Raw genomic sequence first — 57,423 nt, 5'->3', positions numbered from 1 at the left:
ATGGGTAATTCAATTGTTGTTGGTGATGAGGGTGTATTCAATTTCCCATCCAGGTGGTCAACTTCAGTCTTTTTCACCTAAAAAGGCCAGCAGCAACTGTATCAGGCTGATGAACAAATTATACAGGCTGAGATAAATACCCAATGTTGCCATGACGTAATTGGTTTCACCGCCATTTACGATACGGTTCACATCAAACAGGATGAATCCGGAGAAAACCAATACTGCTACGGCAGAAATTGCCAGTGAAATTGCCGGAATGGCCAGGAACAAATTGACCAGAGAAGCCAAAATTACCAGAATTATCCCAGCCAGCAAAAAATTGCCAAGAAAACTAAAGTCTTTACGTGTGGTTGTGGCTATACCGGCAAGCGTGAAAAAAATGATACCTGTTCCTGCAGCAGCCAGGCCAATCAGTTGTGAGCCATTTTTGAAATGGAGTGCGTACTGAAGCAAGGGACCTAACCACCAGCCGGCAACAAAGGTAAACAGGAAAAGCAGAATGATTCCCCACATACTGTTGCGTGTAGCGCTGACGGCAAACATTAAACCTATCATTACCGCCAGCATTACGAGTGAACCCACAATTGGGGATTGTGCCAGGAATGAGAAATTGGTACCGGTGCCAATGACTGACCCGACTATAGTCGGAATCATGGTTAAACTAAGCATCAGGTAAGTATTTTTCAATACTTTGTTGCGTACGCCCGAATTAACGGTGTTTGATACAGGAGTTGCATATTTGGGGTTAAATTGCATGTTTTTTATTTCCTTCTGAAATTTAAGAAACAGGACAAACTAGACTACCTTGAGAACGTTAAAGTTGCAATTTGGTTCGAACCAAATACACAAACCAATAACCATGATATGGAAATAGTTTTTATGGGTTTGTGTGCAATATCCAAGGGCAAGCTAAATCCACCCGAGCGGGCGTGGTATGCAGAAATTGCCGGCACAAAAAATTTTCCACGATGTGAAAAAGTAATTAATTCCCATGGCAGCAGCGTGGTAATTTTTCTATAAGAATCATGATTTTCCTCCTTGTGCTGGTAGCATTCGAATGCTAAGATTCCCCGAAAAACTGTCACCCGGTTTTTATATCTATTTATGCTCGGGTGAAAGATCAAATAAAAGCCGGTAAGGGCGAAGGATAAGTGTAGAAAACATTCTATGGTCACAGATGGAATGTAGATATTGATTTAGTAATTAATGTGGGGGGGTAAGATATGAGTGGTAGTAAGTTGATGGCGGCACTATCAGGTTTTACAGTTCTTGGTTTATATTCGGGCATGGCAATGTCAAGTAAGTACAACTTGCCTGAGCCGCAGACACCTATTGCGCAACAAATCTATGATCAGCATATGATGGCGTTATGGATCTGTCTGGTAATTTTTATAGGTGTTTTTGGCGTAATGGGTTATTCCATTATTAAACATCGTAAATCAGTAGGTTATAAAGCAGCCAATTTTCATCATAGTACGGCTATTGAGTTTATATGGACGACTATTCCAATATTGATTCTGGTTGCAATGTCATGGCCCGCTACCAAAACTGTAATCGAAATGAAGGATACGAGTGAGGCGGATGTCACCATCAAAGCTACGGGCTATCAATGGATGTGGGGCTATGACTATATCCAGGGTGAGGGTGAGGGAATCAGTTTCTACAGTCAGTTATCTACACCTCAGGATCAGATTCGTAACGAGGCAACCAAAGGGCAGGATTATTTACTGGAAGTAAACAATCGTGTAGTGGTTCCGACCGGGAAAAAAATTAGAATTCTTATGACGGCAAATGATGTGATTCACGCTTGGTGGGTACCCGCTCTCGGCGTAAAGCAGGATGCCATACCCGGATATATTCGTGATGCATGGTTCAAGGTTGAAAAACCTGGGGTATATCGTGGTCAGTGTGCTGAGCTGTGTGGTAAAGAGCATGGTTTTATGCCAATAGTTGTTGAAGTCATGGAGCAAGAAAAATATACCCAATGGGTTGCAGAGATGCAAAAGAGTGCATCTGCCGGGGTTGTTAATACAGCTCTTGTTGAGCAGAGCTCAGGTAAGAACTGATTTATTCCGATTGCTGGTTGAGATTTAGATTACGTTAGATTAGAGGAGAAAATAATGGCAGTAATACAAGACGTGCATGGTCATGGACATGATCATCCGACCGGTATAATGCGCTGGTTGACCACAACCAATCACAAGGATATTGGGACGCTTTATTTGTGTTTTAGTCTTGTTATGTTGTTTGTGGGTGGTTTTCTGGCAATGGGTATCAGAGCTGAGCTCTTTATGCCTGGTATTCAGATACTTGAACCGGAAGTGTTTAATTCATTTACTACGCTGCATGGATTGATCATGGTGTTTGGTGCTGTCATGCCGGCATGGGTAGGGTTTGCAAACTGGCAGGTGCCATTAATGATCGGGGCTCCGGATATGGCATTTGCCCGCCTGAATAACTGGAGTTTCTGGTTGTTACCCGTCGCAGCATTGTTGCTGATTACTTCATTTTTTGTACCGGGTGGTGCCGCAGCAGGTGGCTGGACATTCTATCCCCCTCTTTCAACACAGGGTGGTATGGGTACAGATATGATGTTGTTTGCAGTCCATATCCTGGGAATGTCGTCAATTATGGGTTCAATCAATATCATTACAACCATATTGAATATGCGTGCACCAGGCATGACATTGATGAAGATGCCAATGTTTGTATGGACATGGCTGATTACTGCATATCTCCTTGTGTTGGTAATGCCCGTGCTTGCTGGTGCGGTGACGATGGTACTGACCGATCGTAATTTTGGTACAAGTTTCTTTAATGCTGCTGGCGGTGGTGATCCTGTGATGTTCCAGCATATCTTCTGGTTCTTTGGACATCCAGAAGTTTACATCATGATTCTTCCAGCATTTGGTGTCGTTTCAGAGATCATTCCAACTTTCTCACGTAAACCCTTGTTCGGTTATTCATCAATGGTTTATGCAACAGCCTCGATTGCTTTGCTGTCATGTTTCGTATGGGCACACCACATGTTTACAGCTGGTATGCCTGTAGCAGGTCAGCTGTTTTTCATGTATGCGACCATGCTGATCGCTGTTCCGACAGGAGTGAAAGTGTTTAACTGGACTGCGACCATGTGGCGAGGTTCAATGACATTTGAAGTTCCGATGCTGTTTTCAATCGGGTTCATCTTCTTGTTTGTCATTGGTGGTTTTAGTGGTGTTGTGTGCGCAATTGTGCCAGTAGATATTCAGGTGCAGGATACATACTACGTTATCGCCCATTTCCATTATGTACTGGTTTCGGGAGCATTGTTTGCATTGTTTGCCGGTGCCTATTACTGGTTGCCAAAATGGACCGGTCATATGTATGACGAGTCATTAGGTAAATGGCATTTCTGGTTGTCAATGGTTTTCTTCAACGTGGCGTTCTTTGTACAGCATTTCCTCGGTTTGGCTGGTATGCCTCGCAGAATTCCCGATTACGCACTGCAGTTTGCTGATTTCAACATGATTTCAAGTATTGGTGCATTTGGGTTCGGGTTGACTCAGCTTCTGTTTGTATACATTGTGATTAAGTGTGTACGGGGTGGGGAAAAGGCTGCGGATAAAACATGGGAAGGTGCAACCACTCTTGAGTGGACACACCTGCCTTCGCCAGCTCCTTATCATAGCTTTGAAACACCGCCTGTCGTTAAATAAACAGGATGAAATTCAATGTCGCAAGATGAGGATGCAGAGTTAAAACGCAGAAAGTTAAGAACTGCATTGATTCTGGTTATCATGGTGATAGCCGTTTATATCCTAACAGTCATATTTAAACAGCAATGAAACAAGATGTAGCCAAAACCAACGTAGATATACTAAAAAAGTTACTTGTTTTTAGCGTGGTTATGTTTGGTTTTGGTTACGCACTTGTACCGCTGTATAAAAAATTCTGTGAAGTAACTGGTATATACGAGCTGGAGCGTCCAGATACACTGACGAAACATACCGAAGTAGATAACACAAGATCAATCAGCCTGCTGCTAGACGCAAATGTACGCGGACTTCCTTGGAAGTTTAAGTCATTACAAGCCAATATCCATTTGCATCCGGGTAAGCTTACGGAAGTTATGTATGAGATTAGTAATGAGTCTGAAGAGGTGCAGGTTGGACAGGCAATTCCCAGCTATAGCCCTAAAAATCTGGAAAGATATCTGAAGAAGATAGAGTGCTTTTGTTTTTCGCAGCAGGAGCTACAAGGCAAAGAAGTTAAACAATTGCCTGTCAGATTCTTAATAGATCCGGAAATACCTGGCGATATCCATACTGCCACGATTTCATATACTTTTTTCAACGTAAAAAACTGATTAAGTTGCAAATGGGAAAAGAAAATGAAAAGGTAACATCAGCTTTACAAAATTCTGATATGGAAAAAGCATCTATGTATCAGGTGGCTGAAGCAGTTTTATTTTCATTTATTGGTATTAGAAAAAAGAGCGATCTGGAACACGATGCAGCCAAGATTAAACCTGTTCAAATAATAATTGGTGGTCTGGTTGGTGGCGTTATTTTTATTTTAAGTATTTTGTCAGTAGTCAAGCTTGTAACAGGTTAAGTTAATAACGAGGAGGAAGATTAAATGAGTCAAGGAACGGGTTATTATGTGCCTTCCCCATCCAAGTGGCCAATTATAGGCTCTACTGCCCTGTTTTTTATGGGGTTTGGGGCGGCGTTTACGATGAACAAACTGCCACTTGGCTATGGCATGCTGATCACTGGGCTGGTTATTTTGGCCTTTCTGATTTATGGCTGGTTTCGTGAAGTTTCACTTGAGAGTGAAGCAGGTAAGTATAAAGCCCAGGAAGATAAATCTTTTAGATGGAGTATGGGTTGGTTTATTTTTTCTGAGGTTATGTTTTTTGCATCATTTTTTGGTGCTTTGTTTTATATGCGTGTGCTTTCAGTACCTTGGTTAGCTGGAGCTGATCAGGAATTGCTTTGGTCGGGTTTTTCTGCAGACTGGCCGACAGCAGGTCCTGGATTTGATGAGAAATTTACTCCAATGGGGGCATGGGGAATTCCAGCAATTAACACTATGTTGCTTCTGACCTCTGGAGTGACAATTACTCTGGCACATTGGGCGCTGAAAAAAAATGATCGTGGTGCTTTAAAACTGTGGTTGTTTGCAACGATAGCACTGGGAGTAACATTTCTTGGCTTTCAGATATATGAGTATGCCCATGCTTATTCAGATCTCAATCTAAAAATGACCAGTGGTGCATACGGATCGACTTTCTTCATGCTGACTGGTTTTCACGGGTTTCACGTGACAGTTGGTACAATCATGTTGATTGCAATTTTCTTCAGATGTCTGTCAGGCCATTTTAAACCGGAACACCATTTCGGGTTTGAAGGGGTAGCATGGTACTGGCACTTCGTGGATGTTGTCTGGTTGGGATTGTTTATTTTTGTCTATTTGGTGTAACCAGGGTAAAAGTAAATCAGCTAGGCTATAAACTTAATTGTTATTGGAGACAGAGGCCCAGCTCTTTACAGAAGGTGGGCCTCTGAAACATGTATAGTTATTAATCTGTGCTGATGTTCAAACAGCAATTTAAACCGGCGTTATGGTCAACAGCAGTTACTATTTTAGCGATTGCACTTTTTTTAAAGTTAGGATTCTGGCAATTATCCAGAGCGGAAGAAAAAGAGGCCAGTTTTGCCCTCCTGGAACGTTATGCTCAGCAACCACCAGTTACAGTTCCTGAGCCACTAATAGAACTGGATGATTATTTATATCGCCGGGTAGAAGTTCACGGGTATTTCGAAGCTGAACATACCATATTTCTTGATAACAAAACACATCAAGGGGTTGTTGGCTACCACGTGCTTACACCACTACGTCAAGTGAACAGTACAACTTATGTGTTGGTTAATAGGGGCTGGGTTTCTGGAGGTAACGATCGATCACTTTTACCAGATATCTATACTCCGGATGGACTGGTTTACCTGACAGGAGTTGTTGTATCGCCGTCAATCAGGACGTTGTCACTATCGGATAAACAATTTACTGGTAAAGTCTGGCAAAGTTTTAGCCTGGATAGCTATCAGAATCTGACCGAACTTACTTTTCAGCCTTTTCTGCTATTACAGCAGAATGAGACACAGGGTGATGGTTTGATAAGGCAATGGGAAAAGCCTGATTCCGGATCTTCAAAAAACATAGGTTATGCTTTTCAGTGGTTCTCACTGGCTGTCATGACTTTGATTATTTACATCGTGTTAAATGTCAAACGAAAAAGTATCGCGTAGCCGGCTGAAGCTAATCCTGATGATGCTGGTGATATTATCTCCAATTGTCATTTCGTCTTTTTTACACCGATCTAATTTCCGGCCGGATCATACCGTCAATTATGGTGAGTTGCTCGAAGTCAGGCCATTACAGGGAGAAGCAACAAATCTGACGGATAATACAATTTTTCGTATACGGCAGTTGAAAGGTACCTGGAATTTATTAATCATTGACTCCGGAAAATGTGAAGAATATTGCCAGGAAAAGCTTTATACGCTCAGACAGGTTCGTCTCGCACAGCATGTCGACAAGGACAAGGTTCAGCGAGTGTGGTTAATTAATGACGATATTAGACCTGATCAGGAGACAATCGATAAATTCAAAGGAACCAGATTGGTATTGGCGAATGGTAAGGATTTATTGAAAGAGTTTCCTGCTGAGAACAAGCGGGAAGATCATATTTATGTTGTTGATCCTATGGGTAACTTAATGATGAGATATCCCAGGAATGCAGATCCGCGGAAGATGGTCGGTGATTTGAAAAGATTACTGAAACTTTCTCATCTGGAACATTAACAGGTGAGCAAAGTGACGAAAATCAGGTTGGATCTGGCTTTATCTAAAACGTAATATAAAAACAGGCAGCACTTGCCTGTCATTAGAAAAGATTGTGAGGAGTAAGTAATGACTACAAGTTCATTAGCTTGGCAACAGGCAACGGCACGTGTTCAGCAGTTTTATAGACTTACTAAGCCACGCGTTGTTTCACTCATTGTATTTACTGCCGTGATTGGTATGTTTTTATCAGTTCCTGGTGCAGTACCTTTAGATAAACTAATCTTTGGAACAGTTGGAATCTCGCTTGTCGCTGGTGCAGCAGCTGCCCTTAACTGCCTGGTTGAATACAAGTTCGATGCAATCATGGCTCGCACGAAGGGAAGGCCTTTGCCTCAAGGAAAGGTAAGTGTTCCTGAAACACTTTTCTTTCTTGTATTGATTGGTGGCTTTGGTCTGTTCATGCTTCACCAATGGGTCAATCCGTTAACAATGTGGCTGACTCTCGGTACTTTTGTCGGTTATGCGATCATATACACTGTGATACTTAAACCTCTTACACCTCAAAATATTGTAATCGGAGGTGCATCTGGTGCAATGCCACCAGTACTGGGGTGGGCAGCAGTTACAGGAGAAATTTCTGCAGATGCTCTATTGCTGTTTCTCATTATTTTCGCATGGACACCACCACATTTCTGGGCATTGGCCCTTTATCGCAAAACAGATTATGCAAAAATTGGTATGCCGATGCTTCCAGTGACTCATGGTGATGAGTTTACGCGTCTGCATGTATTACTTTATACAATTATTCTTTGTGTAGTAACGGTACTACCCTATCTTACTCAGATGAGCGGTCTGATCTATTTGGGGAGTGTGTTGATTCTTGATGCGATATTTTTCTATTACGCAATCAGAATCTACCTGCATTACACTGACCAGATTGCCAGAGAAGCTTTCCGTTACTCTATAGCTTATCTCGCGCTGCTGTTTACAGCATTGCTGGTAGATCACTACTTTTATTTCTGATACAGAGAAATCTGGATTGACATATAAGCGGCTCCAGAGAGAGTAATACTGGGGTCGCTTTTGATAGGATGATCAGGGAAACAGCTTTCCAGGATTCAGAATATTATTAGGATCAAAAGTCAGTTTGATCTGCTTCATCAAAGTCAGAGTAGCGTCATTGAGTTCCTTGCCAATATAGGGGCGCTTTTCGGAGCCTATACCGTGCTCACCCGAGAGTGTGCCATTGAGGCTGATGACCAGATCAAATATCTGATCCAGGCATTTATATGCACGTTCACTTTCGCTGGGGTTGTCCGGGTCGATGAGCAGGTTAACGTGAATATTCCCATTTCCAGCATGTCCGAAATTTACGTTGGCAATCTGATATTGCTTGCATAGTGCGGATAATCCGGCCAATAACCGGGGAATTTTATCGACTGGAACTACGATATCCTCGTTGATTTTCTTGGGTGCAATATCCCGCAGCAAGGGCGATAATGTTTTCCTGACCTTCCATAAATCTGCCGTATTCTGAACGGATACTGCTTTCAATAACCCGGAGTTCTGGCAAGCAGCTAAAAGTTTTGCTGTTGTTTCCGGGATTTCATGTTCTGTACCATCGACCTCGATCATCAGCATGGCCTGAGAGTCGCTTGGTAATAACTCAGGATTTCTGGCACGAATGAGATTAAGTGAGCCCGAATCCAAGAACTCAAGAGCACTCGGTCCTTGTGGCTCTTTCATGATAGATACGATTGCTGACGCACAACTGTCAGCATCCTGATAATGCGCAACAAGTCCACTTTTGGCAGCAGGTAGCGGAGTCAGCTTAAGTGTCATTTCCGTTATGACAGCAAGCGTACCTTCTGAACCAATCAGCAAACGGGTCAGATCATAGCCAACGACACCTTTGGTGGTATAGCACCCGGTTTTAATAATGTCCCCTTTCCCTGTTACTGCGGTCAATCCAAGCACATGATCGCGGGTTGTTCCATATTTGACCGCATGTGGTCCTCCTGCGCTGGTGGCAAGATTCCCGCCAATAGTTGAGAATGCCGCACTGGAAGGGTCGGGTGGCCAAAAAAAGCCATGAGGTTTGGCAGCAGCTTGAATGGTTTCGTTTAAAACACCGGGCTCGGTGACGAGTGCCCGGTTGGGGGGGTCGATCGAGATGATTTGTGTCATCTGCTCCAGTGAGAGCGTAGCTCCGCCCTGTTCGGCCAAGCTGCCGCCAGCCGTACCGGTGCCTCGTCCGCGTGGTGTCAGAGGTATTTTGAACTGGTTACATAACCGGACAGTTTTTGCGGTTTCATCAGTCGTCAGAGGGAATATGACACACTCGGGAGGAAAAAACTTCCTGCTGTTATCGTAGGCGTAAGCGTAACAATCCACCGGATCGAAATAGAGTCGATCGGAAGGAATCAGATTCTGTAGTGATTTGATAAACTCCGCAGGCAGCATTTACTGATGCCGAGGATGGCTCGGAAAGATCAAAAAGGTATTGTTTAATCCAGATACTCAAATACTTTTACAACTTTTGTCACGCTTTCCGTGGTACTGGCAATGTGTGTAGCCTTTTCGCCTTCATTACGTTTTACCAATCCCAGCAAGTACACCACGCCATTCTCAGTAACGACTTTGATGTGATTGACCTGGAATACCCGGTTATTGATAAAACGAGCTTTAACCTTGGAAGTAATCAGCGTGTCATTGCTGCGTGAAGCCAATGAACTCTTCGGTGCAACGATGATTTCGTTGGAAACATTCAGTACGTTTTCCACACTCATAGCCAGCTTTTCCACTTCTTTCCTGGTAGATTCATCAGGGGTTTCACCTGTCAGCAAAACGTTACGGTTAAAACTGGTGACATTCACGTGTACTTTGTCACCAAGGCGTTCACCGATTCTGCGGCTGGTTTTGAGCTCAATCCTCTCATCTTCAATATACATCCCGCTGCTGCGGCGGTCTTCAACCATTAATGCTCCGGTTCCCGCACCGACTCCCACACCTGTCAATACCATCGGCACACAGCCCGTTAGAAGGAATAAAATTTGTATTCCCAATATCAGCTTGATGAAAGTATTTTGCATAATGATTTAAACGTACAATAGACTTTATTTATTTGCCTGAAAGAAACAGTGATATACCAATATCGGGGTTTTCCGCAACACGAGGCTCGCAGCAGAGTAATCCTGCAAACATAAAGTGCGTAGTCTAACACCGGATCAATCTGTACTGATTACTAACCGTCATCCTTTATTGTCTGGAGACTAAACTTTAGAATATGAATCTGTTACTTTCACTGAATTTAAGCTGTTTCAGGTATTTCACAGAATACCGCATATTGTGCAGGTGAAAATGAAGCTTTTTATAGAGAATCACGTATGACAGTCAGGACGATATTGGTAGTCGATGATTCGCCGACAGATCGCCATATTATTTCCGGTATATTGATCAGGAGTGGCTATCAGGTGGGAGTGGCCGAGAGTGGTGAGGAGGGTGTCATCAAAGCCAGGGAAATCTGGCCGGATTTGGTGCTGATGGATGTGGTCATGCCTGGAATCAATGGTTATCAGGCAACACGTATACTTGCTCGAGATGGTGCAACTCGCCATATCCCTGTCATTCTCTGCACAACCAAAGATCAGCAAACCGATAAAATCTGGGGATTGCGACAAGGTGCGCGGGATTATATTACCAAGCCGGTCGTAGCTGCCGAGTTATTGCAAAAGATTGCCGGACTGAACTGATATTCAATGACAATTAATGCCATGCCGGAACGTCAGTCATCACTGACTGAGCAAATCAATAAAAAGGCTCAGGAAACTTCAGCCACCATTCCAGTACTGGGAATCACCATTGGTGAAGACCGGTGGCTGATACCAATGAGTAACATCAGTGAAATATTGCCGGTACCCAAAATAACCCCGGTTTTTCTGACACAGCCATGGTTCCTCGGTGTCATCAATGTGCGTGGTAATGTTTACGGTTTATGTGACTTGAGCCATTATCTTGACAACACATCCACCTGCATCAGCGCAAAAAACCGGGTCTTTCTGACCATCCCTCGCCTGGGTGTAAGTTATGCCATGCTGGCAGGCAGTGTTCTCGGTATCCGGAATCTGATGGAGTTTGTTCCCCAGTCAGATCATGAGGACAAACGACCTGTCGTGGCCGGCATATACAAAGACCGTCAGGACAGACTTTGGCGCATGCTGAATTTACCGGCACTGCTACAACTCGAATCTTTCCAGCGGGCGGGCAGCTGAATTACCTCCAGTCTCGGCTGTGCTGCCTGATTGCCTGATTTTATGAATGTAATCTGACAATTTTTCTTCAATTTTTTCAATTTCTCAGACATGCCGTCTCCCTCTGCCATAAACGAAAAAGTCAACATCCTGGCTGAAGCATTACCCTATATCCGGCGTTTTCACGATAAAACCATCGTCATCAAATATGGCGGCAACGCCATGATTGAGGAAGCGCTCAAGCAGGGCTTTGCCAGAGATGTGGTATTGCTGAAACTGGTTGGAATGAACCCGGTCATCATCCACGGCGGCGGTCCGCAAATTGACCACATGCTGAAACGGGTCGGTAAGGAAGGCGTATTCATACAAGGTATGAGGGTTACAGATGCCGAAACTATGGACATCGTCGAAATGGTACTTGGCGGCCTCATTAACAAGGAGATCGTCAATCTTATCAACCGCCACGGTGGACAGGCAGTAGGGTTGACCGGAAAAGACGGAATGTTCATTCGCGCCAAAAGAATGCTGATCCAGGATAAGGAAAAAGCCGGGGAATGGATCAACATTGGCCAGGTCGGTGAAATCGAGTATATCGACCCTTCACTAATCGCATTGCTCGATACCCGCGATTTCATTCCCGTGATCGCACCCATCGGTGTTGGCGAAGATGGAGAATCCTACAATATCAATGCTGATCTTGTAGCAGGCCGTCTGGCAGAAACGCTCAAAGCCGAAAAATTGATTCTGATGACCAACACACCTGGTGTGCTGGATAAGAATGGTAACCTGCTCACCGGTTTGACTGCCGGTCGGGTGGATGAACTATTTGCAGATGGCACGATTTCCGGTGGAATGTTACCTAAAATCAAATCTGCGCTGGATGCAGTCAAGAATGGTGTCAAATCCTGCCATATCATCGACGGACGAGTGCAACATGCTCTCCTGCTCGAAATACTGACTGACGAAGGAGTGGGGACCCTGATCAAGGGTAATGGCTGATAAACCCAGCCGGAGCAGGAACCGTTCATGTCATGGGATGGTGTAACGATTCTTTGTTCCGTATTTTTGCCGGATCATTATCGACGCGATGTGAGCCGTCTGACGGGAAAACTCAGCTAATGGTAAAAAGTACAATTTTTTGGCAGTCAGCCGGGGTGCCTTGTCGACTTTGCGTTTAATCTGAATAAGTAACACGAGTTGTTAGCTGCAACTTGACGTAGATCACTATCGCAGTGTTTTGAGTGCCTGTGCCCATTTATACAGTTCATTCAGCATCGTTACTGCAGAGCTGGTGTGATGTTCACTGGGCATAAACTGTTTGTGTTCACTGATGAGTGTGGAAACATTCTGAATAGCCACAGCTTCCATCATAGGCATGATTTTCAGGGTGGTCAGGGTCTGCTTCAGAATTTGTGCCGAGCGTAATCCACCTGATATTCCACCGTAACTTACTATCCCGGCAGGTTTGTAATTCCACTCTTTGTAGACATAATTGAGCGCATTGAGCAGCGAAGGCGGCGGGCCGAAATTATATTCCGGCGTAACGAATACGTAAGCGTCTGCTGCGCTGACGCTGGCTGCCCAGTTTTTTGTATGCACATGCTGATATTGCTGACGTATAGGGTGTTCCGGCTCGTCGTATACCGGCAGATTGAATTCGGCCAGATCGACTGGCACGACTTCAAATTTGCCGTGTTGTACGGCGACCTCGCTAAACCATTTTGCGACATAAGGGCCAATACGCCCGGGGCGGGTACTGCAGGTAATGATATGAAGTTTCATGGCTATCATTTTCCTTTTCGAGAAATTTAGAAATATTCTGTCAATCCTGCTCGATCCGGTAATTGGCAATCAGCCGGAATTCGCTGCCGGGCTGGATATGTACCCGGTCTGTTGCAGCGTTGGTGGTCTCCACACAAATGAAACGCAGGTAATCATCGTCTTCCAGATCTGCCATTTCAGCCGAAATTTTTGCCCAGGGGTTCCATACCACTGCTGTTCGGTTACCTTTGGAAGTAATGTGGATACGGCGCTTGCGGGCAGTATCATGAATGACGAGATTGCTGCCAACCGACTGGTAGATTCGATCCACTTCCGCATCGATAGTCACCGATCCAGTTTGGTTTTTTTCCAGGTTATCGTCCACTTTGTCGATATAGCGGGTATTTTCCAGACCGGATACATGGGTCTGGCGAATATCTCCCACGCTGAAATAGGTATGAAAAGCCTGGGTGACGGTGCACGCCTGTGAACCGGAATTGCGGGTTACCAGTTCAAGATTGAGCGTATCGCCGATAGTGATTTCCAGCCGCAGTACGAATGAGCGGGACCAGATGGATTGTGTTTCTTCGGTATCTGTCGATCCCAGTACGATGCGAGTATTGCCTTCCGGTGTTGCGGATACTTCGACGATATCCCACATGCAGTTACGCATGAAGCCATGTGCGGGACGTCCTCTGCCTTCCGGGTCCGGACCGAACCACGGCCAGCAGATTGGCACGCCTCCCTTGATCGCCTTGCCCGCCTGATAATAGGCGCGCTTGCTCAGGAACAGAAGATCGTCCTGAATACTCTGAGGCCGGTATGCAAGTACCTGCCCGGCATAAACCGAGATCAGCGCGCTGGCTTTGTCATTCCTGACATGAATAAAGGGCAAACCTCCTTCACCCTCTGCAAAAACTACCTGTTCCCCAATTTTGTAATTTTTGTTTAATTGTTCAATATTCATCATTTTCCCGTTTAGAAATGCAAAAAATCCTGTAACCACTGGCATCAGGTCAAGTATCTGGCCGCAGTCTGTGCTGAATGATAAACTCAATCGGTTACTGCATAAACACAAAATGCTCAAAGTCTTTTATTCGAGGAATCAACATGGCCCATAATTTATTCAACAGTTTAAGCACGTTATCACTTGCCAGCGGTAAAACCGTTCAGTTTTATTCACTGCCTGCGCTGGGTGCGGCTGGTTTGGGAGCAATTTCGCGCCTGCCGGTTTCAATCCGCATTGTGCTGGAATCGATATTGCGAAATTATGATGAAAAAAAGATCACCGAAACTCATGTCAGGCAGCTTGCCGGTTGGCAGCCGAGAGCAGAACGTACCCAGGAGATTCCGTTTGTGGTGGCGCGCATCGTACTGCAGGATTTTACCGGCGTGCCGCTGCTGGTTGATCTGGCTGCAATGCGCAGTGCAGCCAGGAGGTTGGGAAAAAATCCTGAATTGATCGAACCACTGGTGCCGGTTGACCTGGTAGTCGACCATTCGATTCAGGTGGATTACTACGGTGACAGCCAGGCACTGGCACGCAATATGGAAGTGGAATTCCAGCGCAATCAGGAACGCTACCAGTTCATCAAATGGGGGATGCAGGCATTCGATACATTTGGCGTGGTGCCACCGGGAATCGGTATCGTGCATCAGGTCAATCTGGAATATCTCGCGCGCGGCGTGCATCAGAAGGATGGACTGATGTACCCGGATACACTGGTAGGAACCGACTCGCATACCACGATGATCAACAGTATCGGTGTGGTGGGCTGGGGAGTGGGAGGGATCGAGGCCGAAGCCGGTATGCTGGGACAACCGGTCTATTTTCTGACACCGGATGTGGTGGGTGTCAATCTGACCGGGCGGCTGCGGGAAGGAGTCACTGCAACCGATCTGGTGTTGACGGTAACAGAAATGCTGCGTCGGGCCAATGTCGTGGGCAAATTTGTCGAGTTTTTCGGTGAAGGTGCAGCTTCGCTCAGTCTGCCGGATCGTGCCACGATTGCCAACATGGCACCCGAGTACGGCGCCACTATGGGTTTCTTCCCGGTGGATGACGTAACACTGACCTACTTCCGTCATACCGGCCGTACCGATGAAGAAATCGACGCGTTTGAGCGCTATTTCAAGGCACAGGAATTATTCGGCATGCCGCATCCGGGAGAGATCGACTACAGCCAGGAGTTGACGCTCGATCTGAATACGATCGTGCCTTCTCTGGCCGGGCCGAAGCGCCCGCAGGATCGGATAGCACTCAAAGATCTGAAATACAGCTTTACTGAACTTTTCAGCAAATCTGTCAAGGAAAATGGTTATGGCAAACCGGCAGAAGTGTTGGATGATACTTATTCCACCCGCGACAGCCGTCACGTGGAATCCAAGCTTTGCATCGCCCCTGACACCAGTCAGAGCGAGTTGACGTTACCACCGGGCAGTGCGCGCAATGCGGTTGAAATGGTCAATAATCATCCCACGCAGCAGACTGCTGTCCCTGTATCGCTAGCACGACCGATTAAGTTGCATCATGGCGATATATTGATTGCCGCGATCACTTCCTGTACCAACACGTCCAATCCGAGTGTACTGATTGCGGCAGGTTTACTGGCTAAGAAGGCGGTGGAGAAAGGTTTGTCAGTCAGGAAACATATCAAGACTTCACTGGCACCTGGCTCCCGTGTCGTTACGGAATATCTCGGTGCTGCCGGTTTGCTGCCCTATCTGGAGCAGCTTGGTTTCAGTCTGGCCGGTTACGGCTGCACCACCTGTATCGGAAATTCCGGGCCTCTGCTGGAAGTCATTGAAGAAACCATTGTAAAGGATGATCTGGTATGTGCGGCTGTGCTGTCAGGAAACCGTAATTTTGAGGCACGCGTTCATCCCAGCATTCGTGCCAATTTTCTGGCTTCTCCGCCGCTTGTGGTGGCCTATGCAATTGCTGGAACGGTGCTGAAAGATCTTACCCGTGAGCCGCTGGGAGAGGGTAAGGATGGCAAGCCCGTGTGGTTGCAGGATATCTGGCCGGACAGTGCCGAAATCGAATCGATGATGAAATTTGCGACCCAGGCAGAAACTTTCCGCCGCTTGTACAGTGATTTCACCCGGGACCACCCGCTCTGGAATGGCATTACTGCGGTGACAGGCAGGCTGTATGACTGGCCGGATTCCACCTATATTGCCGAGCCACCGTTTTTCGAGGATTTTTCTCTGGAGATCGACCGAACCAGAACACCGGATGCCATTCATGGTGCGCGTGCGCTGGCGATTTTTGGTGACTCGGTGACTACTGACCATATCAGCCCGGCGGGAGCCATCAAGGAATCTTCACCGGCAGGACAATATCTGCTGGCACATGGCGTTACCCGGATGGATTTCAACAGTTACGGCTCACGCCGGGGCAATCACCATGTCATGATGCGTGGTACTTTTGCCAATGTGCGTATCAGAAATCTGATGATACCCGGCAGCGAGGGAGGCGTTACGCTGTATCGCGGCAAGGACGATCCTGACGGTAAGCAAATGAGTATCTTCGACGCGGCCATGCGGTATATCGAAGATGGAACACCTGTGATTGTATTCGCCGGCAAGGAATACGGTACCGGATCAAGTCGTGACTGGGCTGCTAAAGGCACGCAACTGCTGGGCGTCAAAGCAGTTGTCGCAGAGAGTTACGAACGTATCCATCGCAGCAATCTGGTCGGCATGGGTGTGCTGCCTCTGCAGTTCAAGGAAGGCGATAGCGTCAGTTCGCTTGGTATTCAGGGCAATGAGAAATTCGAGCTTCCTGATCTGGGCAATATTCAGCCACAGCAGGAAGTGACACTGGTCATTCACGGGCAAGATGGCTCCCGGCGGGAAATCAGACTACGTTGCCGTATCGATACTGCTATCGAGGTCGACTATTATTACCATGGCGGTATTCTGCCTTATGTCCTGAGAAAAGCGTATGCGTGAGTTGCCTTGGTTTTAGTCGTCCGCGAGTTGATATCAGAATTATCGTGAAGCGCTGCAAGCTCTGAATGGTCCATAAAAGAGATCATTCAGAGCCGGGGCTATAGGTAACAATGTCGCGTATCACACCGTATGACCGGCTTGGAATAAATATGATGGTGTAAAAGGCAGGAATTACCTTAGCCGAATCGGCCGGTAATGTAATCTTCAGTCTGTTTGTTTTTTGGTTTGATGAAGATAGTGTCGGTAGCGCCAAATTCGATCAGCTCACCCATATACATATAGGCGGTGTAGTCCGATACCCTGGCAGCCTGTTGCATATTGTGGGTCACGATCAGGATCGTAACCTTGTTCCTGAGATCCGAGATCAGTTCTTCGATACTTGCGGTTGCGATTGGATCCAGCGCAGAGGTGGGTTCATCGAATAAAAGGATTTCAGGATCCGTCGCCAGAGCACGGGCGATACACAGTCGTTGCTGCTGGCCACCCGAGAGATTGAAGGCAAGATCTCCAAGCCGATCTTTGACTTCTTCCCATAATGCAGCATTACGCAGTGCATTTTCTACCCGTTCCTCGAGAATGGAACGGCGTTTGACACCCCGTATCCTGAGGCCATAGGCCACATTCTCAAAAATTGACTTGGGAAAGGGATTGGGTTTTTGAAATACCATACTGATCCGCATCCTGACTTCGATCGGATCCACTTCGGGTGAGAGAATGTTTGCATTATCCGGGTGGAGGATGATCTCTCCCTCGTAATGGTTACGCGGATACAGATCATGCATGCGGTTGAAACATCGGAGGAAGGTCGATTTACCGCAGCCTGACGGCCCGATCAGGGCAGTTACCTGTTTTTCATAGACCATCATATCGATATTTTTAAGTGCCTGATAACCCCCGTAATAGAAGTTCAGTTTATTGACCACTGATTTCTGGACAGTAGAATGAGTGTGGCCGCTGGCAGGTTTGAATATTTGCATGATTTTGATTTACCACTTGATATTTTTACGCAGACGATAGCGCAGATAAATAGCGAGTCCGTTCATCAGTAACGTCATGACGACCAGTACCAGGCCGGCAGCCGCTGCATTATGCTGAAAGGCTTCTTGCGGTCTCGATATCCAGTTGAACATCTGAATTGGCATAACTGTAAATGGCTCCATCAGCCATTGGAACGATACGAACGGGAACTGATCCTGAATGGGGGATGGAGGCAGAAAAGCAATGAATGTCAGTGCACCGATCGTGATGATTGGTGCTGTTTCTCCAATCGCACGCGCCAGTCCGATAATGACTCCCGTCAGAATACCGGCTGCGGAATAAGGCAGGACATGATCTGATACTGTTTGCCATTTGGTTGCCCCCAGGGCATAAGCTCCTTCACGGATGGAAACGGGAATGGATCTGATCGCTTCACGGGTTGCAACGATGACGATTGGCAGAATCAGCAGCGCCAGTGTCAGCCCGGCTGAGAGGATACTCTGGCCCAGTCCGAGTTGATAGACGAACAGCCCCAGTGCCAGCAGACCATAAATAATGGAGGGTACACCCGCCAGATTGGTGACATTGATTTCGATGATTTCGGTGATGAGGTTTTTCGGTGCGTATTCTTCAAGATAAACACCGGCCGCCACACCGAGAGGAACGGCCGCTGCCGCTGTCACCAGCATGATCAATGTCGTGCCGACCCATGCGGAGAGAATTCCGGCCGCTTCCGGTTTGCGAGAGGGAAAGGAGGTGAAAAATTCCCAGGTCAGGCGTGGCATTCCGTCGATGACCATACTCCCGAACAGTGCGATGAACGTCAGAATCGCGATCATCAGTGCGGTAACACCTGCTACCAGCGCCAGTAAGTCCCAACGCTTGTGATAAGCAATGATGGTACGTATTTCATTCAGATTGTCAGGGTGATTCATAGGTAGCATGGGTATCAGTAAACCTCACGGTATCGCTTGCGCAGTAAATGCCCCAGGATATTGAAAACCAGGGTCAGCAGGAGGAGTGTCAGTCCCGCAGCAAAGATCGTCTGGTACCCAACGCTGCCATGCGGCAAATCTCCCAGGCTGACCTGGACGATATAGGTGGTAATGGTTGCTGCCGGTTCCATCGGGTTCCATACCAGATTGGGCTGCATGCCTGCTGCAATTGCAACTACCATGGTTTCTCCGACAGCACGGGAAATGCCGAGAATATAGGCGGCTGCAATACCGGACAAAGAGGCGGGCATCACTACTTTGATTGCCGTTTGGAATCGTGTGGCACCGATGGCGTACGACCCCTCCCGCAAGTGCATTGGTACAGAACGCATGGCATCTTCTGTCATCGAGCTGACGTAGGGAATGATCATGATTCCCATCACCAGCCCTGCAGACAGCAGACTGAAACCAGGCAGATCTGGAAGAATGGTCTGCAGCAGGGGGGTGACGAACAGTAACGCAAAATATCCATAGACGACTGTCGGAATGCCTCCAAGCAATTCAAGGAATGGTTTGGCTATCTCTCTCACCGTGAAGGGTGCAAACTCCGAAAGATAGATGGCAATGATCGTACCAAAGGGAAGCGCTATGACGAGTGCAACCAGCGAGCTGATGGCTGTTCCTGAAACAAGCGGAAGTATTCCGTAATGGGCGTCGTCAAACAATGGTGTCCATTGTGTGTCTGTTAGAAAGTCCCATACAGAAACATGCTCAAAAAATACCAGTGATTCTGAAATCAGCAGGTAAATGATCGCAAAGGTAATGAAAACGGAAAGAAAAGCGGCCAGGAACAGCAGCAGTTCTATCACCCGTTCTTTGAGGTATCGTTTATAGCTGCGACGTAGACTTCCGGGTGAATGATCGGTGTTGTTCGGGATAGGCATTCTGATCGTCTGGGTAGCAATCCGGATATGTGGGGACGAGTCATTCTAGAAATCAATTATTACAGTTTGATGAAAATGGAAGGTTGAGAAACAAAGTCAGCTGAAATACAGGAGCATTCAACTGAAAACAATTAAACCCGTCATAAATTCAGGTCGATATTGCAGAATGATTATTTTGTTGAAGTCAGGCTGGAGTAAATTTCATGACGCTGAAACGCACCATAAAAGAATTCGCCACTTATCTGGGTGACCGGGAATCGATTCTTGACAGGGATTATCCGAGAGTTGCCGGTCAGATAGAGTTATTGTGGGGATATGTGGAATTTTATCGTTATCTGGAAAAACTGCTGATTACAGAAAAAGGGCGGGATCGTTCCGGTTTTCCATTTGAAGCAGTTCTGGAGCTCGATAAACTGAAAGAAATCCACGAACGACTGTATCCGTGAACGAATTGAACCAGCGTACAGATAAAGCAAATAAACTGGTGATATCACCCGCATTTGGGGAGATGCTGCAAAAACCGCCCTTTCAAGGGCGGTTTTTGTATGACGTTAAAATGCAGAGATGCAAATTATCCGGAGCGGAATGATTTTCAGCGGATAGATCTTAGTCAGCCTGTCTTCTGAGGAAAGCAGGAATATCCATCGGATCCATGCCAGCCTGCTGCATGGCCGTGACCGCAGCATTGCTCCTTCTTCCTGTTCTCATGACTGCAGGTTCATCCACCTGGTGAGAGGAAATTCTGTCATCGGTACCTGTTCGGGTATGGATAACGGTCATGGGTCTCTGGGATTGTTGATTGATATTGCCAAGCCCCGTTGCGACCAGTGTTACACGCAGACTGTCACCCATATTTTCATCGATGACTGTACCGACGATGACAGTTGCGTCTTCAGCCGTCATTTTTTTCACGATGTCCATCACTTCCTGTACTTCACGCATTTTCATGGCTGAGCTGGCGGTGATGTTTACCAGTACACCCCGTGCGCCTGTCAGCGTGATTTCTTCGAGCAGCGGGCTTGCAACGGCTTCTTCCGCAGCCATACGTGAACGATCGACACCGCTGGCGGCTGCAGAGCCCATCATGGCCATGCCCATTTCAGACATGACCGTTTTGACGTCAGCAAAATCCACGTTTACCAGCCCCGGACAATTGATGACTTCCGCGATACCTGCTACGGCACCATACAGTACGTCGTTTGCTGCCTTGAAGGCGTCCAGCATGCTGATATCATTGCCCAGCACTTTCATCAGTTTGTCATTCGGGATGACAATCAGTGAATCGACATGTTCTGCCAGTGCTTCCATTCCAGCTTGTGCTGCTTTCAGGCGTTTACCCTCGAAAGAGAATGGTTTGCTGACAACGGCAACGGTCAGGATACCCATTTCCTTGGCAATCTGGGCCACGACCGGAGCAGCACCCGTACCCGTACCTCCCCCCATCCCGGCGGTAATGAATAACATATCAGCGCCCTGGACGATTTCAGCAATATGATCCCGATCTTCCAGAGCGGCTTCCTTGCCAATATCCGGATTGGCGCCTGCTCCCAGTCCGCGGGTAACACTGGTACCCAACTGCAACAGGGTCTGTGCACGATTTCCCTGGAGTGCCTGCGCATCGGTATTCATACAAATGAATTCGACACCTTTTACTTCATTGCGAATCATATGATCCACGGCGTTTCCGCCACATCCGCCAATACCTATGACTTTGATGACGGCTTCAAGTGGTTCGGTATTCGTGATCTCAAACATTATGTTTCTCCTATTGCATGGTGAGTTTTCAAACAATATTCCGCAGATAAAACTTCATTAAAACCCGATTTAAAAATTTTCCTGAAACCATCCTTTCATTTTTGCCAGAATCTGCCTGGTAGAGCTGCTTTTCAGTTTTGCCTGATGGTGATGGAGACGATCTTCCATGCCGACCATCACCAGACCGATGGCAGTCGAGTATCTCGGTGTCCGTACCACTTCCTCCAGGCTGCCGTTATAGACCGGCAATCCCAGACGCACAGGCATGTGAAAAATCTCTTCCCCCAGCTCGACCATTCCCAGCATGGAACTGCTGCCGCCGGTGATGACGATCCCTGACGAGAGCAGCTGTTCGAAACCACTGCGTCTCAGTTCTGCCTGAATCAGCAGGTAGAGCTCTTCCACGCGTGGTTCGATGACTTCAGCCAGGGTTTGCCGCGACAACGGGCGGGCACCACGATTTCCAACATCCGGAACCTCGACCATTTCGCGGATATCAGCCAGCGTGCGTAAGGCAATGCCATAACGACACTTGATATCCTCCGCATCTTTCGTGGGGGTGCGCAGCGCCATGGCGATGTCATTGGTGATCTGGTCACCCGCCACCGGGATCACCGCAGTATGTCTGATTGCACCATCCGTAAAAACAGCGATATCGGTGGTTCCTCCGCCGATATCGACCAGACATACACCCAGATCCTTTTCATCTTCGGAAAGCACTGCTTTGGCCGAGGCCAGTGGCTGGAGCACCAGATCCCGTACATCCAGTCCGCAGCGATGGATGCATTTGGCGATATTCTGGGCAGCGGATACTGCTCCGGTTACGATATGCACCTTGACTTCCAGCCGGATACCGCTCATTCCGACAGGTTCGCGTACGTCTTCCTGGCCATCGATAATGAATTCCTGGTTGAGGATATGCAGGATCTGCTGATCGGCCGGAATATTCACCGCCTTGGCAGTTTCCATCACTTTCTCGACATCTGCCTGAGTGACTTCCTTGTCCTTGATCGCCACCATGCCATGTGAGTTGAAACCGCGGATATGGTTACCGGCGATCCCGGCATACACTTCACTGATCCGACAGCCCGCCATGAGCTCGACTTCCTCGAGGGCACGCTGAATGGCATTGACGGTCGCTTCGATGTTGACGACCACACCCTTTTTCAGGCCACGTGAGAGGTGGCTGCCCAGACCGATGATCTCGAATCCACCTTCGGGCTTCATTTCAGCGACAATGGCCACGATTTTCGATGTGCCGATATCAAGACCGACAATCAGATCTTTGCCTTCCTTGACTTTACTCATTTGAAAATCCCCCCGATTTCATAGTCATAGTGTTTGTCTGCCCTGAGATTCAATGCAATATCAGGGTATGCGTATTGCAAACCCGCTGGCATAGCGCAGATCCACATAAGCGGAACTTCCATACCGATCCAGACTTTCATTATATTGTGTACGCACCGCTACATAACGTTTCAAACGCTGTTCGATCTGCTCTCTTCCCAGCTTGAGCCAGGTTCCCGTGTTCAATCGAACATGCCAGGCATGCCGTGGAGTCAGCACGATCTCTATGGCAGTTTGTCCGGTTGGCTGCAGTAATTTATTGAAGATGCGATATTGTTGAGTAATCAAACGACTGCTGTTATCGGGACCAGCAAACACCGGAAGACGCACATTATCCATTATTGCGTGAAATATTTCTCCATTTGTATTGACCAGGGCCGTTTCTTCCCAGTATGCAAGCGGCTTATGCTCTTCCAATAATATGTTCAATGCAGGCGGCCATTCACGCAGAATTTTAACCGATCTGACCCATGGCAATTCCATAAAAGCGTTCTGCAATGTTTTCAGATCGATCATGATGAAATTACCGTTTGCCGAATTGCGTACGACCTGTTCGATCTGATCACGGGTGATATGTACCAGACTGACATTACCCGTCCGATTCTTATCCATGGCTTCCACCCGGACTTCCCTCAATGAAAAAAACGGCAATGCCAATATTCTGGTTCCCACTACATAGATCGTAGCCAGCAGAACACCCGTCAGCAGGATATTTGCCAGAAAGTTCAGGGATTGATGATCGTTCCACATACGTTTACAGTTGTCCGATTGCCCGGAATCCGGATGAATGGCTCTCTGCGGATAGCAGGGTGTGAAACATGACAATCAGATCCTTTTCAATGCTCACAGCTCAGCTCCAGAATCTGAACAACGAGTTCATCGAAGGAAATGCCTGCCGCCTTTGCCGCCATTGGCACGAGACTGTGGTCGGTCATTCCTGGCGAAGTATTGGTTTCAAGGAAAAAAGGTTGTTCATTTTCATCCAGAATCAGATCCACTCTGCTCCATCCGGTACATCCCAATATCCGGTGAGCATACAAGGCCTGTTCCTGGATACGGGTGGTTAACGCTGCCGATAACCCGCTGGGGCAGGTATAGCGTGTGCTCTCGGAAAAATACTTGGCCTGGTAGTCATACAATCCTTCTGCCACATCAATGCGCACCAGGGGAAGGGGCATATCATCCAGAATGGCGGCAGTCAGTTCGATTCCCTGGATGAACTGTTCGGCCAGTACCAGTGAATCGTATTCTGCAGCTGCCTGATAAGCGGATCGAAAATCCTGTTCATTGTCTACTTTGTTCAATCCGAGGGTCGAACCCTCCCGGGCGGGTTTGATGATCAGCGGCAATCCCAGCCTGTCTGCCACATCCCGGAAACGGCTGCTGGCATCGAGCATGACGTAATCAGGCGTATTGATACCCGCTGCCTGCCAGATCATTTTTGTGCGCCACTTATCCATTGCCAGTGCACTGGCGAGTATTCCACTGCCGGTATAAGGCAGTTCCATCAGTTCCAGTGCACCCTGAACCGAACCGTCTTCTCCGTAACGGCCATGCAATGCGATAAATACTCGATCGAAACCTTGCTGCAGAAGGTTTTCCAGAGGTTGCCCGGCCGGATCGAATGCATGGGCATTCACCCTGCTCCGCTGCAATGCTGCCAGAACGGCTTGACCGCTTCTCAGCGAGATTTCACGTTCAGCGGAACGTCCTCCCAGCAATACGGCTACTTTTCCAACGTCACGGGTGTTCACTGTGTACTTCCTCCGAGCTGTCCGATGATGCGAACTTCGGTGATCAGTCTGATTCCGGTAGCCTGGTGAACAGCATTTTGCACGGTATCGATGATTGCCTCGATTTCAGAAGCAGTGGCGTGACCGCAGTTGACGATGAAATTGGCATGTAACGTGGAAACCATTGCGTCACCGATACGGAAACCTTTCAGACCGCACTGTTCGATCAACCTGGCAGCATGATCTCCTGGCGGATTCCGGAAAACCGATCCTGCACTGGGAAACCCCAGGGGTTGAGTCTTGATGCGTGCAGTCAGCAGCGTTCTGACAGCCTGACGCGAACTTTCCATTTTACCTGGACGAAGTCGGAACCAGCCGCCGGTAAACCAGACATCGGGTGTGTCGGACGAGGGCGTTCTCTGCAACTCGACATGACGATAACCAACCTGGTAGTCCTCCGGTGTACGTTCGCGCACAATCCCGCTGCGATCGATCGTTGTGACGCGCTCTACCCGATCCCAGGTTTCAGCGCCGTAACAACCAGCGTTCATTGCCAGTGCACCACCAACGGTGCCGGGAATGCCTGCCAGAAATTCTGCACCTGTCAGGTTATGTGAGGCAGCAAATCTGGCCAGTTTGGCACAGGGGACGCCCGCTCCGGCATAAATCAGACCACCGCTTTCGTTCTGCTCGACCAATGACAGATCATTGAGTTTTGCATGCAATGTAATGACTACCCCGGGCAATCCACCATCCCGGACCAGCAGATTGCTGCCCAGTCCGATCATGACAACCGGCTCATCTTTCGGCCAGTGGCGTAAAAACAGGGCCAGATCTTCCAGATCGGCCGGCTGGTAGAAACAGGCGGCATGCCCGCCGGCACGCCAGGAAACATGCCGTTTCATGGGTTCATGCTGACGCAGCTCACCCCGCAGCAGGCGTGTGTCGATACCGGATGTGCGGGATTGCAGATCTGGGGTATCCATGATTGGCAGTTGAATTTCTGTCTGCATGCTTTCCTGATCAGCCTGTTATCAATGTCAGTTTCATCGCCGGTTCTGCCAGATCAGGAGCGGATTTTCCGATGGATCCGGCTCCCATGATGAGTATTACATCTCCATCTTGTGCAATGGTATGAATGGTTGCTTTCAATTCATCGATCTGCTCGATATAAATAGGCTCGATCTTTCCCTGCACTCTGATTGCTCGTGCCAGAGATTTGCTGTCAGCCGCAATGATAGGCTCTTCACCGGCAGGATAAACTTCGGTCAGCAGCAATACATCAGCACCGGATAACACCCGGACGAAATCCTCGAATAAATCCCGGGTGCGGCTGTAGCGGTGTGGCTGAAATGCCAGAACCAGACGTCGGCCGGGAAAAGCATTGCGGGCAGCTGCCATCGTGGCGGCAATTTCTGCAGGATGATGTCCGTAATCGTCGATCAGGGCGAAAGATCCTTGATCCGGCAAGGGGATCTCGCCATATTGCTGAAACCGCCTGTCTACTCCGCCAAAGGTGGCCAATGCTTTTACGATTGCTTCATCCGGTACGCCCAGTTCGTTACCGACAGCGATGGCAGCCAGTGCATTCAGAACATTATGTTTACCCGGGAGGTTGAGTGTGACTTCCAATGTTCGCGGTGAGCCATTGACTCCAATATGGGCGAGAAAATGCATTCTGCAGCGATCGTGCCGGATGTTGGTGGCGCATATCTGCGCATCTTCCGATGCGATGCCATACGTGGTTACTGGCCGGGTAATCATGGAAATGATTTCACGCACGTGGGGATCGTCCACGCACAGTACTGCCATACCGTAAAAGGGCAGGTGTTCGATAAATTCGACAAAGGTCTGTTTGAGCCGGTTGAAATCATGCTCGTAGGTGCTCATGTGATCGGCATCGATATTGGTTACCACCGTCAGAACCGGCTGCAGGTAGAGGAATGAAGCATCGGATTCATCCGCCTCGACCACGATGAATTCACCCTTGCCCAATCTGGCATGACTGTCGACCGTCTTGAGCTTGCCACCAATGACAAATGTCGGATCCTGGCCTGCTTCCGCCAGGATACTGGCAACCAGACTCGTGGTGGTGGTTTTGCCATGAGTGCCGGCGATGGCAATACCGCGGCGCAGGCGCAACAGCTCTGCCAGCATCATGGCGCGAGGTACTACAGGGATACGCCGTTCGCGTGCTGCAATCACCTCCGGGTTATCAGAATGGATAGCGGTCGAGATAACGACGGCATCAGCAGATTGAATATTTTCGGCTGCATGGGTGTGATGAATGACAGCACCCAGGCACTGCAGGCGCCTGGTGGTGGAATTGCTGTGCATATCTGAACCGCTGATCTGGAAACCCAGGTTGATCAGTACTTCGGCGATGCCGCCCATACCGGAGCCGCCGATTCCTACGAAATGGATATGTCTGATTTTATGCTTCATTGGTTTGTCCCGATAATTGCTGACAGGCTTCAGCCACCGTTTGTGCAGCCTCAGGCATGGCCAGTGCACGTGCATGGGTTGCCATGGACTGTAATTGTGCGCGTGAACAGGTCATCAGCCATTGTGCAAGTGAAGCGGCTGTCAACTCTGATTGCGGCCATAAAACAGCCGCCTGGTAGTCGCTCAAAAACCGGGCATTGGCTGTCTGGTGATCATCTACCGCGTAAGGATACGGTATCAGAATACTGGCAACACCTGCGGCTGCCAGTTCAGAAATGGTCAGGGCACCGGCACGGCAGATCACCAGATCGCAATCCTGATAATGTGCAGCCATATTCTCGATGAATGCCACCAGATTTCCTGTGACGCCATGGTCGGCGTAAGCCTGCTGCAGAGCGTCGAGGTGAGCTTTCCCGGACTGGTGAGTCACGTATGGTCGCTGATCTTCAGGAATCATACTCAAAGCCTGTGGCAGCACGGTGTTCAGAACTTGTGCGCCGAGGCTGCCACCAACCACCAGGATGTGCAAATTGCCCGTCCGGTGTGCATAGCGTGCTTCCGGTGACGGGAGCCGGGCGATTTCTGTGCGTACCGGGTTGCCGGTAACCCGGGTTTTATTTTCCGGGCTTGTGAGGGCACCCGGGAATGCCAACAAGATACGATCGGCAATTTTTGCCAGTATCTTGTTGGTCAGGCCGGCGATTCTGTTTTGCTCGTGAATCAGCAGAGGTTTTCCAAGTAAAACGGCCATGATTCCTCCGGGCAATGCCGGGTAGCCCCCCATCCCTAATACCACCTGCGGTTGCTGACGGCGCAATATCCGGAAACTTTGCCAGCAGGCTTGTGCCAGCCTCCATGGCAGTAACAGATAGCTGCTCAGCTTTTTGCCGCGCAACCCGGAAAAATTGATCAATTCGATGGAGAAACCGTGCTGTGGCACCAGTGCGGCTTCCATACCGTTACGGGTACCCAGCCAGACGATTCGCCAGCCGTTCGCCTGCATGGAACGGGCAACTGCCAGCCCTGGAAATACATGCCCTCCGGTCCCGCCTGCCATGATCATGATCGTGCGAGACAAGGTATGAACTCCATGTGCGGTGCATATTGCTGATCAGAGCTGTCTTCTCTCATGCGTTCAATCCTCTGCGTTTCAGTCTGTTTTCCCAGTCGATTCGCAGCAGTATGGCGATGGCGATACTGTTGATGACGATACTGCTGCCGCCATAGCTCATGAAGGGCAATGTCAGCCCCTTGGTGGGGAGTAATCCCATATTGACGCCCATGTTGATGAAAGCCTGTAAACCCAGCCAGACACCGATACCCTGTGCAACCAGTGAACCGAATTGATCTCCCAGTCTGGCTGCTGTGCGGCCGACTTTGAAAATACGCACCAGCAAAAAGAAAAACAGTGAAATCACGGTGACGACCCCTGCAAAACCAAGTTCTTCGGCCAGTACGGCAAACATGAAATCGGTATGTGCTTCAGGCAGATAATTCAATTTTTCCACACTGCTTCCCAGACCGACTCCCCACCATTCACCAAGTCCGAACGCGATCAATGCATGCGTGAGCTGATAACCCTTATCGAAGGGATCGTTCCACGGATCAAAAATAGCATTGATACGATCCATGCGGTAAGGCTCGATGATGATCAGCAGCGCCAGCAGTACCGGTACCAGGCATATCAATCCGAAAAACATTTTCAGGCTCATTCCGTTCATGAACATGATGGACAGGACGATGGCCGCGATAACGACTGTGGCGCCCAGATCCGGTTCCATCAGTAATAACAGGGAGACGATGGTCAGCAATGCGAGGATAGGCAGGAAACCCTTGAAAAAATGATCCTTGAAAGCCGCTTTGCGTACGACATAATCTGCTGTAAAAATCAGAATGATCAGCTTCATCAGTTCGGAAGGCTGGAAGCTGGTGATTCCCAGAGGGATCCAGCGACGGCTGCCATTGATCTCATGGCTGATTCCCGGAATCAGGACCACAAGCAGTAGCAGGATGCCCAATCCCAGCAGATAGTGAGAATAAGCCTGCCACCAGCGCAGCGGTATCCGGAAGCAACCGATTCCGACAGCTATTCCCGCCAGTATGTATGAAGCCTGCCGGGCAAGAAAATAGTAACTGCTTCCTTCACCAAATTTCGCTTCGGCGATTGCAATCGAGGCGGAGTACACCATGACCAGCCCCAGCCCTAGTAAAAGCAGCACGGTTGAAACCAGCAGCACATCCAGTTCGGGCTGAATGGGCTGATTGTGCGGAGCGGAAGTGGATGGACTCATCATGGGTTTAATGACATGTCTGTGCTGTCAGTACGAACTTGCGCTCGATCAGGCGGACGGCAGCCGTGAAAACCTCAGCGCGGTGAATGTAATTGTTGAACATATCGAGACTGGCACAAGCGGGAGAGAGCAGAACGACATCTCCGTGCTCTGCCAGCAGAAAGCTTACCTGTACCGCCTCATCCATGGTGGTTACCCGGTGTATCGGTACATTGCTGGCCTGGATGGCCTGTGCAACTTTGTCTGCATCCCTTCCCAGCAGTACGACACTGCGCACATGCTTGCTGACTGGCTGTTCCAGAGGGGAAAAATCCTGCCCTTTGCCATCTCCACCTGCAATCAGAATCACGTTTTTGCGAAACCCGTTCAGTGCGGCAACAGCTGAACCTATGTTGGTGCTTTTAGAATCGTCGTAAAACGTTACGCCATTGAACTCGGCAACTTTCTGCATACGGTGCGGCAATCCCCTGAAAGTACGCAAAGCATGCAACAACGGCTCGAAAGGCAGATCAACCGCCCGGCACAACGCCAGTGCAGCCAGCGCATTGGCGGCGTTATGCAGTCCCGCGACGGCAAGCTCACTGGTTTTCAGCAAATGGGTACTGCCTTGTGCCAGCCATACATCCGATCCGCCGGGGAGCAAACCAAATTCTTCGTCCGACACGGGTGCGGATAGACCAAAAGTCACCTGTTTACTGTTTTTATCCGCCATGGCATACACCCTGGCATCATCACGATTGAGTATCTGCACGCAACCATTATTATGCGGGCGGGAAAATATCCGTGCTTTTGCGGCGGCATATTCTTCGATACTGTCGTACCGGTCCAGATGATCTTCGCTCAGGTTCAATACCGTTGCTGCATCCGGCCGCAGGCTGCTGGTGGTCTCCAGTTGAAAGCTGGAAAGTTCCAGCGCCCACAAATGGGGCCATTTATTTGCATCCATCCGTTGCATCAGTGCATCCAGCGCTGCCGGGCCGATATTGCCTGCTACCTCCACATCCCATCCGGCATTTTTTACCATTTCACCGACCATGCTGGTGACCGTGGTTTTCCCGTTGGAACCGGTGATCGCAAGAATTTTTGTACCCGGTGGTGCGTACTGATCGAGTGCAACGGCAAACAGCTCGATATCACCGATTACGGGCACACCCTGCTGCAATGCTGCCTGTACCAGTGGTTCGGCTACTGCCACACCCGGGCTGATGGCAATTGCATCGATCCCCTGGAACAATTCTTCCTTCAACGGGCCGCAGAATATGGCTTCACCCGGTACGATCCGGCTTATCAGTTCGAGATTGGGCGGGCTGGTGCGTGTATCAGCCACTGACAGCTGTGCACCGAGCCGGGAAAGCCATTTGACCATGGAAATCCCGGTTTTCCCCATGCCCAGAACCAGTATTTTTTTGCCGGTATAGTTCATCGCAATTTCAGAGTCGATAAGCCGATCAATACCAGAATGAGGGTAATGATCCAGAACCTCACCACGACCTGATTTTCCTTCCATCCTTTGAGTTCATAATGATGATGCAGGGGTGCCATGCGAAAAACGCGCTGACCGAACAGTTTGTAGGAAGCCACCTGAATCATGACTGACAGTGCTTCCATGACGAATACGCCTCCCATGATGACCAGTACGATTTCCTGCCGGACAATGACGGTGATCACCCCCAGTGCTGCGCCTAATGCCAGAGCGCCAACATCGCCCATGAATACTTCCGCCGGGTAGGTGTTGAACCATAAAAATGCCAGACCGGCTCCTGTCAGCGCGCCGCAGAATACCGCGAGCTCACCCGCATTGGGAATGTGTGGAATACCGAGATATTTGGCAAACACGGCATGGCCGGCAACGTAAGCGAAGATGGCCAGAGCACCACTGATCATGACGGTAGGCATGATGGCCAGACCATCCAGCCCATCTGTCAGGTTGACGGCATTGCTGGTACCAACGATCACCAGATAGGTCAGCACGATAAACAGGAATGTTCCCAGCGGAATGGCCACTTCCTTGAAGAATGGAACGATCATTTCGGTGTGCTGGGGAAGATCGGCTGTCATGGCAAGATACACTGCGACCAGCAAGGCAATGATCGATTGCCAGAAAAATTTGGATGAAGCTGAAAGTCCTTTGGAATTGCGCTGTATTACCTTGCGATAATCATCTACCCAGCCGATTGCGCCGAATCCCAGTGTCGTCAGTGATACCACCCAGATGTAGCGATTGCTCAGGTCCGCCCATAAAAGTGTGGTCACGATCACAGCCGTCAGGATCAGTGTGCCGCCCATCGTCGGTGTGCCTGCTTTGATCAGGTGAGACTGAGGGCCGTCATTGCGCACGGACTGGCCGACTTTACGTGCGGTCAGGCTGCGTATCATGGCCGGGCCGATCAGAAACGAAATGCTCAACGCAGTCAGTGCCGCCAGCATGGTACGCAGCGTGATGTAACTGAATACATTGAAAGCGCGGATATCTTCTGCAATCCATTGAGAAAGTGCCAGCAGCATTCTATGGTTTCCGTTGTAATGTCCGGTTGCGAATCCGGAAAACTGTGTTTGTCCGGCTATTCATTGCCTTTCATTTCGAAATACATTCACGCCTGCAATTGTTCTATCACGCGTTCCATTTGCATGAAACGCGATCCCTTGACCAGGACGAAAACATGTTGTTCGTCCAGACAGCTTTTCGCTTTTTCCAGCAACGTGTCCAGATCGGCAAAATGCTGTGCCCCGCGACCAAACCCTGCAACAGCCTGCCGGCTCGATTCTCCCAGTGCCAGCAATATATCCACACCTGCGCTTGCAGCTTGTTGACCGATTCTGTGATGGAACGTTGCCGTATCAGCACCAAGTTCACCCATATCGCCTATGATCAGAATTTTTTTGCCGGGCATTTCTGCCAGGACATTCAGTGCAGCCTGCATGGAATCCGGATTGGCGTTATAGGTGTCATCGATCAGAACTGACCGGTTCAACCCGGTTTTTTTCTGCAGACGTCCGGGGACACCCCTGAAACTGTGCAAACCCTCAGCAATCGAGCTTGTGCTGATACCAGCAGCCGTGGCGGCTGCCGCCGCTGCCAGCGCGTTGTAAACATTATGACGACCTGGCACCTGTAACGTTATTTCGATTGTGTCATCAGGCAATTGCAGCAGCCATCGATCGCCTGACGGATGTGCCGGCTGGCGTGCGCTGACTGCGGCAGTGCCATTCATGCTGAAATCCACAACCGGCCTGTTTCCGGCAAGCTGCCGCCAAAGCCGGGCATGGGGGTCATCCGCATTGATGATGGCAACTCCCTGTTCTTCCAGCCCCTCGAAGATTTCTCCTTTGGCACGGGCGATGGCTTCGGTGGTCCCCAGATATTCGATATGAGCCGTGCCTGCATTGGTGATCACGGCAATCGTAGGTGCAGCAAGCCGGCTCAGCCAGGCGATTTCACCCGCGTGGTTCATCCCCATTTCGATGACTGCGCCAACATGACGGGAATCGAGTTGCAACAGCATCTGCGGTACACCGATGTCGTTATTCAGATTGCCGGTTGTCGCAAGAACGTTCTCCAATCCGAATTCACATCTGAAAATGGCTGCAATCATTTCCTTGACGGTGGTTTTGCCATTACTGCCTGTCACGGCTACCAATGGAAGGGTGTAGCGCCGACGCCAGGATGCCGCCAGTTGTCCAAGGCCCAGCCGGGTATCCTTCACTTTGATCCAGCCAAAATCAGGTTGAGTCGGGAGGATAGCTGTGTCAGCCGAAACCATGGCTGTAACGGCACCGTTTTCGATGGCTGCGGAAATGAAACGATGGCCGTCAAACTGCTCACCGGACAGCGCAATGAAGAGATCACCCGGTTTCAGGGTACGGCTGTCGGTGCTGACTCCGGTGAATACGGCGTTGTCACCAGACCAGTCTGCGTGCAGGGCCAATGCAGCTTCCTGTGTGCTCATCATCCTTGCACCTGTAATTCCGGGCCGGCCAGGTCATGCAATACTTGCCGTACTACTTCGCGATCGTCATACGGATATTTCTTTCCCTGTATTTCCTGGCTGGTTTCTGCACCCTTGCCGGCGATCAGTACGATATCGCCTTTGCGTGCACCATGAATGGCCCGGTAAATGGCGGCTGTGCGATCCACTTCGGATGTGCAGTGTTTGCCACTGGCACCGAGCATGACTTCGCTGATGATGTCTGCAGGGTTTTCATTACGCGGATTATCGCTGGTGATAATGACTTCATCGGCCAGGCGTGAGGCAATTTCTCCGATCAGCGGGCGCTTGCCACGATCTCTGTCTCCGCCGCAACCGATGACACAGATCAGTTTTGCCTGATTTTTCCGAATTCGTTTTTTGATGCGGGTGCCGGCCAGTGTTTCGCGCAAACCGGTCAACACTTCGTTCAGCGCATCGGGAGTATGCGCATAATCGACAATGACGACGGGTTGATTGCCTCCTCCCAGTTTTTCCATTCTTCCGGGAATCGGCTGAACCTGTCGTAACGCGGTGATTGCATCATCGAGATCGATATTGCTGGCGAGCAGGGCGGCCAGAACAGCCAGCAGATTATAGGCATTGTAGCGGCCAGTCACATTGCACTGCAGGCTGGCGTACCGGTTGCAGAATTCGACATCGAAGCCGATCTGCTGTGTGGTGAATTGCAGATTGCTGCCGTAGAGTATTTTCTGATTACCAGCTGTTTGTGCAGTCTGGCGAGGTTGCTTGAAACCATAACCAATGATCGACAGATCTTTTCCGGCCAGTTGTTGCGACAGCTCTACACCCAGTACTTCATCCAGATTGAGGACGGCGTATTGCAAACCTTCCCAGAAGAACAGTTTTGCCTTGGCAGCAGCATAGGCATCCATACTGTCGTGATAGTCCAGATGGTCGCGCGTCAGATTGGTCAGTACGGCGACAGCAAATTCCGATCCGATCAGTCTGTCTTGAGAAAGACCATGTGAGGAAGCTTCCATCACCAGTGAGGATGCTCCTTGATGCAGATATTCAGCCATCAGCTGCTGCAGATAAACGGCATCGGGAGTCGTGTGTTCGGAAGGGTATAATGCGCCCGGGAATCCATGCCCGAGCGTTCCGATTACGGCAGTTTTTTTCCCCAGAGCAGCCATGGCTTGCGCATACCATTGACTGCAGGTGGTTTTGCCATTGGTGCCGGTGATTCCAACCAGCCATAAATGTCTGGAAGGATGACCGTACGCTTCACTGGCGATTTTCCCGGCTTCGTGACGCAGCCCGGCCACACCCAGATTGGGTATCTTCCACTCGGGTTTCCAGGAAAATCCCTGCTTTTCCCAGATGATCGCGTTGACACCTCGTGCAATGGCCTGCGGAATATCGTTGCGCGCATCATGACGTTCACCGGCACACGCCAGGAAAGTATCACCCGGCTTGAGTTTCCGGCTATCTGCCACCAAATGTCGTACTTTGACATCCAGCTGATTCAGCAGGCAGGCTGCATGACCTTCATCTGATCTCGAATCCGACGAGGTGCTCATCATCCTTTGTCTTCCAATCTGGCGGGAACGGGGGACGTCACCAGATTGCCAAGTGAATCATCAAATGGCACATTCAGTATTCGCAATGTACCTTCCATTACCCGGCTGAATACCGGTGCCGCTACCGTGCCACCATAATAACGCCCGTCAGAGGGTTCATCGATCATGATTGCCATGATGACACGCGGATCGGATGCTGGTGCAAAGCCGACGAACGAAGAAATATAGCGATCGCTGGCGTACCCTTTCCGTTTTTCCAGACGTTTGTGCGCGGTACCGGTTTTTCCCGCCACACGGTAACCGTTGATGCGTGCACCGCTGCCGGTACCTTCCGGTTGCACCGCAAGTTCCAGCATTTTACGTACGGATTGTGCGGTTTCACGTGAAATGACTTTCTGGCCGACAGCCGGCGTATCGCGTTTCAGCAGTGTGATGGGTTTCAGTTCTCCATCCGTGGCAAACAATGTATAAGCCCGTACCAGTTGCATCAGACTGACTGAAATACCATGCCCGTAGGACATGGTGGCTTGTTCGATCGGGCGCCATTTATTATAGGCGCGTAGCTGACCACTTGCTTCTCCGGGAAAGCCAATACCGGTTTCAGTGCCGAAACCGGAACGGTTGAGCATTTCCCAGAATGTTTTGGGTGGCAGTAACAGGGCAATTTTTGCTGCACCCACGTTACTCGAGGTCTGAATGACCTGGGAGACAGTCAGATTGCCCTTGTCACGCACATCGCGAATGACGGCTCTACCTATTCTCATCATTCCGCCGGAGGTTTCCATCAGTGTGTTTGCCTTGACGCGACCCGTTTCCAGCGCTACGGCGATGGCAAAAGGCTTCAATGTCGAACCTGGCTCGAAAGTATCGACCAGCACACGATTGCGGATGACTTCGTTATTCATGCTCGCGCGCTGGTTGGGGTTGAAAGCCGGGTAATTGGCCATTGCCAGCACTTCACCTGTTTTGACATCCAGGGCCACGATACTGCCGGCTTTGGCGTGCTGCTCTTTTACTGCACGCGCCAGTTCCCGGTAAGCGAGATACTGTATCTTACTGTCGATCGACAGCACCACATCCTGGCCGGATTTGGGAGATCGGATCTGTCCGACGTCTTCCACGACACGCCCGATCCGATCCTTGATGACACGCCGTTTGCCGTCTTCACCCGTGAGCACATCCTGCCATGCCAGTTCTACACCTTCCTGTCCGCGTCCGTCTACATCGGTAAAACCCAGAATATGGGCAGCCAGCTCGCGTGATGGATAGTAACGATAAAACTCGTGCTTGAGGTACAAACCCTTGATGTTGAGTTCAGCGATCTTATTTGCTCTTTCCGGTGGCAGTTGCCGTTTCAGATACACAAATCGCTTATCGCTGCTGAGACGTTCCTGAACAGTGGCCTTATTCATATCCAGCAGATCGGCCAGCTGCCCGATCTGTTCCGATGTGGCGCTCACTCTTTTGGGATCGACCCATACGGATTTGACGGGCGCGCTGATGGCAAGGATTTCACCATTGCGGTCTTTGATGCTGCCGCGCTGGGAATTTTGTTCAATGACCCGGAGATGGCGTGACTGTCCCTGCTGCTGCAGAAAATCCTTGTTCAGTGCTTGTAAATAAACAGCCCGGGCAACCAGTATGATCAGGGATATCAGCAAAAATCCCTGTATGAGGCGAGAGCGCCATTCTGGAAGATCCACAGCAGCGGATTTGCGAGAGGGATTGAACAGGATTTTCATTCAGTCGCACCTGACGAATGATCGGGATGAATCGCCAGAATATTTCCAGCGGCAGGCGGGGGCATAGTCATGCCGAGTTCTTTTCGCGCGATTTTTTCCACACGCGCAGGCATGGCCAACGTGGTTTGTTCCAGCCGCAGTTGGTTCCATTCGGTTTCCAGTTGTTCAGTCAATTGCTGAGCTTCTTCCTGTTCCATGAACAGTTTGCGTGATTCGTACCGGGCGGTTACGATGCCCAGACCACAGATAACCAGCACCATAAACAGGAAAATGTTCAGTTTGATCATCGATCCACCTTGCTGCCGGTTTCCAGCTTTTCTGCCACCCGCATGACGGCACTGCGCGCTCGCGGATTGGCAGCCACTTCATTCTCGCCGGGGCGAATTTTTTTACCAATGATCTGCAATGTCTGTCTGCTGTGCATGCGACTCTCCTCATCCCGTACAGGCAGTTTTCGCGGCAAAGTGTCCGTGCCTGCCTGCATGCGCATGAAACGCTTGACGATACGATCTTCCAGTGAATGAAAGCTGATTACTACCAGCCGGCCGTTTGCATTCAGCAGTTCCACGCATTGCGGCAGTGTCACCGATAATTCTTCAAGTTCCTGATTGAGATGAATCCGTATCGCCTGGAAGGTGCGCGTCGCCGGATGCTGCCGACCGTCCCGGTGGCCGAACTTGCGCACGACCGCTGCCACGATCTCGGCAAGCTGAAACGTGGTAACAATGGGCTGGCGTGTCTGTGCCATAACAATTGCGCCTGCAATCTGTCCAGCATACCGTTCTTCGCCATAGGTTCTGATCACCTCCTTCAATTCTGTTTCTGTCACAGTGGCCAGCCACTCCGCTGCTGTTTTTCCCCGGCTGGAGTCCATGCGCATATCCAGCGGGCCATCATGGCGGAAGCTGAATCCGCGTGAAGCCTCATCCAGCTGGATCGATGACACGCCCAGATCCAGCAGGATGCCGTCGATCCGGCTTACACTCAGCGACTCCAGTGCTGTGCGTATTTGTGCATAACTGCCGTGTACTGCCTGAAACCTTTCATCCCGAATGGATCGGGCTGCAGAAATGGCCGCCGGATCCTTATCGAATGCAATCAATCGTCCTGATTCTCCCAATCTGGACAGAATCAGGCGGCTATGACCACCTCTGCCGAAGGTTGCATCTACATAAATACCATCAGCTCTGATATTCAGTGCATCTGCAGCTTCTTCCAGCAAAACGGGTACATGCACGGCACTATCGGCGCACTACAGCGAGAATCCTTCCAGCTCGGGGGGAATATCTCCATCCTTGTAGGTCGTTGCTGTATCGATTTCCAGATCCCATTTCGCCATATCCCAGAGTTCAAATTTCTCACCCTGCCCCGCGAGCACGACTTCTTTCTGCAAACCGGCAAACTGTCTCAGAGGGGCGCTGATCAGAATACGGCCGGAACTGTCCATTTCAACGTCACTGGCATTACCGATGATGAGTCTTTGCAAACTTCGAATCTGCGGGCTGAGGCTGGGAAAGCTGTTCAATTTTTTTTCAATCGGCTCCCAGACGGGCTGAGGGTAAATCAACAGGCATCGGGAAGGATCAGCAGTCACGACGATATTGCCTCCACAACTGGCAAACAATTCATCACGATATTTCGCGGGAATCGCAAGTCTTCCCTTGCTATCGAGACTTAACTGGGTGGAGCCACGAAACATTTCGTCCCTTTTGATTTCAATGGAGGTGCCTGTTTGATGATTGAATCATATTTACCCCACTAACACCCACAATTATGCATATTTCACCACTTTAACCCACTTTACTCAATAAAAATTTGCATGATTGAGCAAGAAAGAATTTTTATATTGTTGTAACAATGATTTAATGGAATTTTCAGATAATCTTTTCGAATAAAACAGCTCGATAAAGAGGGCTGGTTTCGGGATCGGGACAGGGCGTGGTATAAACCTGAAAATATTTTAGGAACCTCTGATCAATATGGCTTTGGTATTTTGGGAACAGGCTGTCAATGATTTATCGGCGCGTGATCCGGTGATGCACCGGATCATTCAGTGTTACAGCGATTCGATGCCTGAAGAACGGGGAAATGCTTTCGCCACACTGGCGCGTGCGATCGTCGGACAGCAGATATCCGTCAAGGCGGCGGCCAGTGTCTGGCAGAAGGTAACGACTTTGATTCCGGAAATCACACCGGAAGCATTGATTGCGACAGAAATCGATTTATTGAGGACATGCGGGCTATCGGCGCGGAAAGTCGATTATTTGCGGGATTTATCGCGCCATTTTCTGGAAGGAACGCTGGTGACGGTCAATTGGCACGATCTGGATGATGAAACCCTGATCCGCAAACTTGTCGAGGTAAAAGGCATTGGCCGGTGGACGGCAGAAATGTTCCTGATTTTTCATCTGCATCGCCCGGATGTCCTGCCGCTGGATGACATTGGTCTGCAGCGCGCTGTCAGCCTGCATTACAATGCCAGTCAACCAGTCGCCAAACAGGCGATTCGGACCATAGCTGAAAGCTGGCAACCCTGGCGATCAGTCGCCACCTGGTACCTGTGGCGAAGCCTCGATCCGATTCCGGTCATCTATTGATGAAAGCCAGTATCGCCTGGTTGAGTTGCCTGATCGTTATTCCACAATCAGTATTGGATTGATTGCTGGATTCTGTTTCTTTCCGGTACAAATAATTCATTCGTTTCTACAGGGCTTTGCAATGATGATTCAGGCCCCTGAATAATCCGATGTGATGGATACGCTATTTAATGTAACGTCCTATACATCTGAGTTTATAGACAATAAACAGGCAACGGTTCTTCATGATGTATTCGTCAATGATCCATCAATTCGATCTACTGGCTCGCAGCATTGGACAAAAAGAACTTCTGAGAGCCGTCCTTATTGCAGCAACGGGTGTGTATTGAGTACAATTAAATAGAAATCATTCTTATTTAATGTGAAACAATCGCCCAGGGCTGGAAAAGGAATACATGTCGACTACGGAAGAGGCTTCTGAGAACGAGATTACCATTCTCTACACAGACCATCATGGCTGGCTCAAAAGATGGTTATACCGCAAGCTGGGCAATTCATTCGATGCGGCCGATCTGGCGCATGATATCTTCATGCGATTGCTTGCACGAGAACAATCGACAGTCATTCATCAACCGCGCGCTTTACTGACGACGATTGCCCAAGGAATCGTTTCGAACTTTTACCGGCGGCGTAAAATCGAAACTGCCTACCTGGAAACGCTTGCTCATCTGCCAGAGGCACAGGCACCCGATCCTGAAATCCGGGTAATCCTGCTGGAAACACTGATTGAAATCGACCGGCGTCTCGACATGCTGGCGCCACTCGTTCGCCGGGCCTTTCTATTGTCACAGGTCGATGGGATGAAACAAACCGATATCGCCGCTGAACTGAATCTCTCACTGGCCACAGTGCAGCGCTATATCGTCAAGGCAGTACACCAGTGTTATTTCGGTGAATGACCCGTATGCCTCAAGAACCGGAATCGGGCGCTGATCTTCCATCCGATCGAACTGCCGTCTTTCCGACACCCGAAGGTCCACCCTTGCCTAAACAGGTCACTTTGCAGGCGGCAAAGTGGCTCGTAATGCTACAAGCACCCAATACCACTCAGGCTACACGTGCCAAATGGCAGCAGTGGCGTGACGTACACCCTGACCATGAACGTGCCTGGCAGCATATCGAAGCATCTGCTACCCAGATGCGTGCAATGCATTCACCCTTGGCGCATGGCACTCTGATCCGGGACGATACCGAAAAACGGCATGCCCGACGCCGGGCCATCAAATTACTGGGTGTGATAGCTTTTACGGGCACCAGTACCTGGCTGCTGCGTGACAATCCCGTCTGGCGTGAATGGCATGCCGATCATCGCACCGCTACCAGTGAACGCCGTACCATCGTACTGGCTGATGGTACGCGGATCATGCTCAATACCGCCAGCATCATCGATGTACACTTTGACAATGCAATACGGCTGGTCACCCTCATCCGGGGAGAAATACTTGTGACCACGGCGCCTGATTCCGCTTCGGGTACCGGGCAGCCTTTCATCGTTGAAACCGATCAGGGAAGGTTGCGCGCGCTGGGTACCCGTTTTGCTGTCCGCCAGCGGGAAAATGACAGCCATGTCAGCCTGTTTGAAGGAATGGTCGAGATCCGGCCTGCTGATGCTTCGGATCAAGCCCGTGTTTTACAGGCGGGAGAACAGATAAGCTTTACTCGCAACGCCATTGAAACTCCGCAGACGATCGATACCCATGCCGCTTCCTGGGTAACCGGGATGCTGGTCGTCCAGGAAATGCCGCTGACCGATTTTATTGATGAACTGGCACGTTACCGGCCGGGCTACCTGAGTTGCGACCCTGAACTGAGCCATCTGAAAGTGTCCGGCATTTATCCCATCGAAGACACCGAGCGTGTGCTCGATATGCTGTTGCACGTGCATCCTATCGAAATATACAGCCTGACCCGTTATTGGGTCGCCATTCGTGCACGTGGTGATCGCTGATCATCCTGTTTCAATACCAATCCTGTATTTTCCGGGCTGGATTGACTAATTCGGCTATAGCACCAACTTTCACAATTAAATTTCAGCAAAATTGAGGGGTTTTTCTTTCTCGCGTGGCAAATCAGGTAAGTGCCACATTTTTTAACTGAGAAAGGAAACTTCGCATGAATCCGCATCACCACCGTTCTACCCTATTTCCGGTCTGCAAATCCTGTGTGCTTATCACGCGCCTGGTGTTTTTCATATTGGGTACAGCCCTCATATTATCGGCAATCCCGGCGCAGGCTCAGAGTGAAGCAGGTCGTCAAACCTATGCAATACCAGCCGGTACACTGAAAAGTGTGCTGGTCAGTTTCGGCCAGGCGAACGGCGTCATGATCTCGTATACGGAAAGTGAAATTGCCGGTAAACGCAGCTCCGGCATCCATGGCAGTTTTACCGTACTGGAAGCTCTGAATGTATTGCTGACAGGTACTGGACTGGAAGCCAGCAAACGGGTGGAGGGTGGCTTCAGGCTGCGCCCGCAAACGCCAGTCATAACCGGCCAGACATTACCGCTGATGACGGTGAGTGCATCGGCTGATACCTTGAAGCAAGGTACAGTGGAAGAAGGTTACCGGGTCAGCGATATCAGCAGTATTGGCCCATGGGGTAAGCGCAGTTTGCGCGATACCCCTTATTCGATGAGTGTCGTTCCTTCTGATCTGATCGAAAATGTCAATGCTCAGAACATGGGCCAGATCTTCAAAATGAACCCGTTGACTCAGGAACCGGCCATCCAGAATATAACTGGTCTGCCTCTCGTCAGGATACGTGGATTTGAAACAATTAATCCCGTTTTCGATGGCATACCACTTGCCTTTAGGACCGGTTCTGCGGTATCAGTAGTCGAGATCGATCGGGTTGAAATTCTCAGTGGAACCTCAGGCTTTCTCTACGGTGGTGGCAGAGTAGGTGGAGCCGTCAACTATGTGACTAAAAACTCTACCGATACCCCGCTTAGAAGGTTGACATTTGGTAATTATGGCGGCACCCAATTTTATGGCCATGCCGATATCGGCGGAAAATTTGATGACCAGGGCCGCTTTGGTTATCGGGCTAATCTGCTCTATCAGGGCGGAGATACCGCCATCGGTGAACCGGTAAACCAGAAAGTAGCCAACATTGTGCTGGATGGCCATCTTACCGATACTCTTTATGCTGACATCAAATATACCTATAACGACTACAGAAAAGAAGCGACACAACCTATATTTAATAATATAGTGGAAAGGATTTTTATTGATACCAGCAAACGCTATTCTCCAAAATGGGCATCCAATGATCTGGAAAGTCATAAGGCTTATACCAGCCTGCGCTGGGATCCCAGTAAGTATCTCACCATTAGAAGCGCTTTTTCCTATCAATATGCTAATCTGAGAGCTGATCAAATATCTTTAAATGAACAGGTAGATAGAACCTTTATTCCCAGAACGGTAAACTACCCTCGGGAAAAACATGAAAATTATGGGGGCTATATTTACTTGGATACCCGCTTTTCAACTTTTTCTGTCGACCACAAGCTGACTCTAGGTTACTCCTCTACTTTTTATGATTATTTTCGCACTGTCGCTGGAGAAGAGTCCCAGACTGGCACAACCAGCTTTTCACTAAGTGCACTCAAGCATATCCCAGAACCCAGTTGGCGATCTTCCGGAGATACGTCAATGATATCCGTTTATGTAGCCCGATATGATAATGTTCTGATAGGTGACAATATTATCTTCAATGATCAATGGTCTGCAATGGTTGGATTTAATTACGCTACCGCGATAAATAAATCATCTTATCCTGGGAATAATGTCATCAAATATGATAAATCTAAACTGACTCCCACTGTTTCATTGCTATACAAACCAATTGAAGAGGTAACCACCTATGCTTCCTATATGGAAGCACTTGAAGCTGGCTTAATAGTAGGTAATACCTATGCCAATCGTGGAACAGTGCTACCTTCATTGGTCAGCAAGCAGTATGAAGTAGGTCTGAAATACGATATCAATCCTAATTTATTATTGAGTGCTGCGCTATTCCGGATTGAAAAAGCCAATCAATATTCAGATAATGCAACACCCATCCCCACTTACGTGCAGGATGGTCTGCAGGTGCATAACGGCGTGGAACTGGTTCTGACTGGAAAAGTAACTGACAATCTGACTATCATAGGGGGCGGCACGCTGATGGATATCAATGTAGAAAAATCCAATAACCCTGCTCTCGAAGGTAAAAAACCAGTCAATGCTGCATCCAGAATGGGCAAAATTTACGCAGAATATGCGCTGCCATGGATCCCAGGGTTTAGCCTGACCGGTGGTATTTACTATACTGGTGAACAGTATGGTAATACTACCAACACTGATAAAATTCCCAGCTATACCCTGTATGATGTCGGAGCACGATACGCGACTCGTGTACTGAATAAGTCACTGGTAGTACGCCTGAACGTCATTAATCTAACCGGTAAAAACTACTGGCAAAATGCTAATTATTTAGGTGTGCCAAGAACAGTAGCATTTTCTGTCAGTATGATGTTTTAGCGTTATCCCGGCATATACCAACAGGTATGTGTTCTGTTTCAAACCGGCTTGCCTGTTGTGTGGCGAATAAACTCAGGCAGGCCGGAACAGACTCTTGGAAGTATGGCGGACTATCCTGAAACCGAATTCTGATCTCCGGTATCAGCCCATAACAGCTCGGAATATTCCTGCCTCAGTTCGTCAATCGACGTATATCTCAATCTCACTGCATCAGGTGTTAAAACTGTTCTCGTAATAATCAACCGGTGAGGCTGGTCCGGGGTGTTACCCTGTTGTCATTCAGTGTAAACGGAATATACCGGCGCAGCAGTCGTGAAAGGGTGAAGATGAAGACACAGCACGCGTCAGCCAGATTATCTCATCGTTTTTCAGCGATATTCTGGGATCTCGTTGCCGTATTGCTGGTGCTTGGCATGGTGGTTTTTCTCGCCCAGACAAGTCGCGATCTCATGCAGCCTCTGGCCGGACCGGGGGAGACTGTTATCAGTCTTGAACCATCGGGTCTGCCGGAATATGTGCTACGCACGTCGCTCAGGATGCTTGCAGCAATGGTACTGTCGCTGATTTTTACGTTCACCTATGCTACCTGGGCTGCCAAGAGCCGGCGTGCCGGGCAGGTTCTTATCCCGTTGCTCGATATTCTCCAGTCTGTACCGATACTTGGCTTTATTTCAGTTACGGTGGTTTTTTTCATGTCGTTCGCTCCCGGAAGAATGCTGGGTGCCGAGCTGGTTGCCATCTTTGCCATTTTTACCAGTCAGGCCTGGAACATGGCATTCAGTTTCTACCAGTCGCTGCGCACAGTTCCGACTGAACTTGTCGAAGCATCACGTTCTTTCCGGCTCAGTCCATGGATGCGCTTCTGGAAGCTTGAAGTACCTTTTGCGATGCCGGCACTCGTGTGGAATATGATGATGTCGATGTCGGCCGGCTGGTTTTTCGTCGTTGCTTCTGAAGCAATCAGCGTGGGGAACACGGTTGTCACACTGCCGGGCATTGGTTCATATATCGCGCTGGCTATTGACCAGCGTGATCTTGGGGCGGTCGGCCGGGCGATCGCAGTCATGCTCATCGTGATTCTGATTTACGACCAGCTTCTGTTCAGACCGCTTGTGGCCTGGGTGGATCGCTTTCGCTTCGAACAGGAAGCAGATAGAAATCCGCCGCGTTCCTGGGTGTTGATGGCGCTGCGCCGGTCACGCTGGGTGGCAATGGCTGTTGTGCCACTGGTCAGGATGTGGCGATGGACTTATCGGGCAGGGAATGATGGAGCTTCTCGGGAACTGGCCCGGACTGCCCGGAACACTATGGGGTCGGGCGTGATTTCGTGGCTCGACTGGCTATGGTACGGTGCAATTGCTGTTATTTGTGCTGTTAGCATGTGGAAAATTACAGTTTTTGTCTTGCAGGGTGTAACACCGGATGAGGTCGGAACGACTGTTTTTTTGGGTTGTGTGACCATGGTGCGAGTCTTTGTCCTGATTGCGGTCGCCAGTGTCATTTGGGTACCAGTCGGGGTCTGGATCGGATTGCATCCGGCGGCAGCGCGTATCATCCAGCCGGTCACCCAGTTTATGGCGGCATTTCCTGCCAATCTGTTGTTTCCGCTGGCAGTGTCGGGGATAGTGGTGTTGCGGCTCGATCCGGATATCTGGCTAAGCCCATTGATGATTCTTGGTACGCAGTGGTATATCCTGTTTAACGTCATTGCAGGCGCATCGACCATTCCGGGTGAGCTGCGGGATATCGGGATTAATCTTGGCGTCCGGGGCTGGTTGTGGTGGCGGCGTATCGCGTTACCAGCGGTATTTCCCTTTTACATGACAGGTGCTGTCACTGCTTCCGGTGGATCATGGAATGCCAGCATCGTCGCGGAACTTGCCAACTGGGGAGACACTACCCTGAAGGCGAATGGCCTCGGTGCCTATATCGCAGAGGCGACTGCAGCCGGCGATTTTCATCGTATCGTTCTCGGGATTGCGGTCATGAGTGCGTTCGTTGTCCTTATCAATCGTCTGTTCTGGCGCCCGCTCTATATACTGGCCGAACGCAAATTCCGCCTAGGCTGAAAGGAGATTCACATCGACATTGCCCCATTGCTGGATATCCGTGGTGTTCGCAAGTCATTTCGCAAACCGGATGGCAGCGAGTTACTCGTGCTCGATGGAATCGATTTCACGCTGGGTGAAGGCGAAATCATCGGTTTGCTGGGTCGTTCGGGTTCGGGTAAATCCACATTGTTGAGGTCGATTGCCGGGCTTACGCCGCCATCGGCCGGCTCCGTTATTTATCACGGTAATGAAGTAACAGCGCCACCACCGGGTATTGCCATGGTATTTCAGGGGTTTGCTCTGTTTCCCTGGTTGACCGTGCTGGAGAACGTGCAACTGGGTCTGGAAGCACTGGGACTTTCAACCGGCGAGTTACACCGGCGCGCAATCGAGGCGATCGATCTGATCGGGCTTGATGGCTTCGAATCAGCCTATCCGCGTGAATTATCGGGTGGCATGCGCCAGCGTGTGGGTTTTGCACGCGCATTGGTTGTTCATCCCAATATCCTGCTCATGGATGAGCCGTTCTCGGCACTCGATGTGTTGACGGCGGAGACGCTGCGTACCGACTTTCTCGATCTCTGGTCAGAAGGCCAGCTTCCCATCAAGGGGGTGATCCTTGTCACGCACAATATTGAGGAAGCTGTGCTGATGTGCGATCGTATTCTTATTTTCGGCAGTAATCCTGGCCGTATTCTCAATGAGATCAAAGTTGAACTGCCGCACCCGCGCGCGCGTCTCGATCCGGCATTCCGCGATCTGGTCGAGCGTATCTATGTAGAAATGACAACCCGGTCAGCTTCGGTTCCCGCTGGTAGACGAACAGAATATTTTCCGGGAACGGGTATCGGGACAATTCTGCCTCATGTATCCTCGAATTCATTGTCCGGCCTGCTCGAAGCGGTAGCAGCCGCTCCTTACAATGGGGAAGCAGATCTTCCTGTGATTGCCTCGTCTTTGCATATGGAGATCGATGAGTTATTTCCAGTAGCCGAGACGCTGCAGATGCTGCGCTTTGCCGAAGTGGCAGGGGGCGATATCAGGCTGACCACGGAAGGACGACAGTTTGCCGATTTCGATACTGACCGGCGCAAGCACCTCTTTGCCCGCCATCTGCTGACCTATGTTGCGCTGGCAGCTCATATCCGACGGGTACTCGATGAACGGCCAGTACACCAGGCGCCGTGGAGCCGGTTCGCAGATGAACTGGAGGACTATATGCCGCCTGCTGCGGCCGTGCAGACCTTGCGTACCATTATTGCCCTGGGGCGCTACGCAGAGATTTTTTCATACGACGATGAGAAACAGGTTTTCAGTCTGGATAATCCTTAAGGAACCTCTGATCAAGTCCCACATGGCTGCACACTGCGTTTTGCGGATGAAATGCAAGGCGAGTGAGGCAGTGAATGGTTGGCCCCTTCACAACGAACTCAACGCTGCAGTTCGTCTGTAAAACCAGTGCCCCAAAGGGTTGCGGCAAAATCATGCGCTCACTGTGTCGCACTCCTCGGTATCGTAGAATAGCTACGACCTTCGTCGTGCTTCTTGTGATCATCACGATTTTGCCTGCAATGCGGCTCATGGAGAACTTGATCAGAGGTTCCTTGAGGAGTTTCTGATCGTGGTGAATAGTAATCTCTTTCCTATTACACTGAATAATCCTACTTTAATAAAACATTAAGTTATACTAAAATAGGACTTTATGATAAACAGGAGGTTGCTATGCTTCAAACTTTACGCAAGGCCGGTGGTTCACTTGTCATGACAGTGCCCAAGTCTTTTATCGAACAGAACGGGCTGAGTGAAGGTTCTCAGGTTGAGCTTCATCTTCACGGGAAGAAGATGATCGTCGAAGCACCGGCTCGACCGCGTTACAAGCTGGCTGACCTGATGGCGGAAATGCCGAAGGGATTGCCGCGTGTTGAAGGCTGGGATGAAATGTCTCCCGTCGGACTGGAAGACAGCTGATGACATACCTGCCGAACCGTGGCGACATCGTACATCTTGATTTTGATCCATCCTCCGGCCGGGAGATAAAAGGCCCTCACTTTGGCCTTATTTTAAGCGGTAAGCTTTTTAACCAGCGAGGACTGGCAATGATCTGCCCGATTTCTCAGGGTGCTGCCGCTGCTGCCCGTACCTACGGGACTGTGGTCACCTTGATGGGAGCAGGAACTGACACTCAAGGTGCGGTACATTGCCACCAGTTGAAGTCTTTGGATTGGCAAGTGCGGAATGTGCGTTTCAAGGAAAGTGTACCGCAGCATATTCTTGATGAAGTCCTGGCCAGGGTAGAGGCTATTCTGTTTGAATAGACCCCCCCGAAAACAGGCGAAAGCCCCTATTTTATTCAGCAAACTGTACTTGGGTTTTCGCCTGGCGTAATCCTGCGTTGATAAGCGCAGTTAATGTGCTGAACTACTGTTTCCCAGCGTCTTTCTCAATGTGCCAGCAGGATTGGTTCTGTCGGCCATTTGTATTTGTTCATTCAACTCTGTTTTTGCCAGTAAATATTTATATTTATTATATTGATATCCTGTTTTTATCAACTGGTTCTACTTCATTCTCATCATCGTTTTCCTTATGGTGTATCCCTATTCTGTCTAAATCAGGCATTCCCATTATCGGTGAATACATAATGTCGTTTATATCGGTTGACCGTTTCCATCCAAAATACTGCTCACCAATTGCACGCTTGCACATCTTATAAAGCCTGTTAAGTACAAGGTGATTAACTACCGGTTTACCGTCTATAAATTCAATCATTCTGGCCATTGATACAACTGAAACCCTCATTTCCGAGTGATGCATTGAGAATTGAAATCGGAAAGCACCGGTTTCCGAGTTGATATCTCTCGTTGTAAGAAGAACATACATCGTGTTTTTAGATGATCCTGGCAATTTTGTGACTATTGGATAAGATTTTTCAATGATGCTGTCTCCAGACAATTGTCTTGTTCCAGGCAAGGTAGCAGCTTCTAAATCGCCCAGCCGGACACTGCTTTTTACCCATATTTTCATATCATCAGATAGAATTTTCGATAACTGCGCTGCGGCTGGTTCGGGAAAGTCAATCATTGGAACGATATATACCTGGACTTCGTCTGGATCGTATAGCTCGGCGCTGGCTGACTGAGTCATAAACAAGATAAAAACGGTTAGTAGCGCTACGATGTTTTTCATAAAACTTCCTTAATATTTAACACCAGGCTTGATTCAACGGGTAATAAAACGAAGTGAAATCTTTGTTTAGTTCTGCGTTTTGGGTGGTTTATTTGTTTACGGCATAGATGGATATCGGATACACAAAATGAATTTCAGTACCTGACAGATGTGCATCTGGTTGAGTGAAGGGTGTCAGGTTGTATTCTTTGTGCCAATACTGCGAGCCGCGAGGATGGCATGCCTGGTCGCATGCCATTCAACTGAAGCATGCACGGTGAAGCACCCCAGGTTCAGCGTATGCAAGAACCGGAACCGGGAACCCAGGTGACGAAGGATTTTTTCCTTCAGCCACTCTGGATCGAATCCGGCCCACTCACCTGCCACTGACAGGAGGTTGTATTTGCATATCGGGTATACCTCGTTTATGAGGATGAACTCGAGCTGATCGATCGAGTAAGGTGATCTGGCAAGCTGATCGGCACGCCACTGCCGTGAGAGAGAGGTATCCGTATCGAGGAACATGTCCGACAGTGCTTCCCATACAGGCTGGCGGGCAGCGAGGTCTTCAGCGGCTGGCTTGATGGACAGCATGGCGTGTTTTGGGTGCCTGAAATAAAACCGTCATTCCTGGACAGTGATCATCCAGCTGATACCGAAGCGGTCGGTAAGCATACCAAAACGTGATGACCAGAAAGTCTTCGTGAGTGGCATACGTACCTGACCGCCTTCGGCGAGAGCGGCAAATGTGCGATCGGCCTCAGCCTCCGTCGGTACAGTCAGAGAAAGTGAGAAGCCATCGAAATGACTGTCTTCTCCGCATCCGTCGGAAGCCATCAGCGTGGTTGCACCGATGTGAAAAGAGGCGTGCATGATTTTGTTTTCAAAGCCGGGTGCAAGCATTCCGGGCGGTGGCGACTCCGGGCTTTCTTTGTGGCGCATGAGCATATCCACCTGCGCGCCGAGGGTGGTACGGTAGAATTCGAGTGCCTCTTCACAGCGACCGCCGAAAAACAGGTAAGGTTGAACATATGGGGTAGTCATTGTGTTCTCCTTTCAGCTGGTATCAATCTGGTTTGCTTATCGTAAACCTTTTTCGATGAATCTGGCAGTTTGATTGTTAAGGGATCTTTGATTTATCCTGCATTGGCATACAATGTTTCATGCATTGGATGCTTAATTTACGGTAAGAGGGTATATGCGATTTCTACAGTTTTTGATCATGTTCTGGGTGGGGTTGTATGCGCAGTGGGCGCTGGCGTTCTTGCCGATTCAGCACTGGCAGACAGCCAACGGGGCGCAGGTCTATTTCGTCGAGAATCATGATTTGCCAATACTCGATCTCAGTATTGAATTTCCGGCAGGCAGCAGTACCGATACGGCAGAAACTTCCGGCCGCGCCGGACTGGTGCAACGGCTGATGAGTATGGGGGCAGGTGATCTGTCAGAAGATCGGATTGCCGAGACACTGGCGGATGTCGGAGCGAGGCTGGGTGGAACATTTGATCTGGATCGGGCAGGACTGTCACTGCGGACGTTGAGCCATCAGCAGGAGCGCGTGCGTGCGCTGGATGTTTTGGCACAGATCGTTCAACGCCCTGAATTTCTTGAAAAGATTCTGGAACGGGAACGTGCTCGTATTATCGCAGCCCTCAAGGAAGCGGATACCAAACCAGAGGTCATTGCTGACCGGACACTGATGAAATTGCTGTATGGCAAGCATCCTTATGGTTTGCGTGAGTCGGGAGAACCGGATGCGCTTGCAGCGTTGCGGCGGCAGGATCTGGTTGATTTTTACCGTGCGCATTACACAGCTGGCAATGCAATCATTGCAATGATAGGGGATATCAAACGGGATGAAGCTGCCCGTATCGCAGAGATGCTGACCAGAAATCTGCCGACTGGGAAAACGTATAAAACTTTGCCACCTGTAGAAAAGCCTGTTCCGATCATCCAGAAGATTGCTCATCCGGCCACGCAAAGTCATATCCAGATTGCCTACCCCGGGTTGAGTCGTAAGGATCCTGATTATTTTCCTCTACTGGTGGGTAATTACATTCTGGGAGGGGGTGGGTTCGTTTCCCGATTGATGAATGAAATTCGTGAAACGCGCGGGCTGGCATATAGTGTTTACAGTACGTTTGCGCCATATCAGGAAAAAGGGCCATTTGAAATCGGTTTGCAGACAAAAAAGGAACAGGCGGAACAGGCCTTGCAGTTGACACAGAAAACGCTCAGGGATTTCGTTGAACAGGGACCGACCGAAGAAGAGTTGCAAGCTGCCAGGCAGAATATCGTGGGAGGGTTTCCTTTGCGTATCGACAGTAATCAGAAAATTCTCGGATATCTTGGGGTTATCGGTTTTTATGATTTGCCGCTGACTTATCTGGAAGATTATGTCAAGGCGGTGGAAAAGGTGACTGTCGCGCAGATCAGGGATGCATTTAAACGCCGGATTGATCCGGCCGGTATGGTAACGGTAGTCGTGGGTGCGGCAGACTAACGCTTTTGCATGGTGAAGGCAGATAGAATCCGTATTATTGGTGGCCAGTGGCGCAGCAGGTTGATTCAGTTTGCCGATGATGAGCTGCTCCGGCCGACACCTGATCGTGTTCGGGAAACATTGTTCAACTGGCTGGGGCAGGATCTGACAGGAAAAATCTGTCTGGATCTGTTTGCCGGCAGCGGTGCACTGGGATTTGAAGCTGCTTCGCGAGGCGCGAAACAGGTGACCATGATCGAGCAGAACATGAAAGCTGTTCGCAATCTCCACTGCTCGATCGAGAAGCTGGGCGCTTCACAGGTAAAGCTTGAGCACGTTGATGCCCGGATGTTTCTTACTGCTAATTCAGAGCGCTATGATGTCATTTTTGTTGATCCTCCGTTTAAATCCGGGTTGCTGGCTGAAGTATTGCCATTATTGCCAGCAAAGTTGGAGGAAGAGGGTGTGGTTTATGTTGAAAGCAGCGACAAGCTGCTGCCGGATGATACCTGGTCGATCTGGAAACAGGGCCGGGCAAGTCATGTTCATTACTGTTTGTTGAGTCTTAATCCTGATGGATAAAGTTATTTACCCTGGTACTTTTGATCCGATTACACGGGGACATGAAGATCTGATCCAGCGTGCGTCGAGATTATTTGATCAGGTAGTTGTCGCGGTTGCTGCCAACAGCGGAAAATCTCCCTGTTTTTCACTGGAAGAGCGAGTGGAAATGGCCAGAGCAGTTCTGGCCGAATATGCCAACGTTGAAGTAACGGGATTTTCCGGTCTGCTGATGGAATTTACCCGGCAGCAGCAGGCGCATGTCATTGTGCGCGGTTTGCGGGCAGTATCCGATTTCGAGTACGAGTTTCAGCTGGCAGGGATGAACCGCAGTTTGTATCCTGATGTGGAAACCATTTTTCTGACGCCATCGGAGCAATATATGTTTATTTCAGCCACTATCGTGCGTGAAATCGCACGTCTCGGCGGGGACGCAAGCAAGTTTGTGCACCCGCTCGTAGCTGAACGGCTTTATGAAAAGCGAAAAAAATGAATACTGGAGAGTGAAAGAAATGGCGCTGATTATTACCGATGAGTGTATCAATTGTGACGTGTGTGAACCCGAATGTCCTAACCGGGCAATTTCACAGGGTGAGGAAATTTACGAAATTGACTCGGATCTGTGTACAGAATGTGTGGGACATTACAATACGCCACAATGCGTGGAAGTTTGTCCGGTCAGTTGCATCGTGGGTGATCCGGACAGGGTTGAGAATCGCGAGCAACTGATGGAGAAATACCAGTTTCTGACTACTGGCGCGAACCGAGTTCCTCAGGGATAGCGTAACGCCGCGGACCAAAAATCGCGGTGCCTATTCTTACCATCGTGGCGCCTTCTGCGATGGCATTTTCCAGATCTTCCGACATTCCCATTGACAACGTATCCAGATTGAAACCTTGCTGCTGCAATTGTTCGTAAACTTCCCGCATCATCTGAAACTGTTCACGTTGCAGTGCGGTTACGGCAGTGAGTTCCGGAACCGCCATGATTCCGCGTAACTGAAGGCGTGGCTGCTCGCTGACGAAGGCGGCCAATTCCGCAGCTTTTTCCGGATCCACTCCACTCTTGGTGATTTCTCCACTTACATTTACCTGCACACAGACTTGCAGCGGTGGTAACGATTCCGGCCGTGCTGCTGAAAGGCGGGTTGCGATTTTTTCCCGATCGATTCCGTGTACCCAGGAAAAATTCTCGGCAATCAGTTTGGTTTTGTTGCTTTGAATCGGACCGATGAAATGCCATTCGATTGGCAGGTCTGACAGTGCGCGGATTTTGACCAGACCTTCCTGCAGGTAATTTTCACCGAATACGGTTTGCCCTGCTTCCCAGGCTTCACGCAGTTTATCCGGCGTATTGGTTTTGCTGGCTGCCAGCAGCTGAACGCTTTCCGGATCACGCCCCGCTTTTTTTGCGGCTTCAATGATACGGTTTTTGACATTCTGCAGGCGTGAGGCGATTGTGGTCATGGTTGGATAAGTGAAATTGAAGAAACGGGTGATCCGATATTACTGCCAGAAAATTTACCGGTATTCCGGAAATATATTTAATCCCGGCCAGTTTTTTCCGTTCTAGTTAGATCAGCCGACTGTCTGGGGTCAGAAAACATTACCAGCAGCCGGTATCAACCGATCAACATTCAACGTGGCCAAAGGAACACACCGGATGAATATAGTAGAGTTACTCTCATTTGTGGTCAAGAATAACGCTTCCGATCTTCATTTGTCTGCCGGTATGCCACCTATGATCCGGGTGCACGGGGAAATTCGGCGCATCAATCTCCCTGCGCTGGAGCACAAGGACGTGCATGACATGGTGTATGACATTATGAACGATAGTCAGCGCAAGCATTATGAAGAACATCTGGAGTGCGATTTTTCGTTTGCTATCCCCGATCTGGCACGTTTTCGTGTCAACGCTTTCAATACTCAGCGGGGAGCAGCTTCGGTGCTGCGTACCATTCCGTCCAGAGTGCTGACACTCGAAGAACTGAAGGCGCCAAAAATATTTGCTGAAATTGCGCAACAACCACGCGGTGTGGTGCTTGTTACGGGACCGACCGGATCCGGTAAATCCACCACGCTTGCAGCCATGGTCAATGACATCAATGAGAACCAGTATGGCCACATACTGACTCTGGAGGACCCGATCGAATTTGTACACGAAAGCAAGAAATGTCTGATCAATCAGCGGGAGGTCGGGCGAGATACACACAGTTTCAGCAATGCTCTGCGTGCGGCTTTGAGGGAAGATCCGGACATCATTCTGGTGGGCGAAATGCGGGATCTGGAGACAATTCGTCTGGCCATGACTGCGGCGGAAACCGGTCATCTGGTTTTTGGTACGCTGCATACCAGTTCGGCTGCCAAGACCATCGACAGGATTATTGATGTGTTTCCGGCGGAGGAGAAGGAAATGGTGCGTGCGATGCTGTCCGAATCGCTGCGTGCCGTTATTTCTCAGGCACTGCTGAAAACAAAGGATGGTAAGGGTCGGGTGGCTGCTCATGAAATCATGATCGGTACACCGGCTATCCGTAACCTTATCCGGGAAGGAAAAGTAGCGCAAATGTATTCGGCTATCCAGACTGGTCAGGGAGTCGGGATGCAAACACTCGATCAGAATCTGACAGATCTGGTGAAGCGTGGCGTCATTTCAGCGGTAGAAGCGCGTACCAAAGCTATGAACAAAGATAATTTCCGTGGTTGAGCGGACAGAATTTATTATGGAAAAAGAACAGGCACTCAAATTTATGCATGATTTACTGCGGCTGATGCTTAGTAAAAAGGCTTCAGATTTGTTCATTACGGCCGGTTATCCTCCGGCAATGAAGATAGACGGCAAAATGACACCTGTCACACAGCAGCTACTTTCTTCTGCCCATACTGCAGCGCTGGCGCGTGCCATCATGAACGATAAACAGGCGGTGGAGTTCGAGTCCAGTAAGGAATGTAATTTTGCAATTCATCCGGAAGGAATCGGCCGTTTTCGCGTCAATACTTTCGTACAACAGCAACGAACAGGAATCGTTTTGCGGACGATCACCACGAAGATTCCAAATTTCGATGATCTTGGGCTGCCGCAGGTTCTGAAAGAAGTCGTCATGAGCAAACGTGGTCTGGTGATTTTTGTCGGTGGAACCGGTTCGGGAAAATCCACCTCGATGGCGGCACTGATTGGCCATCGCAACCAGAATAGCCATGGCCATATCATCACTATTGAAGATCCGGTTGAATTTGTACATGAACATATCAATTGTGTCGTTACCCAGCGGGAAGTCGGAGTTGATACGGAATCGTGGGAAGCTGCATTGAAGAATACATTGCGGCAGGCGCCCGATGTCATTCTGATTGGTGAAATCCGGGATCGAGAAACAATGGAGCACGCCATTGCCTTTGCTGAGACCGGGCATTTGTGTATGGGTACCCTGCATGCAAACAGCGCCAATCAGGCGCTTGATCGCATTATTAATTTCTTCCCGGAAGAACGGCGTGCTCAGTTGCTGATGGACCTGTCACTGAATATGCGGGCATTGGTCGCGCAAAGGCTGATTCCCAAAAAATCAGGCAGCGGGCGTGCTGCGGCAATCGAAGTAATGCTCAATTCTCCACTGATTTCTGATCTGATATTCAAGGGAAATGTGCATGAAATCAAGGAAATAATGAAAAAATCAAGTGAACTGGGGATGCAAACTTTTGATATGGCGCTGTTTGAACTCTATGAGAATGGCACAATTTCCTATGAAGATGCGCTTCGTAATGCTGATTCCATGAATGAATTGAGGCTGCAAATCAAATTGCACGGATCAGAAGCCCGGAAAATCAGTGCAGAGACGAATATCGAACATCTGACGATTACCTGATATTAGTCATTGCTGCCGATAATTACGCCGCCACCCAGACAAACTTTGCTTTCGTAGACTACTACCGATTGTCCGGGTGTGATTCCCCATTGTGGCGCTGCAAAACCAATCTGACAGGAGTCATGTTCAAAGTGGGTAATTGCGCAGGGTGCATCTGTTTGACGATAACGGATTTTAGCTGCATAAACCCAGTTCTGATGAGGAGGGGTACCGCTGATCCAGGAAAGATCCGCGGCAGTCAGCGAAGAACGCAATAGTGCAGGGTGGTCGTGTCCTTGTACTACGTATAACACATTTTTTTTAATATCCTTTCCTGATACAAACCACGGCTGTTCACTGCCCTGGCGGGTGCCACCAATCCCCAGTCCCTGCCTTTGCCCGATGGTGTAGTACATTACTCCCAGATGTTCTCCCACGACTTGGTCATCCAGGGTATGGATTTCACCTGGATTGGCAGGTAGATATCGGTTGAGAAATTCACGAAAAGGACGTTCACCAATGAAACAAATTCCAGTGCTGTCCTTTTTGGTTGAATTGGGTAACCGATGTTCACGCGCGATTTTGCGAACCTCTCGCTTGTAGAGATGGCCAATGGGAAAAATTGTGTGTGACAGCTGTTGCTGATTCAGACGGTAGAGAAAATAACTCTGGTCCTTGTTGCCATCTTCACCCTTGAGTAACTGAAACAAGCCATCTGTTTCATGCACCTGTGCATAATGGCCAGTTGCAATCCAATCGGCGCCCAGATTGAGTGCATGATCGAGAAATGCTCTGAACTTGATCTCGCTATTACACAGCACATCCGGATTGGGTGTGCGCCCTGCCTGATACTCTTTTAAAAACAGATTGAAAACCCGTTCTCGGTATTCAGTTGAAAAATTTACCACTTCCAACGGTATATCAAGAATGTCTGCTACGGAGGCGGCGTCAAGAAAATCCTGACGGGAAGAACAGTATTCATCAGTATCATCCTCTTCCCAGTTTTTCATAAAGAGTCCTGTTACATCATAACCTTGCTGCTTGAGTAACAGAGCGGCAACGGATGAATCCACTCCGCCGGACATGCCAACAACTACACGTGACTTATTCATTTCATCGACCGAAAAAACACATCTGGCAATTTTACCTTGCTTCAGACATAACACTAATCATCTGATGCTGAAATTGCTGCTTTTTGTCCGGTGATTTCGGCTGATCATTAATAAAGACGGGTAAAGTTTTTGCTTTATACGTAATTTTAAAATCTTGACTTAGCCCTGCTGAGGAAGTAGTCTTGAGAAGATGAGTAGTAAGTGATTAGGAGTAGATAAAGCTGGTTACCTGAGAGGGATCGGGTAACCGGTTATTGTTTTGTATCTGGTAAAAGCCGACGAACAGGTAGATTACGGAGGAGAGAGATGAGAATAGGGGAGTGGATGAGGGGTTTATTGCTCTGTGCGGGGTTGATGATGTGCGGGGTGGTTCATGCGGACATATCGACGGTACCGGACGAGACGTATGATGCGTTGAAGCTGGATCGAGGTAAGGCGACCCCGAAAGAGACGTATGAAGCGCTGGTCAAGCGTTACAAGGACCCGGCGCATGGAGCGGGGAAAGGGACGATGGGAGATTACTGGGAGCCGATAGCGATCAGTATATATATGGATCCCAATACTTTTTACAAACCACCGGTATCTCCCAAAGAAGTTGCGGAACGCAAAGACTG

At 49.4% G+C, this 57,423-nt stretch carries 57 protein-coding genes and 1 pseudogene (1 of these 58 only partly in view); 28 read left to right on the top strand and 30 right to left on the bottom strand.

All coding sequences use genetic code 11. The annotated features are described in order from the left end of the window. Together B5D58_RS03765 and B5D58_RS03760 are read right to left on the bottom strand one after the other, a co-directional pair. Positions 1–41, bottom strand: the beginning of a protein-coding gene (locus tag B5D58_RS03765; protein ID WP_041357119.1) for a heavy metal translocating P-type ATPase. It extends 2,356 nt beyond the left edge of the window; 41 of the gene's 2,397 nt are visible here — the first part of the coding sequence; its start codon is at positions 39–41; the stop codon falls past the left edge of the window. A gap of 22 nt (positions 42–63) precedes the next feature. Then, positions 64–759 (bottom strand): Bax inhibitor-1/YccA family protein, encoded by a 696-nt coding sequence (locus tag B5D58_RS03760; protein WP_011111627.1) that lies wholly within the window; start codon positions 757–759, stop codon positions 64–66. 467 nt (positions 760–1,226) lie between these two features. On the opposite strand from B5D58_RS03760, the gene coxB reads away from it, so the two are divergent. The 8 genes from coxB to cyoE all read left to right on the top strand — a co-directional run bounded on the left by coxB (position 1,227) and on the right by cyoE (position 7,857). Further along, entirely contained in the window at positions 1,227–2,069 is an 843-nt protein-coding gene (coxB, locus tag B5D58_RS03750) for a cytochrome c oxidase subunit II (protein ID WP_011111626.1), read from the top strand. Between the two features lie 54 nt (positions 2,070–2,123). Continuing rightward, positions 2,124–3,701, top strand: a complete 1,578-nt coding sequence (gene ctaD / locus B5D58_RS03745) for a cytochrome c oxidase subunit I (protein WP_011111625.1) — start codon at positions 2,124–2,126, stop codon at positions 3,699–3,701. Between the two features lie 125 nt (positions 3,702–3,826). Continuing rightward, the gene (locus B5D58_RS03740) at positions 3,827–4,351 is read left to right on the top strand and encodes a cytochrome c oxidase assembly protein (protein ID WP_011111624.1); all 525 of its coding nucleotides are present in this window, start codon (positions 3,827–3,829) and stop codon (positions 4,349–4,351) included. 11 nt (positions 4,352–4,362) lie between these two features. Beyond that, positions 4,363–4,599, top strand: a complete 237-nt coding sequence (locus tag B5D58_RS03735) for a DUF2970 domain-containing protein (RefSeq protein ID WP_041356621.1) — start codon at positions 4,363–4,365, stop codon at positions 4,597–4,599. 24 nt (positions 4,600–4,623) lie between these two features. After that, positions 4,624–5,469 carry a cytochrome c oxidase subunit 3 gene (locus B5D58_RS03730; protein ID WP_011111622.1) on the top strand — a complete coding sequence of 282 codons (846 nt, stop codon included), beginning with the start codon at positions 4,624–4,626 and terminating at the stop codon, positions 5,467–5,469. Positions 5,470–5,582: 113 nt separating this feature from the next. Beyond that, a complete protein-coding gene (locus tag B5D58_RS03725; protein ID WP_041357118.1) occupies positions 5,583–6,296 on the top strand; it encodes an SURF1 family protein in 714 nt (237 codons plus the stop codon). After that, positions 6,271–6,852: an SCO family protein gene (locus B5D58_RS03720; RefSeq protein WP_011111620.1), complete on the top strand. Its 582-nt coding sequence runs from the start codon at positions 6,271–6,273 to the stop codon at positions 6,850–6,852. Before B5D58_RS03725 ends, B5D58_RS03720 begins: the two co-directional genes overlap by 26 nt. Positions 6,853–6,960: 108 nt before the next feature. Next, positions 6,961–7,857 (top strand): heme o synthase, encoded by an 897-nt coding sequence (gene cyoE / locus B5D58_RS03715; RefSeq protein ID WP_011111619.1) that lies wholly within the window; start codon positions 6,961–6,963, stop codon positions 7,855–7,857. Positions 7,858–7,929: 72 nt separating this feature from the next. Here cyoE and B5D58_RS03710 read toward each other — a convergent pair whose 3' ends face one another. Both B5D58_RS03710 and B5D58_RS03705 read right to left on the bottom strand, forming a co-directional pair. After that, on the bottom strand, positions 7,930–9,297 hold the full coding sequence (locus B5D58_RS03710) for an FAD-binding oxidoreductase (protein ID WP_011111618.1): 1,368 nt from the start codon (positions 9,295–9,297) through the stop codon (positions 7,930–7,932). Between the two features lie 44 nt (positions 9,298–9,341). After that, positions 9,342–9,926 (bottom strand): BON domain-containing protein, encoded by a 585-nt coding sequence (locus B5D58_RS03705; protein WP_011111617.1) that lies wholly within the window; start codon positions 9,924–9,926, stop codon positions 9,342–9,344. Positions 9,927–10,220: 294 nt separating this feature from the next. Between B5D58_RS03705 and B5D58_RS03700 the strand changes: the two genes are divergently transcribed. From B5D58_RS03700 to argB, 3 genes are all read left to right on the top strand, one after another. Then, positions 10,221–10,586 (top strand): response regulator, encoded by a 366-nt coding sequence (locus tag B5D58_RS03700; protein ID WP_011111616.1) that lies wholly within the window; start codon positions 10,221–10,223, stop codon positions 10,584–10,586. Positions 10,587–10,592: 6 nt separating this feature from the next. After that, positions 10,593–11,105, top strand: coding sequence for a chemotaxis protein CheW (locus B5D58_RS03695; protein ID WP_011111615.1), 513 nt, complete (start codon positions 10,593–10,595; stop codon positions 11,103–11,105). 90 nt (positions 11,106–11,195) lie between these two features. Then, complete coding sequence (argB, locus tag B5D58_RS03690) at positions 11,196–12,083, top strand: acetylglutamate kinase (protein ID WP_011111614.1); 888 nt, start codon at positions 11,196–11,198, stop codon at positions 12,081–12,083. A 225-nt stretch (positions 12,084–12,308) separates the two neighbouring features. On the opposite strand, the gene B5D58_RS03685 is transcribed toward argB, so the two are convergent. Both B5D58_RS03685 and B5D58_RS03680 read right to left on the bottom strand, forming a co-directional pair. After that, entirely contained in the window at positions 12,309–12,866 is a 558-nt protein-coding gene (locus tag B5D58_RS03685) for an NADPH-dependent FMN reductase (RefSeq protein ID WP_011111613.1), read from the bottom strand. 40 nt (positions 12,867–12,906) lie between these two features. After that, positions 12,907–13,812 carry a D-hexose-6-phosphate mutarotase gene (locus tag B5D58_RS03680; protein ID WP_011111612.1) on the bottom strand — a complete coding sequence of 302 codons (906 nt, stop codon included), beginning with the start codon at positions 13,810–13,812 and terminating at the stop codon, positions 12,907–12,909. Between the two features lie 143 nt (positions 13,813–13,955). On the opposite strand from B5D58_RS03680, the gene acnA reads away from it, so the two are divergent. Beyond that, positions 13,956–16,802, top strand: a complete 2,847-nt coding sequence (gene acnA, locus B5D58_RS03675) for an aconitate hydratase AcnA (RefSeq protein ID WP_011111611.1) — start codon at positions 13,956–13,958, stop codon at positions 16,800–16,802. Between the two features lie 176 nt (positions 16,803–16,978). Here the strand turns inward: acnA and pstB are convergent, their stop codons facing one another. The 3 genes from pstB to pstC are packed head-to-tail and all read right to left on the bottom strand — an operon-like array spanning position 16,979 to position 19,659. Further along, complete coding sequence (pstB, locus tag B5D58_RS03670) at positions 16,979–17,779, bottom strand: phosphate ABC transporter ATP-binding protein PstB (protein ID WP_011111610.1); 801 nt, start codon at positions 17,777–17,779, stop codon at positions 16,979–16,981. A gap of 9 nt (positions 17,780–17,788) precedes the next feature. Next, positions 17,789–18,715 (bottom strand): phosphate ABC transporter permease PstA, encoded by a 927-nt coding sequence (pstA, locus tag B5D58_RS03665; RefSeq protein ID WP_041356617.1) that lies wholly within the window; start codon positions 18,713–18,715, stop codon positions 17,789–17,791. Between the two features lie 14 nt (positions 18,716–18,729). Next, positions 18,730–19,659: a phosphate ABC transporter permease subunit PstC gene (gene pstC, locus B5D58_RS03660; RefSeq protein WP_011111608.1), complete on the bottom strand. Its 930-nt coding sequence runs from the start codon at positions 19,657–19,659 to the stop codon at positions 18,730–18,732. Between the two features lie 203 nt (positions 19,660–19,862). Here pstC and B5D58_RS03655 point away from each other — a divergent pair, with 203 nt between their 5' ends. Continuing rightward, positions 19,863–20,105, top strand: a complete 243-nt coding sequence (locus tag B5D58_RS03655) for a hypothetical protein (RefSeq protein WP_011111607.1) — start codon at positions 19,863–19,865, stop codon at positions 20,103–20,105. A 160-nt stretch (positions 20,106–20,265) separates the two neighbouring features. Here the strand turns inward: B5D58_RS03655 and ftsZ are convergent, their stop codons facing one another. The 16 genes from ftsZ to mraZ form a co-directional block, all read right to left on the bottom strand. Further along, complete coding sequence (gene ftsZ / locus B5D58_RS03650) at positions 20,266–21,414, bottom strand: cell division protein FtsZ (protein ID WP_011111606.1); 1,149 nt, start codon at positions 21,412–21,414, stop codon at positions 20,266–20,268. A gap of 69 nt (positions 21,415–21,483) precedes the next feature. Then, entirely contained in the window at positions 21,484–22,722 is a 1,239-nt protein-coding gene (gene ftsA, locus B5D58_RS03645; RefSeq protein WP_011111605.1) for a cell division protein FtsA, read from the bottom strand. A gap of 60 nt (positions 22,723–22,782) precedes the next feature. Beyond that, the gene (locus B5D58_RS03640; RefSeq protein ID WP_074671157.1) at positions 22,783–23,511 is read right to left on the bottom strand and encodes a cell division protein FtsQ/DivIB; all 729 of its coding nucleotides are present in this window, start codon (positions 23,509–23,511) and stop codon (positions 22,783–22,785) included. Positions 23,512–23,597: 86 nt separating this feature from the next. Beyond that, the gene (locus B5D58_RS03635; protein WP_011111603.1) at positions 23,598–24,515 is read right to left on the bottom strand and encodes a D-alanine--D-alanine ligase; all 918 of its coding nucleotides are present in this window, start codon (positions 24,513–24,515) and stop codon (positions 23,598–23,600) included. After that, entirely contained in the window at positions 24,512–25,507 is a 996-nt protein-coding gene (murB, locus tag B5D58_RS03630; RefSeq protein WP_011111602.1) for a UDP-N-acetylmuramate dehydrogenase, read from the bottom strand. The genes B5D58_RS03635 and murB overlap by 4 nt, the downstream gene beginning before the upstream one ends. A 10-nt stretch (positions 25,508–25,517) precedes the next feature. Beyond that, positions 25,518–26,939, bottom strand: a complete 1,422-nt coding sequence (murC, locus tag B5D58_RS03625) for a UDP-N-acetylmuramate--L-alanine ligase (protein ID WP_011111601.1) — start codon at positions 26,937–26,939, stop codon at positions 25,518–25,520. After that, positions 26,929–28,002, bottom strand: a complete 1,074-nt coding sequence (gene murG / locus B5D58_RS03620; RefSeq protein ID WP_011111600.1) for an undecaprenyldiphospho-muramoylpentapeptide beta-N-acetylglucosaminyltransferase — start codon at positions 28,000–28,002, stop codon at positions 26,929–26,931. The genes murC and murG overlap by 11 nt, the downstream gene beginning before the upstream one ends. 64 nt (positions 28,003–28,066) lie before the next feature. Then, the gene (gene ftsW / locus B5D58_RS03615; protein WP_011111599.1) at positions 28,067–29,233 is read right to left on the bottom strand and encodes a putative lipid II flippase FtsW; all 1,167 of its coding nucleotides are present in this window, start codon (positions 29,231–29,233) and stop codon (positions 28,067–28,069) included. 4 nt (positions 29,234–29,237) lie between these two features. Continuing rightward, complete coding sequence (murD, locus tag B5D58_RS03610) at positions 29,238–30,653, bottom strand: UDP-N-acetylmuramoyl-L-alanine--D-glutamate ligase (protein WP_011111598.1); 1,416 nt, start codon at positions 30,651–30,653, stop codon at positions 29,238–29,240. Continuing rightward, positions 30,650–31,735, bottom strand: coding sequence for a phospho-N-acetylmuramoyl-pentapeptide-transferase (mraY, locus tag B5D58_RS03605; RefSeq protein WP_011111597.1), 1,086 nt, complete (start codon positions 31,733–31,735; stop codon positions 30,650–30,652). Before mraY ends, murD begins: the two co-directional genes overlap by 4 nt. A gap of 86 nt (positions 31,736–31,821) precedes the next feature. Further along, a complete protein-coding gene (locus B5D58_RS03600; RefSeq protein WP_011111596.1) occupies positions 31,822–33,180 on the bottom strand; it encodes a UDP-N-acetylmuramoyl-tripeptide--D-alanyl-D-alanine ligase in 1,359 nt (452 codons plus the stop codon). Beyond that, entirely contained in the window at positions 33,177–34,742 is a 1,566-nt protein-coding gene (locus B5D58_RS03595) for a UDP-N-acetylmuramoyl-L-alanyl-D-glutamate--2,6-diaminopimelate ligase (protein ID WP_011111595.1), read from the bottom strand. The genes B5D58_RS03600 and B5D58_RS03595 overlap by 4 nt, the downstream gene beginning before the upstream one ends. Continuing rightward, entirely contained in the window at positions 34,739–36,481 is a 1,743-nt protein-coding gene (locus B5D58_RS03590; RefSeq protein WP_011111594.1) for a peptidoglycan D,D-transpeptidase FtsI family protein, read from the bottom strand. The genes B5D58_RS03595 and B5D58_RS03590 overlap by 4 nt, the downstream gene beginning before the upstream one ends. Further along, the gene (gene ftsL, locus B5D58_RS03585; RefSeq protein WP_011111593.1) at positions 36,478–36,768 is read right to left on the bottom strand and encodes a cell division protein FtsL; all 291 of its coding nucleotides are present in this window, start codon (positions 36,766–36,768) and stop codon (positions 36,478–36,480) included. Before ftsL ends, B5D58_RS03590 begins: the two co-directional genes overlap by 4 nt. Continuing rightward, positions 36,765–37,718: a 16S rRNA (cytosine(1402)-N(4))-methyltransferase RsmH gene (gene rsmH / locus B5D58_RS03580; RefSeq protein ID WP_011111592.1), complete on the bottom strand. Its 954-nt coding sequence runs from the start codon at positions 37,716–37,718 to the stop codon at positions 36,765–36,767. Before rsmH ends, ftsL begins: the two co-directional genes overlap by 4 nt. A gap of 15 nt (positions 37,719–37,733) precedes the next feature. Then, complete coding sequence (mraZ, locus tag B5D58_RS03575; protein WP_011111591.1) at positions 37,734–38,180, bottom strand: division/cell wall cluster transcriptional repressor MraZ; 447 nt, start codon at positions 38,178–38,180, stop codon at positions 37,734–37,736. A gap of 280 nt (positions 38,181–38,460) precedes the next feature. On the opposite strand from mraZ, the gene B5D58_RS03570 reads away from it, so the two are divergent. The 8 genes from B5D58_RS03570 to B5D58_RS03530 all read left to right on the top strand — a co-directional run bounded on the left by B5D58_RS03570 (position 38,461) and on the right by B5D58_RS03530 (position 47,968). After that, complete coding sequence (locus B5D58_RS03570) at positions 38,461–39,078, top strand: DNA-3-methyladenine glycosylase family protein (protein ID WP_011111590.1); 618 nt, start codon at positions 38,461–38,463, stop codon at positions 39,076–39,078. Between the two features lie 395 nt (positions 39,079–39,473). Next, complete coding sequence (locus B5D58_RS03560) at positions 39,474–39,977, top strand: sigma-70 family RNA polymerase sigma factor (protein WP_011111589.1); 504 nt, start codon at positions 39,474–39,476, stop codon at positions 39,975–39,977. 5 nt (positions 39,978–39,982) lie between these two features. Next, positions 39,983–41,026: a FecR domain-containing protein gene (locus B5D58_RS03555; RefSeq protein ID WP_011111588.1), complete on the top strand. Its 1,044-nt coding sequence runs from the start codon at positions 39,983–39,985 to the stop codon at positions 41,024–41,026. A gap of 164 nt (positions 41,027–41,190) precedes the next feature. Next, a complete protein-coding gene (locus B5D58_RS03550; protein WP_011111587.1) occupies positions 41,191–43,602 on the top strand; it encodes a TonB-dependent siderophore receptor in 2,412 nt (803 codons plus the stop codon). A 326-nt stretch (positions 43,603–43,928) separates the two neighbouring features. Beyond that, positions 43,929–45,671 (top strand): ABC transporter permease, encoded by a 1,743-nt coding sequence (locus B5D58_RS03545; protein ID WP_011111586.1) that lies wholly within the window; start codon positions 43,929–43,931, stop codon positions 45,669–45,671. 27 nt (positions 45,672–45,698) lie between these two features. After that, positions 45,699–46,985 carry an ABC transporter ATP-binding protein gene (locus B5D58_RS03540; RefSeq protein WP_011111585.1) on the top strand — a complete coding sequence of 429 codons (1,287 nt, stop codon included), beginning with the start codon at positions 45,699–45,701 and terminating at the stop codon, positions 46,983–46,985. Between the two features lie 390 nt (positions 46,986–47,375). Further along, positions 47,376–47,621 (top strand): AbrB/MazE/SpoVT family DNA-binding domain-containing protein, encoded by a 246-nt coding sequence (locus tag B5D58_RS03535; protein WP_011111584.1) that lies wholly within the window; start codon positions 47,376–47,378, stop codon positions 47,619–47,621. Then, positions 47,621–47,968, top strand: coding sequence for a type II toxin-antitoxin system PemK/MazF family toxin (locus B5D58_RS03530; protein WP_011111583.1), 348 nt, complete (start codon positions 47,621–47,623; stop codon positions 47,966–47,968). The genes B5D58_RS03535 and B5D58_RS03530 overlap by 1 nt, the downstream gene beginning before the upstream one ends. 208 nt (positions 47,969–48,176) lie before the next feature. Here B5D58_RS03530 and B5D58_RS03525 read toward each other — a convergent pair whose 3' ends face one another. From B5D58_RS03525 to B5D58_RS03515, 3 genes are all read right to left on the bottom strand, one after another. Further along, positions 48,177–48,836 carry a hypothetical protein gene (locus B5D58_RS03525; protein WP_011111582.1) on the bottom strand — a complete coding sequence of 220 codons (660 nt, stop codon included), beginning with the start codon at positions 48,834–48,836 and terminating at the stop codon, positions 48,177–48,179. 174 nt (positions 48,837–49,010) lie between these two features. Continuing rightward, on the bottom strand, positions 49,011–49,409 hold the full coding sequence (locus B5D58_RS03520) for a DUF7079 family protein (RefSeq protein WP_011111581.1): 399 nt from the start codon (positions 49,407–49,409) through the stop codon (positions 49,011–49,013). Between the two features lie 30 nt (positions 49,410–49,439). Beyond that, the gene (locus B5D58_RS03515; protein ID WP_011111580.1) at positions 49,440–49,859 is read right to left on the bottom strand and encodes a VOC family protein; all 420 of its coding nucleotides are present in this window, start codon (positions 49,857–49,859) and stop codon (positions 49,440–49,442) included. Between the two features lie 154 nt (positions 49,860–50,013). Here B5D58_RS03515 and B5D58_RS03510 point away from each other — a divergent pair, with 154 nt between their 5' ends. From B5D58_RS03510 to B5D58_RS03495, 4 genes are read left to right on the top strand one after another with little or no spacing between them, the layout of a single operon-like run. Next, on the top strand, positions 50,014–51,318 hold the full coding sequence (locus B5D58_RS03510) for a M16 family metallopeptidase (RefSeq protein WP_011111579.1): 1,305 nt from the start codon (positions 50,014–50,016) through the stop codon (positions 51,316–51,318). A 9-nt stretch (positions 51,319–51,327) separates the two neighbouring features. Next, positions 51,328–51,879, top strand: a complete 552-nt coding sequence (gene rsmD / locus B5D58_RS03505; RefSeq protein WP_011111578.1) for a 16S rRNA (guanine(966)-N(2))-methyltransferase RsmD — start codon at positions 51,328–51,330, stop codon at positions 51,877–51,879. Continuing rightward, entirely contained in the window at positions 51,872–52,351 is a 480-nt protein-coding gene (coaD, locus tag B5D58_RS03500; protein WP_011111577.1) for a pantetheine-phosphate adenylyltransferase, read from the top strand. The genes rsmD and coaD overlap by 8 nt, the downstream gene beginning before the upstream one ends. 19 nt (positions 52,352–52,370) lie before the next feature. After that, positions 52,371–52,640 carry a YfhL family 4Fe-4S dicluster ferredoxin gene (locus B5D58_RS03495; RefSeq protein ID WP_011111576.1) on the top strand — a complete coding sequence of 90 codons (270 nt, stop codon included), beginning with the start codon at positions 52,371–52,373 and terminating at the stop codon, positions 52,638–52,640. On the opposite strand, the gene B5D58_RS03490 is transcribed toward B5D58_RS03495, so the two are convergent. Continuing rightward, positions 52,609–53,325 carry a YggS family pyridoxal phosphate-dependent enzyme gene (locus B5D58_RS03490; protein ID WP_011111575.1) on the bottom strand — a complete coding sequence of 239 codons (717 nt, stop codon included), beginning with the start codon at positions 53,323–53,325 and terminating at the stop codon, positions 52,609–52,611. The genes B5D58_RS03495 and B5D58_RS03490 overlap by 32 nt on opposite strands. A gap of 196 nt (positions 53,326–53,521) precedes the next feature. On the opposite strand from B5D58_RS03490, the gene B5D58_RS03485 reads away from it, so the two are divergent. Together B5D58_RS03485 and B5D58_RS03480 are read left to right on the top strand one after the other, a co-directional pair. Further along, positions 53,522–54,565 (top strand): type IV pilus twitching motility protein PilT, encoded by a 1,044-nt coding sequence (locus B5D58_RS03485; protein WP_011111574.1) that lies wholly within the window; start codon positions 53,522–53,524, stop codon positions 54,563–54,565. 16 nt (positions 54,566–54,581) lie between these two features. Further along, on the top strand, positions 54,582–55,718 hold the full coding sequence (locus B5D58_RS03480; protein ID WP_011111573.1) for a PilT/PilU family type 4a pilus ATPase: 1,137 nt from the start codon (positions 54,582–54,584) through the stop codon (positions 55,716–55,718). Positions 55,719–55,720: 2 nt separating this feature from the next. Here B5D58_RS03480 and mnmA read toward each other — a convergent pair whose 3' ends face one another. After that, a complete protein-coding gene (gene mnmA, locus B5D58_RS03475; RefSeq protein WP_011111572.1) occupies positions 55,721–56,809 on the bottom strand; it encodes a tRNA 2-thiouridine(34) synthase MnmA in 1,089 nt (362 codons plus the stop codon). Between the two features lie 306 nt (positions 56,810–57,115). On the opposite strand from mnmA, the pseudogene B5D58_RS03470 reads away from it, so the two are divergent. Then, a pseudogene (locus B5D58_RS03470) lies at positions 57,116–57,423 on the top strand (hydroxylamine reductase); the annotation flags it as partial.

The organism is Nitrosomonas europaea, from assembly GCF_900167395.1.
GTDB lineage: Bacteria > Pseudomonadota > Gammaproteobacteria > Burkholderiales > Nitrosomonadaceae > Nitrosomonas > Nitrosomonas europaea.
This window is presented reverse-complemented; position numbering and strand designations above follow the sequence as displayed.

Excerpts from the sequence above, each read along its gene's own strand:
- B5D58_RS03760 (WP_011111627.1), bottom strand. The coding sequence starts at position 759 with ATGCAATTTAACCCCAAATATGCAACTCCTGTATCAAACACCGTTAAT.
- coxB (WP_011111626.1), top strand. The coding sequence starts at position 1,227 with ATGAGTGGTAGTAAGTTGATGGCGGCACTATCAGGTTTTACAGTTCTT.
- ctaD (WP_011111625.1), top strand. The coding sequence starts at position 2,124 with ATGGCAGTAATACAAGACGTGCATGGTCATGGACATGATCATCCGACC.
- B5D58_RS03740 (WP_011111624.1), top strand. The coding sequence starts at position 3,827 with ATGAAACAAGATGTAGCCAAAACCAACGTAGATATACTAAAAAAGTTA.
- B5D58_RS03735 (WP_041356621.1), top strand. The coding sequence starts at position 4,363 with ATGGGAAAAGAAAATGAAAAGGTAACATCAGCTTTACAAAATTCTGAT.
- B5D58_RS03730 (WP_011111622.1), top strand. The coding sequence starts at position 4,624 with ATGAGTCAAGGAACGGGTTATTATGTGCCTTCCCCATCCAAGTGGCCA.
- B5D58_RS03725 (WP_041357118.1), top strand. The coding sequence starts at position 5,583 with ATGTTCAAACAGCAATTTAAACCGGCGTTATGGTCAACAGCAGTTACT.
- B5D58_RS03720 (WP_011111620.1), top strand. The coding sequence starts at position 6,271 with ATGTCAAACGAAAAAGTATCGCGTAGCCGGCTGAAGCTAATCCTGATG.
- cyoE (WP_011111619.1), top strand. The coding sequence starts at position 6,961 with ATGACTACAAGTTCATTAGCTTGGCAACAGGCAACGGCACGTGTTCAG.
- B5D58_RS03710 (WP_011111618.1), bottom strand. The coding sequence starts at position 9,297 with ATGCTGCCTGCGGAGTTTATCAAATCACTACAGAATCTGATTCCTTCC.
- B5D58_RS03705 (WP_011111617.1), bottom strand. The coding sequence starts at position 9,926 with ATGCAAAATACTTTCATCAAGCTGATATTGGGAATACAAATTTTATTC.
- B5D58_RS03700 (WP_011111616.1), top strand. The coding sequence starts at position 10,221 with ATGACAGTCAGGACGATATTGGTAGTCGATGATTCGCCGACAGATCGC.
- B5D58_RS03695 (WP_011111615.1), top strand. The coding sequence starts at position 10,593 with ATGACAATTAATGCCATGCCGGAACGTCAGTCATCACTGACTGAGCAA.
- argB (WP_011111614.1), top strand. The coding sequence starts at position 11,196 with ATGCCGTCTCCCTCTGCCATAAACGAAAAAGTCAACATCCTGGCTGAA.
- B5D58_RS03685 (WP_011111613.1), bottom strand. The coding sequence starts at position 12,866 with ATGAAACTTCATATCATTACCTGCAGTACCCGCCCCGGGCGTATTGGC.
- B5D58_RS03680 (WP_011111612.1), bottom strand. The coding sequence starts at position 13,812 with ATGAATATTGAACAATTAAACAAAAATTACAAAATTGGGGAACAGGTA.
- acnA (WP_011111611.1), top strand. The coding sequence starts at position 13,956 with ATGGCCCATAATTTATTCAACAGTTTAAGCACGTTATCACTTGCCAGC.
- pstB (WP_011111610.1), bottom strand. The coding sequence starts at position 17,779 with ATGCAAATATTCAAACCTGCCAGCGGCCACACTCATTCTACTGTCCAG.
- pstA (WP_041356617.1), bottom strand. The coding sequence starts at position 18,715 with ATGAATCACCCTGACAATCTGAATGAAATACGTACCATCATTGCTTAT.
- pstC (WP_011111608.1), bottom strand. The coding sequence starts at position 19,659 with ATGCCTATCCCGAACAACACCGATCATTCACCCGGAAGTCTACGTCGC.
- B5D58_RS03655 (WP_011111607.1), top strand. The coding sequence starts at position 19,863 with ATGACGCTGAAACGCACCATAAAAGAATTCGCCACTTATCTGGGTGAC.
- ftsZ (WP_011111606.1), bottom strand. The coding sequence starts at position 21,414 with ATGTTTGAGATCACGAATACCGAACCACTTGAAGCCGTCATCAAAGTC.
- ftsA (WP_011111605.1), bottom strand. The coding sequence starts at position 22,722 with ATGAGTAAAGTCAAGGAAGGCAAAGATCTGATTGTCGGTCTTGATATC.
- B5D58_RS03640 (WP_074671157.1), bottom strand. The coding sequence starts at position 23,511 with ATGTGGAACGATCATCAATCCCTGAACTTTCTGGCAAATATCCTGCTG.
- murB (WP_011111602.1), bottom strand. The coding sequence starts at position 25,507 with ATGCAGACAGAAATTCAACTGCCAATCATGGATACCCCAGATCTGCAA.
- murC (WP_011111601.1), bottom strand. The coding sequence starts at position 26,939 with ATGAAGCATAAAATCAGACATATCCATTTCGTAGGAATCGGCGGCTCC.
- murG (WP_011111600.1), bottom strand. The coding sequence starts at position 28,002 with ATGATCATGGCAGGCGGGACCGGAGGGCATGTATTTCCAGGGCTGGCA.
- ftsW (WP_011111599.1), bottom strand. The coding sequence starts at position 29,233 with ATGATGAGTCCATCCACTTCCGCTCCGCACAATCAGCCCATTCAGCCC.
- murD (WP_011111598.1), bottom strand. The coding sequence starts at position 30,653 with ATGAACTATACCGGCAAAAAAATACTGGTTCTGGGCATGGGGAAAACC.
- mraY (WP_011111597.1), bottom strand. The coding sequence starts at position 31,735 with ATGCTGCTGGCACTTTCTCAATGGATTGCAGAAGATATCCGCGCTTTC.
- B5D58_RS03600 (WP_011111596.1), bottom strand. The coding sequence starts at position 33,180 with ATGATGAGCACACAGGAAGCTGCATTGGCCCTGCACGCAGACTGGTCT.
- B5D58_RS03595 (WP_011111595.1), bottom strand. The coding sequence starts at position 34,742 with ATGATGAGCACCTCGTCGGATTCGAGATCAGATGAAGGTCATGCAGCC.
- B5D58_RS03590 (WP_011111594.1), bottom strand. The coding sequence starts at position 36,481 with ATGAAAATCCTGTTCAATCCCTCTCGCAAATCCGCTGCTGTGGATCTT.
- ftsL (WP_011111593.1), bottom strand. The coding sequence starts at position 36,768 with ATGATCAAACTGAACATTTTCCTGTTTATGGTGCTGGTTATCTGTGGT.
- mraZ (WP_011111591.1), bottom strand. The coding sequence starts at position 38,180 with ATGTTTCGTGGCTCCACCCAGTTAAGTCTCGATAGCAAGGGAAGACTT.
- B5D58_RS03570 (WP_011111590.1), top strand. The coding sequence starts at position 38,461 with ATGGCTTTGGTATTTTGGGAACAGGCTGTCAATGATTTATCGGCGCGT.
- B5D58_RS03560 (WP_011111589.1), top strand. The coding sequence starts at position 39,474 with ATGTCGACTACGGAAGAGGCTTCTGAGAACGAGATTACCATTCTCTAC.
- B5D58_RS03555 (WP_011111588.1), top strand. The coding sequence starts at position 39,983 with ATGCCTCAAGAACCGGAATCGGGCGCTGATCTTCCATCCGATCGAACT.
- B5D58_RS03550 (WP_011111587.1), top strand. The coding sequence starts at position 41,191 with ATGAATCCGCATCACCACCGTTCTACCCTATTTCCGGTCTGCAAATCC.
- B5D58_RS03545 (WP_011111586.1), top strand. The coding sequence starts at position 43,929 with ATGAAGACACAGCACGCGTCAGCCAGATTATCTCATCGTTTTTCAGCG.
- B5D58_RS03535 (WP_011111584.1), top strand. The coding sequence starts at position 47,376 with ATGCTTCAAACTTTACGCAAGGCCGGTGGTTCACTTGTCATGACAGTG.
- B5D58_RS03530 (WP_011111583.1), top strand. The coding sequence starts at position 47,621 with ATGACATACCTGCCGAACCGTGGCGACATCGTACATCTTGATTTTGAT.
- B5D58_RS03525 (WP_011111582.1), bottom strand. The coding sequence starts at position 48,836 with ATGAAAAACATCGTAGCGCTACTAACCGTTTTTATCTTGTTTATGACT.
- B5D58_RS03520 (WP_011111581.1), bottom strand. The coding sequence starts at position 49,409 with ATGCTGTCCATCAAGCCAGCCGCTGAAGACCTCGCTGCCCGCCAGCCT.
- B5D58_RS03515 (WP_011111580.1), bottom strand. The coding sequence starts at position 49,859 with ATGACTACCCCATATGTTCAACCTTACCTGTTTTTCGGCGGTCGCTGT.
- B5D58_RS03510 (WP_011111579.1), top strand. The coding sequence starts at position 50,014 with ATGCGATTTCTACAGTTTTTGATCATGTTCTGGGTGGGGTTGTATGCG.
- rsmD (WP_011111578.1), top strand. The coding sequence starts at position 51,328 with ATGGTGAAGGCAGATAGAATCCGTATTATTGGTGGCCAGTGGCGCAGC.
- coaD (WP_011111577.1), top strand. The coding sequence starts at position 51,872 with ATGGATAAAGTTATTTACCCTGGTACTTTTGATCCGATTACACGGGGA.
- B5D58_RS03495 (WP_011111576.1), top strand. The coding sequence starts at position 52,371 with ATGGCGCTGATTATTACCGATGAGTGTATCAATTGTGACGTGTGTGAA.
- B5D58_RS03490 (WP_011111575.1), bottom strand. The coding sequence starts at position 53,325 with ATGACCACAATCGCCTCACGCCTGCAGAATGTCAAAAACCGTATCATT.
- B5D58_RS03485 (WP_011111574.1), top strand. The coding sequence starts at position 53,522 with ATGAATATAGTAGAGTTACTCTCATTTGTGGTCAAGAATAACGCTTCC.
- B5D58_RS03480 (WP_011111573.1), top strand. The coding sequence starts at position 54,582 with ATGGAAAAAGAACAGGCACTCAAATTTATGCATGATTTACTGCGGCTG.
- mnmA (WP_011111572.1), bottom strand. The coding sequence starts at position 56,809 with ATGAATAAGTCACGTGTAGTTGTTGGCATGTCCGGCGGAGTGGATTCA.